Below are 57,671 nucleotides of genomic sequence, written 5' to 3' on the forward strand. Positions count from 1 at the left end.
GAGAGTTCTGTGCATTAAAATCTTTGAAATTAATATCTAGTAAAAGTGGCTTTAAGATTGGGGTCTTCGTACACATCGTGTAAAAAAGAATGGCTCCGATGACCGTCCCAACAGCATAGCGTACTGTGTAGAATTCCCACCATTTCGATGTGCTGATTTCTGTCGAACTTCCGCTTGATGCAGAGGTATTGTTTGAGCGAATTTTTGTGGTCATTTCAGTTGACTTATGCTTTCCTACTTGAAGGAAGAATCTTGGGGGCAGGTCTTGACTAAACGGTTAATTTGATCAATGTTACAAGTCAAGACTTGACCCCAATTTAACACTTGTGGATGTAGGGTTTTGAATGAGACATTGGATTTCGGATATCTTGTTTATTTTAGAATTCCAATATTCCTGAATATTTATGTTTATGTTGGGATGTTAGAACCGACCCCGTTCGCGCCTGAACCAGTTCGAGCCTTCTCTCTCGAAATTATTGCCCAATGCTACGTATTTTGCTCACTTTAGGAACCGTACTTAATTCGTCCACAGATTGCTTTATTTTTTGTTCAACATCATCTATTTTTCTTCGTTTAGACCAACGTTCGTACAGTTCAATAATTACTTCATATGTGTTCGGATGGGCGGGGTCTCGGAAAAACGCTATGTGTGACTTAAATTGACTGACTGTTTCAATATAAAAGACATTTTCCGCCTTATAGGCGAAGTCCTCATCAGCCATCCCTGAAAGGATGACTCGTGCGAGTAGTTCAATTTCGTTTAAGAGGTTAATTGCAGCGTGGCGCATTTTCGGCGAACTTTGAAATTCTGTAATCCATGTGTTTCCATCTGGAAGATCGCGAAAATTAAATGTTTTCATTTCATAATTGAAATCTGAAACGTTTCCTTCATCTTCAATCTCATATAATTTGCGCTGCAGTTCAACGATCTTTGGTATTTTTTGATCAAAAATATTCAGTGTTGTATTCAAACATTCTCTTTTATATTTTGCTGCGATATCTTTCCTTACTAACCATAATTGAGCTAATCCAATCAGCAATGTAACCAACATAATTGGACCGGATAACAGATACAGGATTTCAATTTGGTTTTTATGTTGAATTAGGTAGTCCATATCGTTCCTAAAATAATAAATCGGGTTCTATCATTCGGTGCTTCTGCGCAACTTGTTAAGATATTCTTGCGAACAATAATTGAAAATGAAATCATTACGATTTATGTAGTAATTGAGCTGTTGAAAATCACTTCCCCCAACTATCCTTTAAAGTAGTCACCCGATTAAACACAGGCACCCCCTTCACAGAATCCACACGATCCGCTACAAAATACCCATGACGTTCAAACTGCAAACGTGTATCCGGTTCCACATTCACCATACCCGGTTCGACATAAGCACGAATAGTTTCTAAAGACGCAGGGTTCAACAAAGCCATGAAGTCTTTGCCGCCCGCATCTGGGTTGGCGTCTGTGAACAAGCGGTCATACAAACGCACTTCCACTTCCAAAGAATCCGACACGCTCACCCAGTGGATGTTGCCTTTGACTTTGTAGTTGGCGCTGCCTTCTGTGCCGGATTTGCTGTCGGCGAAGTAGTTGCAGTGGACGGCGATAATGTTGCCGTTCTCGTCTTTGTCGCAGCCTGTGCATTCAACTACGTAGCCGTAACGCAAACGCACTTTATTGCCAGGGAAGAGGCGGAAGTAGCCTTTGCTTGGTACTTCCATGAAATCTTCTTGTTCTATCCACAGTTCTTTGCTGATTGTGAATTCGCGGTTGCCGAGTTCTGGGTGGTGTGGGTGTATCGGTGCGGTGCAGGCTACTTTTTCACCTTCTGGGAAATTGTCGATGATGAGTTTGAGCGGGCGCAAGACGGCGGTGGCGCGTGGTGCTTTTGGGTCTAGGTCTTCACGCAAGCAGCCTTCTAGCGTGCTGTAATCGATCCAGCCGTCGGAGCGGGTGACACCTATGCGCTCGCAGAACAATTGGATGGCTTCTGGTGTGTAGCCGCGACGGCGGATGCCGACGATGGTAGGCATGCGTGGGTCGTCCCAACCACTGACGATGTTTTGTTCGACCAGTTGGCGCAGTTTGCGTTTGGAGGTGACGACGTAAGTCAAGTTCAAACGGGCGAATTCGTATTGTTGCGGTACCGGTTGTTTGAAGAAACCACCTTCGGCAGCACGGGCGATGATCCAGTCGTAGAACGGACGGTGATCTTGGAATTCCAAAGTACAGATCGAGTGCGTGATGTTTTCAATCGCGTCTTCGAGTGGATGGGCGTAATCGTACATCGGGTAGATGCACCATTTGTCGCCGGTGTTGTGGTGATGCGCGTGACGGATGCGGTAGATCGCTGGGTCGCGCATATTCATGTTGGGTGATGCCATATCAATCTTGGCGCGCAAGATGTGGGCGCCATCGGCAAATTCACCTGCTTTCATGCGGCGGAACAAATCTAAAGATTCGGCTACTGCACGGTCGCGGAAAGGTGAGTTCACACCAGGTTTGGAGAAGTCACCACGATTCGCTGCCATGTCTTCGGCACTTTGGCTATCGACATAGGCGTGGCCTGCTTCGATCAGATATTCGGCAATCGCATAGAAGGTGTCGAAGTAATTGCTGGCGTAGTAGAGGTGGCTGCCCGCTGGGGTATTGGTACCATCGTCCCAATCAAAGCCTAACCATTTGACGCTGTCCATAATCGTATCAACGTATTCTTGATCTTCTTTTTCTGGATTGGTGTCGTCAAAACGTAAGTGGCAACGACCTTGGTAGTCGCGGGCTAAACCGAAGTTTAAGCAGATGGATTTGGCGTGACCGATGTGCAGATAGCCGTTCGGCTCTGGAGGGAAACGTGTGATGACATTCGGTAAGCCATCGCGGGTGTATTTGCCTTCGGCCAGATCTTTGTCGATGATGGCGCGCAGGAAGTTGGAGGGTGCTGCTGGAGCAGCCGCTTCTGTATTTTTGCTATCGTTTTTGATGTTGCTTTTAATATCGTTGCTCATTGCGAATTCTTCACGAAAAAATAGGTCAATATGAAATGCTGTGGGATACCGGAATAGCAAGCATTTTACCGTAGCGCAGCATATTTAGGCGGTTTTGCGCTCGCGTTGTCGTTTGTTATCCGTTTTACCGTGGAATTGCGGGACAACATCGAATTTTTCCTCTTCAGCCGCCGAGAAATGCCGCTAGCGCTTGGGGTAAACATATTCTGTTTGATGCATTGTTTTGCTCTTGTGTTATCTTTCGGCCTGTTTATTTTTGGCCTTATCACTGGTGACTCGTTTTCCTCAAACCTTAGTCATTTCTTTTTGCTCTTTTGTCTGACGCAAGTTTTTATGCATTTTATAATGCGCTTTTTGTAATATTTATTTAAAAATAGGGTGTTAAAAAATCTCCCATTTTGAATAATTTCATCGTCTGAGTTTTTAGTTTTCATGATCAAAAAAATCTTTATTTCAGCTGGTCTTGTATTGACCATGCCTGTGGCGTTTGGTCAAACCACAGCTCAAACATTCACTCCAACCACAGCTCCAACCACAGCTCCAACCACAGCTCCAACCACAGCTCCAACCACAGCTCCAACCACAGCACAAACCACCATCGCCATTCCGCGCGCGAAAACGCCGCCACAGTTAGGCGATTATGTAGATGGAATTCCGGCCGATGCGGGTGTGGCGATCCAGGACTTTAAACAGCGTACGCCGGGCGATGGAACTCCTGCATCGCGCGCGACGACGGCTTATCTTTCTTATGACGATACCCATTTGTATGCGGTGTTCGTGGCGCAGGACGATCCTGCATTAATCCGCGCCCATATTGCGAAGCGTGAAGATTTTGATGGGGATGATTTTGTCTTGCTAGAGCTGGATACCTTTCGTGATAAGCGTCGTTCGTTTTCGTTCTTTGCTAATCCGTATGGAGTGCAATCTGACTCAAAACGCACGGAAGGATTGGAGCTGGATAAAAACTTTGATACGCAATGGGAATCGGAAGGCAAGCTGACGGATTTTGGTTATGTGGTCCGCATGGCGATTCCGTTCAAGAGTTTGCGTTTTCAAAATGCCGCTGCGCAGAACTGGGGTTTTGCTGTTGGTCGTGTGATTGCGCGCTTGAACGAAGAGGCATTTTGGCCGCCTATCTCAAAGCAGTTTGCGGGCTTTGTGCCGCAGATGGCGGAGCTGACTATCCCTGAAAAGTTACAGGCAGGCTTGAATGCTCAGTTGAATCCCTTTGTCTATTTGGGCGATACGCGCGTGCTCACTACCGACGCTATGCAGGGGCGTTGGCACAGTGAACGCAAAGCCCAAGCTGGATTGGACGCTAAGTGGGTGGTCGGCGAGGCGAGTGCGATTGATGTGACGATTAAGCCAGATTTTAGCGAAGTCGAATCGGATGAGCCGCAGATCGTGATCGATAAGCGTTATGAAGTTTTGTTCCCCGAAAAGCGTCCGTTCTTTTTAGAAAATGCGGGATTTTTTCAGACGCCGATGCCGCTCTTTTTTTCGCGTCGCGTATTGCAGCCACAAGCGGGGCTGCGTATGACAGGGCGCTACGACAATTGGGCGTATGGTGCTTTATTGATTGATGATCAGGCCGCTGCTGAGGACGGTCGTGCTTCCGCGCATATCGGTGTCGTACGTGTGCAAAACGATGTGACGCATGACTTGAGTCTGGGTGGTTTTATGAGCGACCGACGGTTGGAGCAGCAACGCGATAGTGTGGCGGGCTTAGATGCGCGTTATCAGTTGGATGATAATTGGGTCGTGCAAGCGCAGCTGGCAGGTAGTCAAAGTCAATCCGATAGTCAACAGCAAAGCGGACATTTGGTCTACCTCGAAGCCAAGCATCAGGGCAAACATTTGGACTATCTCGCCAAATATTCCGATATCAGCCGCGATTTTGCGAACAGCCTGGCATTTTTACCGCGTACGGATCTGAAGCAGTGGCGGCAAGAAGGGAAGTACTACTGGCATTTTGATGATGAAGTCTTGCACCGGGCGGGTGTGCTGGCGAACACGACGGTATCACGTGATCAGACGAATCAATTGCAAGATTGGTTTGTTGATGTGGGCCTTGGCGCGGAACTAAGCCGTGACTCATGGTTAGAGGTATTTCAACGGCGCGGCTATGAACAGTTCTTGGGCAAGTCGTATCACAAGCAAGGTTGGTTCGTAAGCGCCGGTAGTAGCTGGTTGAGTTGGTTAAGCGCGATGGCAGAATTCGGTAGCGTGGATAGCATTAACTACGCTCCTTTGGATTCTGCTGGCACCTTGATGGGGCAGGGGCGCAGCATCGATTTGACCTTGAACTTCAAACCGCATTCGCAGTGGCGTATTGAACAGAAATTATTGTGGAACGATCTGCGCGCTCCGGTCGAAGCGACAGCACAAGAGGATGGCAATACCGTATATCGTAATCTGATGTGGCGTAGCAAATTCAGTTATCAACACCATCGTTATCTGGGTTTGCGCGTGATCGCCGATTACCATTTATTGCGCAGTAACCCGGCTTTCACTAATCTTGAATCCGGCAAGCAATTAAACTTGGATTTTCAGATTAATTACTTGCTGTCACCCGGCACCAGCCTGATCGCGGGCTACGGCAATCGACAGGAGAATCTGGCGTTTATCCCGAATTCATCGGCTTTACAAAAGACCGAGGAGTTGAACTTGCGCACCGGACGTCGTGCTTTTATTAAATTGAATTACCTGTATCAATTGTAGTGTGATCGACAATGGTCTATGCCATTGTTGTGGTGAATCGCACGATCAGGACTACTCTCCCGCAAGCGGGAGAGTGCAAGTTTTAGTGCTAGCGTTGGCGTGTGGGTGCTGCAGCCACGATAGGAAGTGAAACAGCAACGCGATGCAGTTTTCCATTCAGCGAGAAAATTCACGCATCACCTACACATCAATTTTCATGTCTTGCATGCTTAGTTGGTATCGTAAAAATCAATCAATCAATCAATCAATCAATCAAGGCAAGGCTTTGATCGCAAATACATCGCTATCTTTTGCTAAGCAGCCCTTGGCTTTCAATTGTTTATTTAACTCCAAAATCTCTGGTAAAACGCTGGTGAGGTAAGTGCGTTGTACTTTGAGGATCGCCTTGTTGCTTTCTTTGGGATCGACGCTGAGCGCCATTTGATCATCAGCGCGAAAGAGCTGGCGGCAGGTTTCGATGAGTTCGACATTGGTCGATTCCATCGTGAATTGGAATTGCATTTTTTGCGCGGTCTGCGCCGCGACTTTTGGTGCGGATCGGGTCAGGGAGATGCGGTCTTTTAAGCCCCAGATTTGTGTGCTGTAGTAGGCGATTCCTAGTGCGCAGATGAGGATAATGAGTTTGCGTGCCATTATGGATGAATTGTTTGTTATGAATAATGTAAAGAAACTTGGAAGGTAAAATCAAGTTGGATTTAATTCAACTAAATTAAATTAAATTAATGTAATGAATTAAAAAGATAAATTAAAAATCAAATTAAGCGCGCATTAAAAACGCATGAGGCTTTATTGCGCTCATTGGCGTTTTCTCATGTTTAATGATGCCAAATTTTTATGGCGGGAAACAAACGGAAAAAGCGAGTTTATCCGATTTTTCGTGGGTGACGGCGTAAGATTTGGTGCATACTGAAATTATTCTGAAGCAATAGTGATTTGTGTAATTTTGGTGCAAATTGCGTGCTCTGGTTCTCTATTGTTTTTGCCCTAGCGCTATGAATGAGGAAGCCATAATGTCGGAAAAATCTTCTGATGATCTAGAGAGTCAATCTGATTTCGACCCTATCGATCAACTTTCGATCACTGAGCTTAAGGCGCAACTGCGCGCCACTTCTGCTTGGCAAGCGCGCGTATTACAGGCACTCGATCATTTGCAGTCTGGCCTCGTCATGTATGGTGCCGATGATGTGCTGGTATTTTGCAATCGACGCTTTAAAGAAATCTATCCCGAGATTGCTGACGTCCTCAATCCTGGCACACCCTACAGTGAGATTGCACGGCAATTTTATCGCCGCGAATTTCACAAACGCACCGACCAAACGGAAGCGGAATATGTCACCCGACGCGTGAAACAGCATTTACTTCCGGACGAATGCGATGACGAATATTTGATGTCGCCAGGGTCATGGATTTTAGCGTCCGATAGAAAAACTTCCGATGGCGGCGTGATTGGTTTCAGACTCGATATCAGTGAGCGCAAACGCGCCGAACAATTGTTGGCCGAGACGGAAATGCGGATGATGGCCGAACTCGAACACAAAGTGGATGAGCGTACCCATGATTTGCAATTGGCGAATCAACATTTAGAGCAGGCTTTGGAGAATTTGCGGGGTGCGCAAAGGCAATTGGTACAAAGTGAGAAATTAGCGTCGTTAGGATTTTTGGTCGCTGGTGTTGCGCATGAAATTAATACACCGATCGGAAATGCTTTGTTGGTTGGAACTTCTTTACGTGAAGAGATTGATCAGTTTGATCAGCAGGTTAAGCAAAAACTCACGCGCAATTTGCTCGATAAACACATCGACTTCATCATCCGTGGCAGTGATGTTCTCGTGTCTAATCTTAAACGCTCTGCGCAATTAGTACAGGGCTTTAAGCAACTAGCGCTTGATCGCGCGACCGAGCAACAAAGAAATTTTGTCTTGGTCGAAGTGATTGATGAAGTGATGTTGGCGATGGCGCCGATCTTAAAACGGACACCGTTTAAGTTGAACATCGTGGTGCCAGATGATCTTCAAATGCATAGTTATCCCGGACCCTTAACACAAATTATTGTCAACTTCATTAACAATGCCTTGGTTCACGCTTTTGAAGGTAAATCGGTTGGACAGATGTGCCTGAGTGCTCAAGTGCTTGCCGATGATCAAGTCGAAATATTGTTTAGTGATGATGGCAGTGGTATGCCTGAAGAGGTGGCGAATCATGTGTTTGATCCCTTTTTTACCACCAAGTTAGGACAAGGCGGTAATGGGCTAGGCATGCATATCGCTTACAACATCACGACGCAATTACTCGGCGGTAAGATTACGGTCGAGACTGCGTTAGGGAAGGGCACTTGTTGGCGCTTGTTGGTACCAAGAAAATTGGCGGCGTAAACTAAGCGCTCGGTGATCGTTGAAAAAACCTAGATCAACAGATCTTAATATTCCCGCCAATTCTTTTGCTCGTGCGTCGGTGAAATTTTGAGCTTGTAATTGATGATTTTAGCATCTTGCTCTGAGATTTTTTTACTGAAATTTTGGCGTAAAAAATCCCACATATCTTTCTCTAATGCTTCGCATTGTAAGACTGCGCGGCTTTTTTGCGTGTCGCGGTGTTCATAGAGTAAATCGTCCGCATCTCTTTGTTCGCCATCATTGCGCTCATATCGGTCGTAGCGATCATGGCGACGCGGTTTACGTCTTTCTTCGTCTTGCGATTTTTCGTAATCTTTAATCGGCAAGGTGCAGTTTTCTTTGAACACGGTTGCTAGTTCATAGTTTACCCGTGGGTAGCATTGTGAATTGCGATGTGACAGTACCCAACACACCTTTTCTATCTCGCGTTGGGTGTTGATCGAGGCGACTTTTTTGAGCAACTCGTTGTCTTTGATTTCGGTCGATTTCTCGGCAATCTTGCTAGCGCAAGGTTGGTCGGTATAAATCGACTTGCCGGAGCTTGTCACACACTTTCGCATTTGTGCCTGAGCCGAAATACTGAGTAAAGACAAGGCTATCAGCAGGCAAATACGATGAAGTTTTTTCATGGTCACGGTCAATTGAAGATGGCTTGAGGTGTTTGAGTTGAGTACTTAGAATGCAAATTGGGAAACAGCGATCAGCGATTATACTGAAACTGCTTCAAGCTGGGCAGAATAATTGTGCGGTATTTTTATGAGCTTTTTTAAACTGATTTTTATCAATATTTTTCGCTGGAAACAAATCCGGCAATACCACTGACTGCTGGCATAGAAGCGCCGCTAGCTTTGACGCGCTTAGTGGACCACTGGTAGTGGATGTGCTACAGAAATGAGCGAGGAGTCAATATATTTGCGGAAAGTATTCTAGTGCTGATACTGATACTGATGCTGATGCTGATGCTGATGTTGAAGGTGATGGCCGCTATTCTTGTTTGTATAAGAACAGCGGCATCGAGGTGAAGCTGCTAAAAAATTATTTACCAATGAGCGTTAGGCAACCGCCATACTAAATTGGCGCTGACCTTGTTGCGTAGTAGAACGCACACTGACGTTCATCGTGTTCTGCAAAGACTCAATTGAGCCGCCGGTCCGATATTGAAAACTCACATCGATCACATCACCCGCAAGCACACCGATCGGCGTTTTCAAGGGCAGCGCCATGTAGTGATTTAACCAGTCAATCGTCGAATTGGTTTCCTGTACGATTGCCAGCACATTTTTGGTAATGAATCGCAAAGCACTCAGTTGACCACTTTGTTCTATCGTCATCTGGCCTTCCCAATGAATCCACAGATCATTGGTTTCCTGGAAGTCGATAATTTTATATAAGGCAGGTTGTGCGAGCTCTACGGTGTCAGCGGTAAACACACCGCCCAATTGAAATTGAATAATAGGCGCTTGGTAGCCAGAAAAATCATAGCGCTGTTGCAGTGGCTGTACGGCCATCAAAATGGCTTCTGGTATAAACACCGGCATTGCCTGCGCGGGGAATTTTTCAGCGTAGCGCTTCTTGAAATTTTCAATTACTTCGACTTGTTTCTCACGCAGCATCGCCACATGAATCATTTCGCAAATCACAAAATCTACCGGCTCTGGTGGCAAATATTCAAACGCGTCCGCATGGATGACTTCCACTCTGTCGCCATGTTGATTCATCGCTAATAGACGGCGCGCCTCAGTCACCATATCTGGATTAAATTCTACGCAATATACTTTTGCCGCCGTTTGTGCGGCAAACCATGACAATACGCCTGTGCCACCACCGAGTTCTAATACGCGTGCACCGGCAAACACTTGGCGTTGAATCGCTGCTTTGAAGTTGTCCATACGGTTCGCGTCCATCAGCATATTGTGATGGTATTGCAGCGGAATAAATTGTCCTAAATAGCAGCTCTCTGCTTCGCGTTCGACTAGCATAGTCTTCCTTCCATCCATAAGTTGGGATCGAGTGCTGAGGTAAAAAGCCAGCGGTCGATACAATCAGGCGTGTGCACGATGCTCGCCGATGTCAGGATTATCTAATTTCCGCTCAGAAACAAATGGCCGAGATGCGCGGTGTTTATGCTTCAATTCGGCCTTTGTCGATACATCTGCCCATCTTACAGGCTGCACATGCAGTAGTTTTTAACTGGCATGGTGCCAACTTGTGTGGATTTGGTAACTAGGCAGCTTCGTGATCCTTCGCCTTTGTTGCAATCCACTGTAAGACGGTTTCATTATCTTCTGCAACTCGGTGACCGATAGGGTGAAATCCTGCTTTTCTGACGGTTGCGATCGATGCCATATTGTCGGGTAATATTTCTGCCAGTACTTCAATGGCACCATTGGCAAACGCGAGTTCTAGTAGTGATGTAACGGCAGCACTGGCGACACCCTGACGACGGTGGTCGGACGCAACGCCATAGCCAATTTCCACTCTGCCGAGTAGCGGTTCACTTTTGAAGCCACAGCCGCCCACGATGCGCAGGTCATCATCGCGAACGATGATAAAGCTACTGCACCAGAAAGCCGATTTTCCATCATTCAAATGTTTCAATGCACGTGCCGCAACAAAATCGGGCGGCAGTGCGCCAGACGCCGCACGAGCGGCCAAGTCTGTAGGGAGCTGACCGGTCGCCAGTTCTTGTAGTTGCTGATAAGTCAGGCACTGAAGTGAATATGACATATTAAAAATAGTAATTAGCTGGTGACAAGAACGTGTTGCAGGGCTAGATCTATTGACCCCAAATTGCTGTAAGCCGATGACTAAGGTCATGCGACACTTCTGTGAGCGCAGATTGATTTGTGATGGCGACAATTGTCGATAGAACTTGTGCGCTATAGACGTAGACATCGGACGATGTTCCATCGCCAGTGCTGTTGATGATAATCGGTGCAATGCGCGTATTGGGTTTGTACATAGGCGCATACACAGTAAGGTCGGTAGCATCGATGGTTTGTCGCGTGATCTCGATATAAAGCATCGCGGCTTGTAACAAAGCAAGGTCGTGACCAGGATGCGCTTTGTCTTGATTTAACCAAGCTAATTTCGGGGCGACTTGGAGAGCGATTTGTAATTTGGCAGAGACGGGGATGTAAGCTACGGCTGCGTTGGTCGCGGCTTTTTGTTCTGCTTCGACGATAGAAATTGAAGCGCCTGGATGGACTTGGTAACTGCCCAGAAATATCGGTGTTACGTGATATTGGCGTGCCAGATTGACTAAATGTTTGAGCGAGGCATTTGCGTCTTCACATGACTGCGGTCCAAATGCGCATAAGAAGTCACCTCCGCGTTCTTGCAATATCACATACGAGTAGGCCTGCGACGCCAGTGCCTGTTCGACCGACTTATCTTGCACTCGCTCGGTTAATGTTGCACCACCTTGTGCGAGCATGTCACTGACGAAGGGATGTCGATTATTCAGTGAGAGCGCATCAAAGACTGCAGGTAAGTTGGCAACATAGGTCAAACTATTGCCAACAAACAGAACCCGTGTGGCTTTGTCGTTTGCGTGGGCTGTTGCCATACACAATATAGACGACATCGCAAATAAGAGTAAGGCAATAAGAATCACTGGCAACTTCGCATTGAAGAGTTGAAAGTGTGTTGAAATTTTGTTGCGCTTGAGAGTTGGCAATGGCATGTTTGGCGGTAGATCTGCGGATACTTAATTGATCGATTTACTCGTTTGCATGTTAACAGGTTTTTATTGGTAGATCGCGTGCCTTTTCGTTGATGTGGTGTGAATGAATTTTTGGACGCAAAAAAAGGCAGAACTCGTCTGCCTTTTTCCGTTGATTAATGCGATGGTTAGGCACGCATAAACGACGGCTTCTTTAATAGACCCAAGGACATCGCAGTTGCCAGTAAAACGACGGCAATTCCGGTGATGATGCCTGTCGTGATCGGTTCGCCCAATAACAACCACGCCCAAATCGATGCGGTAGCAGGCACCAGAAAGGTCACTGTGACCGCTTTGCTTGCGCCTTCGGTCGAGATCAGGTGGAAGAACAAACCATACGCGACACCAGTACAAACGATGCCGAGTATCACGACCGAGAGCAATGCCGATGCTGTGCCGTGTTCGATGGCGTGTGGAACAGAAGGCAGAGCAAACGGCAATAAAGCGAGTGCGGCGGCAAATTGGCTTCCAGCAGCGGTGGCTAAGGAAGGAATTTCTTTGGCGTGCATACGGGTGTAAGTGGCTGCAAATCCATAATTAATCGCTGCCCCTATGCCGGCTAAGACCCCACCGATGACTTGTGGCGTGACAGTCGTTGGACCGATGCCAACCAAAATAGCAACTCCGATTAAGCCCAACAAAAATGCCGTAATGCGCAGCGCACTCAGACGTTCTGCTAGCAATACAAAACCGAACACGGCAGTGAAGATCGGTGCCAGCGAATTCATCGTCGCCATGTAAGCGGAGGGAATATACAGCGCTGACCAGGCAAATAGACTAAAAGGAATCGCGGTATTTGTCACACCGATGATGAAATAAGTCTTGGCATTGCGGCGCCATGCAAAATCGATTCCCATTTTGCGCGCGAATAAATACAAAGCCAATGCACCTAAGGCTGCGCGTCCGAAAGTTGTCAGAATGGGTCCAAAAACGGGTGCGGCGATTCGCATCAACATAAAGCTAGTACCCCAAATTAAGCCGAGGATGAGAAGTCTGGTGAGATTGGCAGTCGACATGGCAGTTTTCTTTATGTGTTGAGTAAGGCAGTGAGGAAAATGGCAAATTAAGTTGGATATAGGTAGCATCGTAGCGAGCAAAAGGCTAAAAAGCGAACGATACTTATTGACATCATCTGTAAGAAAATCTAACAATACAGGATGTTTCCAACATCCTTAAATTCTCTCGTTACCTTTGAAGCTGCAGCGCGCCATAAAAGTTATTCGCTGGCGGCTGCCGAACTACATATTACCCACAGTGCGATCAGCCAGCAAATGCGATTGTTGGAAGAAACGCTAGGCGTGTCCTTGTTTGAACGTAAAGGTAGGCAGATGCAGTTGACAGCCGAAGGGACACAACTCCTGAAACAAATTCAACCCGCTTTACGTCAGATTAGTCGCGCATTAGCGCAGGTCAAAACAGAAAAGCGTGCTCCCGCGATTCGCGTTGCGACTTTGCAGTCGTTCGCCACATTTTGGTTGCTGCCGCGTCTCGGAAAATTCCAGACCGAACATCCCGATTTAGCGATCCACATTCAAGCCGCGATAGGATTGGTCAATCTGGATAAAACGCAAACCGATATTGCGATTCGTTTTGGTTTGGGTAAGTGGGACGATTACGACGCAGAAAAATTACTCGACGATCAACTCTACCCAGTTTGTAGCCCGGCTTTTAATGCAGGTCGTTTTCCCAGTCATCCTAAGCAATTACGCAGCTACCGGATTTTGTCTGTGGAGAATGGGCGTGAATGGCAAAATTGGAGCCAGATCGCTGGTGTTGACATCGGCCATTTTCAACATGAAACCCATCATAGTGACAGCAACCTGATGTTGACCGCTGCCAAAGCCGGACAAGGAATCGCGGTCGCGCGCCATAGCTTGGTGGCCGGAGAAATTGAGGCCGGGAATCTGGTGCGACTATTCGACATCATCGCACCATCGGACTATAGCTACTATCTGGTGACACCGAAAGGTTTGCAGAAAAGTGAGGCTTTGCAGGCGTTTGAACAATGGCTCAGGAAAGAAGCGCAGGCCTTTGTGCAACAATAATCCCAAGCACATTGTTTTGATGCGATTGCATCGCCTTATAAAGTCTCACGTAGTGCTTGCTTGTTCTGATAGCCGCGCAATTGTTCGTTCAAGATATCGAGTGGCAGCCCTAAAGATTGTGCGTCTTTGAGTGCTTTTCCTTGCCATTGCTCGGCGGCGTTAAAATCGGCATTTTCAGCGTAGACGGCAGCGGCCGTGCGATAGTAGGTTTGTTTATCTTTATGCTCCGGGTCGATTGATTGCAAATAAGTGAGTGCCAAAGCACCGTTGCGCATGGTTTTGTCAGGGTGTGTTGCCAGTATCCACGCTAATCTCAATTTCGGCGCAATATTCCCTTTTGAGACGGACATTGCGGCTTTGTTTAACCAATACATTCCCTGGTCTTCATTTTTTTTCAAGTGGGCACCACTCAATAATTCTTGCCCCAGTAGATATTGGGCATCAACGATGTTTTGGTTGGCCGCTTTTAATAACCACGCCATACTTTTGTCAGGATCAGGTACGCACATATTCCCATTTAAAACGTTTTGGCCGAGCAAAAAACTCGATACGCCACTGCCATTGCTTGCGGCTAATTGATACCACTTATTCGCGTTTTCATCGGACTCTGCTTTAGGCTTATATTTGGTAAAAGAGGGCAGAACATCAAGATAGTAGGCATAAAAAAACTGTGCTTCTGCACTGCCGGAAAGGGCTTTTTCTTTTTGTTCCGCTAAGACCTTGGCGATTTTCTTTCCGTTAAACTCAGTGTCAGTGATGAGGAAATGAAAGCGCGTTTTGACGCCATGGATATCCGCCGCTTTTCCCGCAATCGTGAGCGGCTCATATTGCCACTGACGTACCGCATCAATCACCACATCCGTGAACGCCGCGTTGGTACTGTAGTACACCTGATGGTCGCGGGTAGTACCTTCTTTGTTCACCGTAAAAAAGATGTCAACCCAACCCACTGTGCCCGCTCTCAGCATAGATTGTGGATACTTGGGGTTCACGTTTTTGGTCATGTGCAAACGACTTGATAAGGAACTTGCACCCGCATACACAGGCACCATACTTTGCTCTATGGCGGCAGGGTTGAATTTTGTGTAGAGTTCTTGATACAGGAGATCAGCTGATTTTTTCCCTTCATCCGATAAGCCTTTATAAATTTTCAGATGCAAGTCGCGTTCTTTGTATTCAGCATCTTGCGCTGCTAAGGCGAGCCAAGCATAGGCATGAATACTGTCTTTGCTGACAAACTCTCCGCGAAAATACATGACCCCAAGATTGTATTGCGCAGCCAGATCACCAAATTTGGCGGCTTGTTGGAATTCGTAAAACGCTTTTTCAAAATTTGACTGTTCGTAATATTTCATACCCAGTTCAAAGTCGGCTCTCGCGGTGCCACTCAAGCTCATCAAGGAGAGGGCTGCAGCACAAACGCAGGCGCGGAAAAGTGTGCGTGTCATCTTCATGGGTATTCTGCCGGTATTTGTGTTTGCTGCGGTCATTGTATTTTCCTTGCTATTGATATTGCTATCGCCATTGCGGCTGCTTTGGTGTTGGTCTTGACGATAATGTTAGTGTGTATGCCGAATTTGCAGAAATTGCACTCATCTAATTCGATGGCGGATGTGCTGTACGCGGCGCGTAGTGCAGTTCTTTGATCTTGACCGGTTCTTTCTTATTGGTCACCTGAACTTCTGCAAATGACATAGCGGGTTGCACCGTGATCGTTTCCTTATTCACGGAAACTGACGTGCGTGCATCTTTGTCCCATTCTATCGAAAGAGTAACTTCATTTTCCCACGCTAAGGGCGTTCGGAAATATTTATAGTGGGACTCGGTGTCGCTGGTATAAAACTTGATAAACGCTTCTGGTCCAGTCGAACATTCGTAACCAGAAAAGCTGACGAGTATCGGTCCTTCACCTAATTTTTGCGCTGCAGTTAAGGCGATTTCGGTCGTCCCCTTGCGTGGGATTAAGAGCTTGAATTGCACTTGTCCTGGCTCGCGATTGAGAGGCATGCGCCATTCTTTGATATCACCTATGCTGGTATTGATTGGTGGGTAGCTGGCGGGCAATATACTGGTACACGCAGCGAGCAGGGAGATTGATGCGAATACGAGAATGCGCCCTAAATGGCGCGAGAAAAAACGTGAGCGATAATTCATGCGGAGGCTGTTGTAGGGTTTTGTGGGTGAAGAGAATAGCAAAAATAGTGACAAAGTATGGTGTATTTAAGTCATTATCACAAGTGCTATACATTGGCGAACTTGAAAAATATTCCTCAACCTTACTTTCCTAGAAAATCGTCTTGCGTCGGCGCGTTGTTAATGCTGCTGGCCAGCGATGCATCTGGCCATGCGAAGTCTGGATGCGAATAGGGCTGCCTAGCGCCTTCATCCATGCATATCCATCGTGTGCCTGTCGTCCGTCGATCTGTTTTCTGCTAGTCGTAGGCGTGGAGGTTTCTACTCTGGTGCGTGGCACACCGCTTCCACATTGTTCATATCAGGATCAAACACAAATGCGCCGTAGTAGTTTGCATGATAATGCGGGCGCAAGCCAGGTTTGCCATTGTCTTGACCGCCATGTGTCATCGCTGCTTGATAGAAAGCTTCAACGGCAGCGCGTGATGCCGCGACAAACGCGACATGACGTGGTGTCGCTTTCTCTTTGCTTTCAATGATCCAAAATGTCGGTTTGCCTTCTATGCCAAACGCACACATTCGTTGGGTAGGAAATTCGGCATTCCATTCCGCGACAAATTCCATTTGTACGGTGTAATGTAACGGCGCAAAAGCTGCCAAGTAAAAATCTTTGGTCGCAACATAGTCAGTCGCATAGGTACTCAGATGGTCGATCATGATGGGTTTTTTCCTTGTTTAGTCGTGCGAATGTCAACAGAAGCTAAAGCTGCTCCAAACTGAATCATGTTTGCTCTGGTAAATATAAAGGGCAATTGAGGATAAAGTATTTTGACACGGAAGTGGCGAATCGTTACCGCCTTTAAGGTTCAAGCTGCATGTTGTTTGAGAAGCGGTTGACCAAGGCATGGAATTCAGCGACATAACGTGACAGTCTGACTGCAGCGGTTTCCGAAGACAGAAAAGGCTTGCCTTTGCCCGAGGCCAACACATCTAATTTTTTATCTTTGCTCACAATGGCTGGCGTCAGTTGCCGATAAGGGTTCAACATCTCTACCATTACTGTTTCAGGAAGATGGGCTTTGAGCCATGCCAGTTGTGTGGTGGTAAACAGATTCGACGGAAATGACAGTTCAGTGAGTTGCGTCAGGCGTCCAGAGCCTGTATGCGTTGATCGAGAACCGCTTTCGCATTAAAAGCCAGCGATCGCTAGGAAATAAGATTGCCCGAGAGCTCTAGCGATGGGACGCCTCACTTACTCCAAATCGCATATCCAAAACATAATTCCTCCAAGCTTGTCGCCGAGGATAAATCATTCAGATCTTGAAGTTTCGTAAAATCGTCAAAATGCAGGCCGCGCAAAGACGGTGTGTACCGAAAATTCCAAAGCTGGCGCGCACCTTGGTTCCAATAAAAGGCAAGGTGGGTCAATTGCGGCATGTTTTCTAGCGGCGATAAATCGCTGATGCGCGGGTATTTCCGAAAGTGAATCGCCGTAAATTGCGCGCAAAATTGATTGCAGAAATATTCCAGTGTTTTTTTGATCTAGCCCGCTAATGCTTGAGGCTGTCGCCGATGGTGTTTCGGCCAGACGATCAATCTGTTCTCTGGTAAGTTTGCCACCATTTAATTCTGGCTGAATCATTCTAATATGCCATGCGGGCGATGTTTCCGATGGAAGATGTCTGCGAAGTTCGAATAATTGATAAATATGGTGATGAGGTATGTAGAGGTTGACGCATTGCTTTTTCCATTCAAATTCATAAGTGCTCTAAGCCTAAGCTAAATGTGCGTAATGCGCTATATGAACTCACAAGAATTGCGTTGGAACTTTTGGTCGTGAGCTGCTGTCTGTAAGAAAATTCATTACCGATAGAGTGCTAGTAAATGGCAATTGTCGCTGGCGACGAGCACTGTGCGATTTAGGCGATAGTTCAGCTCACTCGGGGCTTATTGAACTATACCCGGGCATCGTATTCCGCTATTGTCTTAGTATCGTTGTCATTGACTTTCTATTTGCAGAGAGTCTGGTTTGAGATCACCACAAGTCCGTCTTGAACCTCGGTGCGTATTTGCATTTCCCGCATTTTTCGCATTTTTCGCATTTTCTTTATCCCATCGAAAGGAAGCATTTCATGCAATCTCGTCGTCAATTTCTAATCAAGACACCAATCGGTTTATTGGGTGCGACAGCCAGTCTTTCTGCATCGGCGGAACAGGTCGCCCAACAATCAACGACTGCAGCGTCAACCGTGGGGACGCCGCCCACGTTTGGTACCGCACCTGCTGTTGGTCCTGAAGTTTCTCCGGCGACTTTTGCCGAGGCAGAAAAATTGATGCGAGTAAGTATGACGCCCGCAGAGCGGGAGATGGCGGCGAATAGTTGGCGCGTTACGATGGCGGGATTGACGGAGCGCAGAACAGGTCCGCGCACGATGTCTTTCGCCGAGGATCTAGCGCCCGCAAATGTGTGGAATCCGGTTCTGCCAGGAATGAAATTAAACGTCATGCAGAATCGATTTGTTCGCAGCAAAGTAAAGGCAGAAGCCTTACCTACGAATGATGCTGACATTGCATTTTCACCCGTCACACAACTCGCCCGATGGATAGAATCGAAAGCGATTTCATCTGAGCGTCTGACCCGCATTTATCTGGATAGAATAGAACGCCTCGATCCGCGTTTGCGTGCAGTCATTACGCTCACTAAAGCACAAGCCTTGCAGCAAGCACGTCAGGCCGACAAAGAAATCGCCGCTGGAAAATATCGCGGGCCATTGCATGGTATTCCGTATGGCGTGAAGGACTTACTCGATACCGCAGGCATTCCGACCACCTATGGCGCAGAACCGTTTCGTAGTCGGATTCCTGCGCAAGATTCTGCAGTGGTCGCACGTCTCAATGCGGCGGGTGCAATTCTGATTGCCAAACTAAGCCTAGGTGCGTTGGCCTTAAACGATGTTTGGTTTGGCGGACAAACTATGAATCCTTGGCTGCTAGAGGAGGGGGCTTCGGGCTCAAGCGCTGGGCCCGGTTCGGCAACGGCCGCCGCCTTAGTCGGATTTTCGATTGGCAGTGAAACAGGTGGAAGCATTGTTGGCCCCAGCATGCGTTGTGGTGTTACTGGTCTGCGTCCAACGTTTGGTCGCGTGCCACGCACTGGTGCAATGACTTTATCCTGGTCGCTCGACAAACTAGGACCGATGACACGCACGGTTGAAGATGCCATGCTGGTGTTGCAGGCAATTAGCGCCTATGACGCGCGCGACAATAGTAGCGTCCACAGCAAATTGTATTTTGATGCAAATGCCTCGGTGAAGGGTTTGAAAGTTGGCTACGTCCCGGCATGGATGCAGGAGGCAACGGACGTTGATCGTGCCGCGTTGGAGAGCCTGCGCGCACAAGGCATGATCCCGACACCAATTAGCCTACCGAACTGGCCTTACGAATCATTAAATCTAATTCTATTTGCAGAAGCTGCAGCGGCGTTTGAAGACATCGTCTTAGACGGGAAAATTAATACGCTCAAAATGCAAGTGCCGGATGCCTGGCCGAATATCTTCCGCGAAGCACGATTTTTATCGGCTGTCGATTTGATACAGGCAGAACGTCTGCGCCGCCAAGTCGCACAAGAAATGGCGCGTATTTTTAGTACGGTAGATTGCTTGTTGGTTCCGTCATTGCGCGATGAGATGCTGACGATTTCTAATCATACCGGGCACCCATCGCTGACGGTGCGGACTGGTACTGTCACGATTACGGAAGCGCGTAGTGACTGGGCACCGAATCCAAATAAACCATCACCGCAATTCTCACCTGCACGCACTGTCCCACATGGCGTAACCTTGATCGGTCGCCTATTCGATGAAGGCACGATCGCGTCGGTTGGAATGGCCTTAGAGCAAGCGGCCGGTGTCGTCAAACATCGACCGATGGGTTTAGAGTAAATTAGATTGGATGGAGTAAGAAGGGATTGTTTTTTGCCACCTCAGACGAAACTCAAATGTGAGGTAGAAGTGAGGTGGCGGCCGTCGATAACAGAGTCACAATGTTAACTCAGAATGGAACTCGATTTTTGCCAATCACTTCACTGCTTAATACTTATTGTCGATACTCTTAAACGTGCCATCCATCTTCATTTCACGTAGCTTTAAATTTAACAGTGCAATGGTTCCGACGCTCATTTTGGGATTGCATGCGACGTAATAATCAGAAGTTTGATAATTGAAGAGCCAAACGACTTTGTCTTCAAGGTGATTTTCCATAATGATTTTCTTGCCATGGATATCGCCCGCTGTTGCATAGTCGATCCGGCCCAATGCAGCATTCTTGAACGTCGTTGCCGATTCGATCGACGTTACCATATGAAATCCTTTTTCCGATAGATAGGAAACAGACACATTACCTACCTCGGTTCCAATGCTCGATTGTTTGATATCGTCTAGCTTGGTAATCTTCCCCAACTTATCAGGGCTTCCAAAAACCGCCCAGTTACCAGTCGCGATTGGCCCTATCCAATGAAAAGATGTCTCGCGCTCTTTTGTCCTGACCGTCGAAAACACGCTGGTGTCGCTATTGTGGCGAGCCAATTCATGCACATTCTCGGCAGGCTGACCATAAATGACATCAGCTTCTTTTTTAGAGAGGTCCAAAAGGTGGAGATATTCTGTAGTGATCGTGCGCTTAATTTAAATGCATATGTGAACGCCAATTGGATCCCTAAATAGAGAGCCAATTGGCGTGCTGGTTGGAGAACTATTTGATGCTGATCTTTATCGTATCTGTATCACTGGTGCGTGCAAGTACCGTAATCGTGATGCCATCTACTGTAATGGTATCGCCAGTTTTCAGACTGGCATCTTCAAATAAACGGTCAGTCGAGCCAATACGTCGCTGGGTTTGGTAGCCGCCTTTCAGATGCCCTAATTTCATGTCTACTGTATAAACCAAAACGCCTTCTTTGCTGGCTTCGATGTGATCGAAGCCTTCATTTTTACGCGATTCCATGACTAAAATTTTAGAATCGCTGAGTGGTACCATGGCCACTTTGATTTCTGAATTTTGACGGACTAAGGGATTGAGCTTAACGGTTGTGCCGGAAGCGCTTAACTGATTTCTCGGTATGCAAGAAGTTTGCATCTCCGTTAGCCAACCTTGCAGATACCTATCCCAAGCATTGTGTTCGATGACATTATTGGTCCAACTATCCGCCATTACGCCCCAACTGCCCAAGCTCGCTGACGCGTGATCGAGATCTTCGTCGTATAAGCCAAACGCGTGTCCTGTTTCATGTACCATCCACTTCCAGTCTGCGCCTGTGCCATTTTGCGGTAAGTACATATCCGCACCACCAGTTGCTCCATTAGTAAAATAGCCAGTGCGAGTCCAAGAGGGATGCGTAATGGCGGGCCCCCATCCCATTTTTTCAAATGGCATCTGCTTAGGTACCAAGAAATACACCGCGTCATACTGTCCTAAATCGATTAAGGGATCGGCCAGTTTGACTATGGCTTTTAAATAGCTCCCCGGATCGCCAGAACCGACGGTTGAACCATAGCCAAAATCACTGACTGAAAACGGTACCCGCACCCAGTTGGGAAGTATTTCAAAATCAAAAGTGAGGCGACCATAAGATTGGTTGAAGTAAAAATCGCGTACGTTGTTGGCGATCGGTGTGAAAAATGCGGGGGCATTGTCGACACCGTTAACGTCCGGAAAGTCGACGGGTACAATCAAAGCGCGAATCTTTCCATACGAAGCTAAGCGCCAATTCACTTTAGGGAAACCTGCTGATAGGCCGACACCGTTGATGGTGCGTATCGGTGTTACCTGATCTTTTAATTGGCAGGCAGAGCTAGGTACGAAGTTTAGTGCCGATTGATTTGCCATCGCAATCAAATCATCGCGACGTTTCTGTGCAGGAGCTGCCACCACAGAGATCAGATCAACCGTCACGGCGGCAACGCCGTTGCTATTGGATGGCGCCCATTTCACGACCGCATTACCCGGCTGATCAAGTAAATCAAGCGTGACTGCCAATATGCCTTGGGCATTTGGCGCGATGCCATTTATGGAGGCCACGCCAGAGTCGGAAATAGTAAAGGTATAACGACGGCGTAGAAATACATTAGGATCAGTTTCGGCCACATCCATCGTATAGTTTCCAGCGGGCAGCTTCACATTGATACTTCCATCGCTTGCACCGATGGTCTGCGTCCAGGAACCACCCGCATCTGAAACAGTAAAAATCGAGGTTTTGATCGCTAGCTTAGGATTACGTGGGTCATACACCCACAGTTTGAGTGTGGTTCCGGCAGGTGCTGCACTTAGATTATTCGGCACGACAGGTAATTCAGCGCTTGGCGTCGTTTTCACGCCAGAAGAGGGGACAACAGCGTGGTAACGTGCTCTCGTAAATAAGCTGCTGGTGCCATTTGGTTCGAGCACATCAAAATCATATTCGCCAACGCCTAGATGTAAACTGAGTGTGCCATCCGCTGATGCTGGATAAAAATTAAAGTTACCGCCGACTTTGCTTAGGAAAATACCGTCTGAGGGCAATTTGACTGAAGGGGTACGCGGGTCATAAATCCAAATTTTGAAATTGCGGTCGGCTGCAGCGGCCGCCAAATTGAGCGGTGCTACTATATTGACACCGGGTAGGCTAGGAGGCAGGATCAGAGCATCCGGTAGTACGGCGACTGCTTGTTTAGTCACCGAGTTCATCCCTGGAATGCTTGATCGTAGATTAAACTGTCTGTCGTTAAACCCCAGTACCATCAGCGCCCCTTCGGTGTCAGTCGGCGTTATGGCGCCAGCGATTGCCATACCTTTGGAGATCGATTCTTCCGCTGAGTTATAGTTCAAGCCTTGGTCAATCGAGAAAAAGCGACCGACGCTGACTTTATTGTCGAGTAAATCGGCTACCCAACCGTAAGTCGCATCACCTTTAAAACCATGTGCAGCGTTCACGATGGTATTAATCAAGCTGCCGCGGGTTTCGCTGCCCGAGGCTAAAGCACCGCTCCAATAAGTCATACCGCCTGTATCGACATCACTGCGCCCTAAGACGTTTTTGTATATCGTGGTGATGAATTCCGCATTGGTCATTTGAGCTGAGTAGCCAGTGATCGCCGAATACTGTAAGGCAGCGCTGTAAAAACTATTGGCAAGTTGCAGTGTGGTGGTGCCGGCTTTGATTTGATCGATCCAATAGCTCATGCCATCGGCATCAGGGACGCGATTGAAAAAGGCAATATATAACTCTATGAGAGAATTTAACGAGGCTTCCGGAATGGTTTTGAATTTGTCGCCTAGCAATAAATTCACATGCATGTCGGAAAATTGAATGGTCGTGGCACTCCCTACTGACGTAGTGGAACCTGCACCAGTACCGGTACTCAGTTCATTCTTTAGTAGAAGACCATTAGGCGTTTTGATAAGGCTGTAATTCCTGCGCAGGTCGGGAACAGTCAAAACACTGCCATTTTGTACTGGTGCGGCAGTGTAAGTTGGGGCAGCACCATAGGACGATTGTTCCGTTGATTTTTGTCCGCCACAGGCGCTGAGTTGCGCAACAAGTAGCGTTAGTACGACGCTGAAAACTCGATTTGGACGCAGCGGCGAAGTGCGCTGTACAGACTGTAATGCGTTTATTTTTTTCATGGTATGGCCTGAAATTTGTTCAAAATTTAGTAACTGTCAGCAGGTGAAAACCATACCTGAAAGTGCGTATGGCGAGTTTCAGTAGACTAGTGCAAGTACGTCTCTGCATACCTTCTGATAATCTTCCGGTGGCATAAAACACTTCACTTCTCCTCTTGAACAGCATAAAATCCCAGATCAAATTGCTTCTGGAATCATAAAAACAACACATGGAAGCGCACCTATTTCAGTTCGGGGTCTGGCAGGTCAATCCTCTCGATAACAGCATTACCCATGGTTTAGAAAAGCGTCAGATGGAACCGCGTGCGATGGATGTATTAGTCGTGCTGTGTAAAGCATCTGGCACAATATTGAGCGCCGAACAATTGTTGGAGCAATGTTGGGGCAGTACGCTTTATGGTGATAACCCCGTCCATAAAACGATTGCGCAATTACGCAAACTACTGGGCGATCAAAGTAAAGCCCCGGTGTATATTGAAACCATACGCAAGCGTGGCTACCGCACAATCGCTGTAGTGGAATATCCAACCGCGCTTTTGCAGCCAGTAAATAGTTGGCTTAAAGAATCCCCGTTTCGTGGTTTGCAATCTTTTGATGAACAACACGCACCGGTATTTTTTGGCCGCAGTGATCCGGTCTTTCGTCTGACTCAACAAATTACCCAGCAATGTCAAACTAGTCAGCACTCAAATTCAGTGGCGTTGTTCTTGATCTTGGGTGCCAGCGGCTCAGGTAAGTCCTCTTTGGTGCGTGCTGGATTGATCCCTCATTTGCGGCAAGTAGGGGCTGAGCTACAGCTGGTATCGTGGGTCAGTTTTGATATGGCAGAAAAAGGGGCTCACTCGTGCATGACCAGTTTGGCGGCAATGCTCCTGGATTTAGAAGTGGCAGACCAGCGCGTCTTTGATGGCCAAAGTGTATTGTCTTTGAGGGCAATGTTGTCGAATGATATGGCACAAGTCAGTACGATACTGCGCGCTAGCATGGCGCATTTGCCGGCGAGTGTTATCTATCGTCATGCATTGTTTCTGGACCGATTTGAGGCGGTATTTGATGATAATACTGTCAGCGAGAGTGAACGCGCGCAGTTTTTACAGGTGTTAGATACGCTGGCGCGCAGCAATGTGTTGATTATTCTGTTGGCTTGTCGCAATGATTTTTACCCACGGATAGTCGCGCAACCGGTACTGATGGAAGCAAAATCTCGCGGTTGCCATTTCGATGTATTACCGCCGACGCCAGCAGAAATCGCCCAGATTATCCGGCTGCCGGCCTTGGCAGCAAACCTAACGTTTGGGGTGGACGAACAGTCGCAGGTCGGCTTAGACGACATATTATGTCAATGCACTATCGGCAATCCTGATGCGCTTCCGCTACTTCAATATACTTTGCAAGAGCTATACACTCTGCGTAGTCCAGACCAACAATTAACTTTCGCTGCCTTTCATCAATTAGGCGGTATCGATGGGGCAATTGGACATCGAGCCGAACAAATCACACTATCCCTGAGCGATGCGCAACGCGCATGTCTGCCACAGATTTTTTCACTGGTAACGACTATTTCAACGCATGACAGCATCGTCACAGGTCGGCGCGCTGGGTGGGGCGAGTTAGTCAGTGACGATGAGCGCGAGGTAGTAACTGCTTTAGTTGAGTCGCGCTTACTTGTCAGCGAAATGGGGACAGAAATAGCCGGTTTTGCTGTCGCCCATGAAGCATTGTTGCGGCGCTGGCCACGGATGGTAGACTGGATTGAGAATCATCGACATGCGTTGCAAATTCGTGGTCGTGTAAGCGAACTAGCCACTCGTTGGAGTAATGATGCGAATAATCCTGATTTGTTACTTGCACAAGGAAAACCGCTCGATGAAGCAAGTAGTTTGCTCAGTATTGCCGGACTTTCTTTGTCCGGGCAAGATAGGGCCTTGATCACCGCATCACAAAACAAGGCGGCGTTGCGCCAACGCATACGCCGGATCGTGATCTGGAGCACTTCACTGCTAGGCGTGCTGGTGGTATGGCTGGCTTTTTCTGCTTTTAGTGCCAGACGTCAGGCAACTGAACGACCTATCGCCGTCGAACGTTTGATGAGCGTGATGCTATCGGATGCGCATGATAAAACCGATACATTAGGGCAGCTGGAGTTTACCGATAGCGCCCGAGTGGAGGCTTTGAATTTTTTCGTCAAGTCGGATGAATACAATTTGAGTGCCGCCGAGATCGCGCAACGTCCCAAGACTTTGATTGCATTGGCTGAAGTAAGCAGCAAGCGTAATGACATAAAATCTGCCCAAGCAGCATGGCAAGCCGCTTCCCTTATTCTCAATAAAGAGTTGACACTCCAGTCGCAGGGTTCGCCTAGCAGAGATTTGTTGAAGATGTCTGCGGAGGTCGCATTTAACCAAGCAAAAATAGCACTTAAAGAAAATGCTTTTCTAGATGCTAACCGCTTCCTGCAACAAGCCCGTAAGTATGCGACGCAATTGGAAGCAAAAGATCCTGGTAATGTCGCAGTACTTATCCTGCTTGCCGAGATTCATCGTCAATTAGGCAATCTGGAAGTTCAGTTTGGAAAGCTAGGACTTGCGGAAATTGATTATCTACAAGTGGTCGCATTGACAAATCGCGTGCTGACCGCGAAAGCAGACGATGTGACGGTCAATGAAGGCTTAGCGGATGCATGGTTTCGTCTTGGTACAGTCAAGAAAGCACAAGGTGCTTTTGTTGCTGCGATGGATTTACATCAACAGGAGGCGGATTTAGAGCAGCGTTTACTGGCACGGCATCCTCAAAATGATAATCTGGCCTATCGTTTGGCAAGAGCTATACACGAACAAGCAGAGTTAAGTTTGGCCTTAGGGCGAGATCAAGCTGCCTTGCGTTTGCTCGGCCAAGCAGAGCAATTATATGTGCGTATTTTACGATACGATCCGAGTGATCATCATTGGCTTAGCGCCATTATTAATACCCGCATCTTGCGACAGGATATACTCGCTCGCGCTGCAGCCTTGCATCAAAGTAAGCCAATGCAACAATTGTCTGCACTGCGTGAGATCGAAGCTGCGATACGAGAACAGTCGCAAATTAAATCCAAAGGTCTCATAACCGAAAAGCGTATTTGGACGCGACTTGAGGCACAACTGTCTACCAGTATTGTGCGCGCGACCTTGGCGCTTTCGGCGGAGAAAAAAAATTCCGCGGTAATCAAACCCATGCTCGCACTGGCGAACCAAAAATTAGTTGAAACCGAATTAGCCTTGGCACCGCTCTTACAAGTTAGTCCGATAGATATGGGAGATATGATTGTTTTAGTGGATGCAATTTTAACCCAAGCAGATTTTGAGTCGTCGCAAAAAGCACATATAGCAGCGAAAAAAACTTGTCAACGTGGCGCGGATTTGCTCACCAATAAAATCGTTGGTAGCGCAGATTATGTGTTGTTAGTGCCGTGGTTGCGATTGCAAATTTGCCTTGGAAATGCGCAGGAGGTTGATCGTACACGATTGCTTCTGGAAAAAATCGACTATCACGACAGAGAATATCTTCGAATTATCTCAAACCTGTAATGCAGTGATGGCAAGTCCACGAGTGGTTGCGCCTAACATCGTCTCGTTGATTTATGTGAAATTGTGATCGACCTAAAGAGCGCCAGGACTCATGGCTTAATACTTATTGTCGATACTCTTAAACGTGCCATCTATCTTCATTTCACGTAGCTTTAAATTTAACAGTGCTATGGTTCCAGTGCTCATTTTGGGATTGCATGCGAGGTAATAATCAGAAGTTTGATAATTGAAGAGCCAAACGACTTTGTCTTCAAGGTGATTTTCCATAATGATTTTCTTGCCATGGATATCGCCCGCTGTTGCATAGTCGATCCGGCCCAACGCAGCATTCTTGAACGTCGTTGCCGATTCGATCGACGTTACCATATGAAATCCTTTTTCCGATAGATAGGAAACAGACACATTACCAACCTCGGTTCCAATGCTCGATTGTTTGATATCGTCTAGCTTGGTAATCTTCCCCAACTTATCAGGGCTTCCAAAAACTGCCCAGTTACCAGTCGCGATTGGTCCGATCCAATGAAAAGATGTCTCGCGCTCTTTTGTCCTGACCGTCGAAAATACGCAGGTGTCGCTATTGTGGCGAGCCAATTCAAATGCCCTGTTCCAGCTCATCATTTTCATGTGATAGGGGAGATGGCTTCTCTTGAGCAATTCATGCACTTTATCGGCAGATTGACCGTAAATTGCTTCACCTTCTTTTTCAGAGATATTGAGGGGGTGCAGATATTCTGTTGTGATCGTGATCGTAGGCTGCTTAGACTGAGCATGGCATAAACCAAAAAAACTCAGCGAAGAGACAAAGCAAATACAGATAGTGTTGATGTTGAAATGCTTTGTTCGTCTCATGTTAACAGCGTCAAAGTCAGGTTTGATTGTGCGAGTGAAGGTAGGGTGAATCAAGGGTTAGGCTGAATCCCTAACTATCTAAGTCCTCAGAATAATTCAAGCGTCAACGTAGGTCAAATATTGTTCCGTTCATACCGGGACAATATCAATTGAAGAAATGAAAGCATCGCTATTTGCAAGGATGAACATTGAGAAAATTGGAAGCTTAAACGGCAACGCAACGCAATTCCATTAAAGTCTAATAAGCTCTTAAAAATAAGCATTATTCGCAAGCTTTTATTCGACTCTCAACCAGCCTTTTTCAGTAGCGATTTCAATCTGTTCGAGCGCATACGACCACAATTTCGGCGCGGAGGTTTCCAGATATCGGTTGCGATTGATTACCTGTTCCTTCAGTACCCTGTTTTTTGCCCAGCTACCGCCTTCGTTTTGCATATTCTGGATAAGCGGTAGTATCCGATCAATTGCTTTGGCGAATTGCGCATCTGGCGTTTCTGCTTGTTCAAACTCATGCCAAAGCAGACTGAATTTTTTACCCTGAGGTTCCGGTAACAGTCCAAAGATACGATTGGCTGCGGCGCGCTCCTTGTCAGCCTGTTGGTCTAAAATGGCGTGGTGCTCAAAAGCGAACGTATCGCCCGCGTCAATCTCGACAATGTCGTGAATCAACAACATAAAGGTGACGCGAGAAATATCGACCGCGGCATCTACATACGGCGCTAACACATGCGCGGTGAGCGAGATATGCCAGCTATGCTCAGCACTGTTTTCAAACCGATTGTTATCATTTTTGATCATCGCCTTGCGATACACGGCTTTGAGTTTATCGAGTTCGAGGATGAAATCGATTTGTTGGGAAAGGTTTTGCATGAATGTCTTTGAAAAATGTTTTGGGTAGCCAGACACGACTCTGTCTAGGCGTTCAAGGGATTATGTTTATTCTTAGCGCTTAATTGTGATGATCAATCTTAATGATCCATAGATTTATATGAATCTAGACGCTTACAAGCCTAATTCAAGATCGGTTGCACTGTACTCATATTTGTTTTTCGGTGGCCAGGGACGCGTGCGCCAATCGGGTTCGAAAACGAAGGAAGATCTAGCGCGTCCCGGAAGTAATGCGCCATTCCCAGCACCTTTAGCGTAGTCGTAGTAGAGCTTGACGATTTCTTCTTTGGACGTCTGCTGTGCGGCAGGGTGCGCGAGACAAGCATCGCGCCATAGACGCACTCGCGCAAAACTTTGCGCATCTGGGAGTTCAAAGTCTTCGTAATATTCTAAGAACCAGAAACGCATAAAGAAGGGCGTGAACACCGTTTCCGCCCAGCCAAACTCTTCAAAGAGAAAAGTGCCGTTTAGTGAATGTTCCAACAGAAAATCATTGAGCTTGGCATACTGCTTCAACATATTGTCGTTGAGTGTCTGGCGTCGCGCTGGATCTTGGTTCATCACATACACATAACCCTGTGTACAAAAATCACCCTCCAGTTTCGACAACATATTTTCGATCGCACGGCGATAGGGATCACCCTGCGCGATAGCAGGCACAGCAAACAAATCTTCGAGATACTGCATGATCACCATGCTCTCTTTAATGATCTTACCATCCGCAGTCTCCAACACAGGCAGCGCGGTAGTGCCACGCGTTTTCTGTAATAAACTTGGATCACGTGGTTTGGTTATATCGACGACGACAAATTCCACTTCATGCCGACGTCCTTTGAGTTCCAGTAAAATTTCTAAACGCTGACAGAAAGGGCAAACGGGGATGTGATACACGGTGATCTTGGATGGCGTGGTCATAGCGGGTGATTATCCGTTTAGTGTCTTGTGAATTGAGTGGATATTGCTGTGCAATGAGGTTCAATCAAGAGCGATCTTAACTTGACTGCAATGGCTTGGCAATTTTTGCCCATATTGCGGCATTCGGTTCAAAAACCAAGGCATTTTGTCTGAAGGACGATAGCCAATGATTACGAACTGGTGAGGCGACGAGTATGGGTACAATCAATCTCATCGTTGATTGAGATCCTCATCATTAGATGAGTACCATACGCTCGGCGTTTGCCTTCGACCAATGAAGTATTTCATAGCTCTGGCGCAAACCTGCAATGAAGAAAGGATCAGTTTTAATCAAAGTGTCGATCTGATCCTTTGAGTCAGCATTGACGATCCACAATCCCCCTTTAGGCGTTTCACCGAGTTCTTGTCGTAGCGAGCCACCAACGGGAATGAATTTTTTATTCTTCTCAAGCCAATCAATATGCGCTTGAAGTTTGGAGGCACGGATTTCTCCGCAGTCAGGCTTGTCCGAAAATAACACGATAAAGAGCATATAAAAAAAGAAGGAGGGTAGGTCGGTGAAGTCAAAAATGATATGGGTCATGTGAAGACACGACCCATTTTTCATTCATTTCGTATGATGTAAAACGAAAGAAAAAATATCGGCCATTTTTTCCAAACCATTTTTGCGTGACGTCGCGAAGTGTCCTGTTTCATAATTCACGCGCAACAAAGCGCCGGGTAAATTTGTCGATGCTGCTTGCATACGTGCTGCAAATTTCCCGACCTGCCATGGTTCTACCCGCAAATCATTCGCGCCTGTGATGAGCAAGCAGGCTGGATAGTGCACCCCATTTTTGACGGCATGATAGGCATCCATTTTGAGTAAGGAATGAAATTCGTCTTCCTTTTTGACTGTGCCAAATTCGGCGTCGTTACCGGGACCGTTGGCCGTGAGTTCAAAGCGCAAAATATTGAATGCCCCAACTTCGCCAATCGCGGCGGAAAACAGATCAGGACGCTCGGTAATGGCGCGGCCGACCATGATGCCGCCCGCCGAAGTACCCCATAGTGCCAAATGTTTTTTATCGGTCCATCCCAGTTTAATCAGGTGTTCGGCAGAGTCGATGGCATCGCGCCAGGTATTTGGCTTGGTGGCTTTTTTACCCGCCAGATGCCAAGCTTCGCCTAACTCGCCACCGCCGCGCACATGGGCAAATACAATCACACCACCGGCATCAAGGAAAGCCATATTCGATGAACTAAAGCCTTGGTCAAGGATAGTGCCGTAAGCGCCATAAGCAATCATTAATAAAGGATTGCCGCGCTTGAGAGCGATGTCTTTTCGATGCAAAATTTCCAGCGGCACTTTGACGCCGTCACGTGTTGGCGCGTCGATGCGTGTCGTCTTGAAACACGAAACATCGAATCCTAGCGGACGTTCAAAATGATGTTTCTGGCTATGAAGATTTTGTGCGTTGACTTTATAGGTCGTACCCGGAATTGTGAGGTCGTCCATGTTGTACCATGGGCCATCCTCATCGAGTGCCCCGAACATACCCCATACCGAACCAGCCTGCGGTAGATGTAAGCGCGCGACCTTGTCCGTTAGTGAAATTCGCTGTAAGCCATACAAACCGCGAGCGAGGTCTGCGACATAGATCCCATCACGGGCAGCGACTAGTGCATTGAGTACGCCTTGCTTAGCTGGTAAGACGATTTTCCCACTGGCGAAGTCTTCCTTGCCCGCATGGATTTTAACAATTTCGCCATGACTTTCTCTACCTTTGGCTAAGGCATAAACCATGTCGCCAATGAGTTCTATGGCTTTGACGCCAGCAGATCTGCCGGCAATTTTTCGCCACTGTGGTTTGCCAGCGAACAGGTCTTGTGCTTTGGTGACATAGACTTGGTTGATATCATTCCCATTCAACAAATGCATCCCCAGCACCCACTCGCTTCCCAAGGCACCACGAACCACAGGCATATCGTCTTCCATGCCATCGAAATCAGGTCCCTCGCTAGTGCGAAAAACCTCGATGTCAGCACTGGGCGCGGTTCCTAAACGGTGCATCCAACAGCTACCACCGCGCCCAAAATCAGGCGAGCCAGGTACCGCATCTGCTCGTACGCGGTAGTAGAATAAAACTGTTCCATCGCTATTCCAACCTGAACCACGCGACAAAATTTTAGTGATCTCGACGGTGTCGCCGGTGCTCAGCTCTTTGATGTAAGTGGTGGTGATTTCGGAGCCGCCGATTGAAATGCCATAGGCGATATGTTTTCCCGTGGGTGAGGGCATGAGATAGTCCAAAGTCGCTGGTGCATCTTCAGCTCGACGATGGCTATTGGGATCAATTAAAACGCGTTCCTTGGCTTGGAGCGAATCGCGCACAAACAATTTGAAGGATTGTTCGCCCTTCAAACGTTTTTCGATGAAAAGGCGTCCGCCAGCGGGAATGACATTGCGTAAGGTGTCGGCATCTGAGGAGAATAGTTCTAAAAGTTTGAACATCGTGGCGCGCTCGGGCAAAGCATCCAAGCTAGTGCGCGCGTAGTCGCCTTGCGCACGCAGCCAGCTGTCCCATTCGGCGGTTTTTGGCTGTGTCTCCATCCAGCGGTAATCATCGCTGACTTCCACGCCCCAATATTTATCCACCACGGGCTCGATCCTAGTTTTGGGCGGCAATGCTCTGTTCACTGGTGCTAATTTTTCGGTTTGATTGGCAGTTGCAATGGCAGGGATTAAACTGCTGGCCGCAGCCCATTGAACAAAGTCGCGACGTGAGATGGCGTGGGACATGAGAGGGTAATCCTATTAAAAAAATGGAATTACATTGATCTTATTTGAATCTATTTACCTTGGTCAAATCATTTTCTGCTAGCTTTATTAGCTTTGACCACCTGTGCTTCGAAAAGCTGAAAAATATAAGTGCATCAAAGCATCAATTTTTTAATCCGGTTTGAGGGGGCAAGAAAAGTTTTAATCGCTCAAGTTCACTAGGCTTGCGGCTAATAGTGAGTTATGAAATTGTTGATCCTAGAGGTGAGAACGGTTTCTAAAGTGTTTCATGTCAAGACGCGACCCAAATTTCGGATTCTCCTAGTCTTGGTCATTTTTTCAGAGTGACCTCATTTTTTGCCAAACCCAAACGGCACAAATGATTACAATAGGAGAGTGACGATTTGATATAAGGATTTCTATGATTAAGCTTTACGGCAATACTGACTCGGGTCACTCCTACAAGGTACGTAACTTTTTATTACTCGGCGGGCTACCGCACGAATATTGTTGGATTGATTTGTCTTTATCTAAAAATCAGCGACCTGCCGAGTTTATTCAAGCGAGTCAGTTTGGCGAAGTACCTGTCTTGGTGTATCAAGGCCAAGCATACTGCCAATCCAATGCGATACTGATTTATCTGTCACAGAAGACGCGTCGCTTTTGCGGAAAAACACCGCAAGAATCGCAGCAGATTCTTGAATGGTTGTCTTGGGAAAGTAATCGCATCGGTTTTAGCTTGCCTAATCTCCGTTCCTCTCTACATTTTGATAAACAGCCACCTATCGTTCTCAACTATCTAAGTGAGCGCATGGGCAGTGACTTATTGTGTCTAGAAAAATTTTTAGGTGGTCGTGACTATTTGGTGGGTAATCAATTGACCATCGCCGACATTAGCTGTTCAGCATATTTATTCTGGCTCGATCATGTCGGAATACATGAGCATCATTACCCGCACATTCAAGCTTGGCTTGATCGTATGCGCGCGCATCCGAATTGGTTACATCCCGATAAAGTCATGGTGAAGTCGTCTTGAGACGCGCATTTTTTTAAGTAATTTAATAAAACTGACGAACAAACCTCGTTTTCCCATACCGCATTGAGTTTGTCGAGTTCGAGAATGAAATCGATTTATTGGGAAAGCTCTTGCTTGGATGCTTTAGAGGCATTCATTAAATTGGAAATGCCTAGGGCGCAATGCATTGTGCCTTATAGCCTGAGGGGGGAGTTGATATATGCGGATTAGGCTCGTTTAGATAGTGGGTTGTATGACGTAGTTGCTAGGCTATGGAAATAGGACGGGTCTGCCTCCTAGGCAGAACGATTGATAATGCTTTGTGAGTCCGATGCAAGAACTGTGGCGAGGACACCATCAAGATGATCGAGTTCATGTTGGAACAGCTCAGACTCAGCTTGATTCACTTTTTTCAACACCATCGATTGCCCCTGTTCATTAATAAAGCTGATGGAGATGGGGAGGTTGCGACGCACCTTCACCATGAGGTCTGGGAAACACAAGCAATCGTACCAGAGTGTAAATGTTTCCTTGCTGCGCCAAGTAATTGCCGGATTAATCATGGAGTACGTGCCCTCGCCGAAGTTGATGGCAATGAAGCGCTTAACGCTTAAGGATGCCGATCTGTGGTGCGGCAATACCTCGACCAAAACCACGCTCTGCCCGAAACACGTTTAGGGCGACTTTAAGTCGTTCGTTTTCTAGAATGAATTCGTGATTTGTTACATCTTGGATAGGTGCACAAATAATTCTAAGCTGCGGATCTTCAAGGGAAAGAACTCGATCACTCATGTTGGATCTCCCAAAGTAGATGTGTGGAACGGATGGCACCGAAAGAAACTTAGCCACTATCGGTGGCATGCCGAAGCCAGTTAATTGTTAGGGTGGGTACGGCTTCATCCTGCCCAGGCTACTTGGCTTCGCGGGCTTGTACGTGTCAGCGCGGTTGTTGTTTAAACTCGATGAAAAGCGCGCGAGTGTCTGTATCCCCGATATTTTCACCTGCATGAGATTGTGTGGGCATCCATCTCACATCACCGAGTTTGGATTCAGTCTCAATCATGCGCCCGTTACTCAGCGTCAGTTTGCGCTTGAAACTAGAAAGCACCACCATCAAGGTGTCAGGATGACCGTGCATGGCAGTCTTCTCGCCCGGCGCATCGAAGCCCTCCAATACACGCACTCGGTCATTTTCGAAACGAACTTTATAGTGCGCTGGGGCGACTATGAGCGGGTCTTCGTAAGCAGGGACTTGCGCTAGAGCCCAGTTCGCGAACATCCCCCCGCCAAATGCAGCCAATAGGGCCGCTACTTGTGTACGTTTTTTCATTAAGTATCTCCCTTAAACGCGAGCGACGCGCTCGAATTAGCAATATAGCGCAACTTTCCCGTCGTATGTGTTGAGCGGAAGCTATATCGCGTAACGTCGACACGAGTCCCTTCAATGGCAAACAAGGATTTAGTCGGGAGTGGTTATTGACGTCTTACGAAAAGCGAAAGTAGCGAAAGTAGGGTGCATTAGCCAATGGCGTATTGCACCGTCCGACAGTCGACCGATCAACAACGAAGCAATTTATTTGCAGATCAAAAAACCCAAAGGAAACAACTGTTCGCCATAATCAACCACCATACGGCGCAATACGCCTTCGGCTATTGACGCCTTACGAAAAGATTGTGTCTTGCGGGGGCTTATGCGTCGGTTTCATCACTGAATTCATCAAGTTGTGAAACGAAACATGCGCGCCAAAAATAGTGTGGCGTGAACTTGGTTTTCACATGGCTATTAAAGCAGTAACAATTTTTATTTAGGAATACTCCAGCAGGCTAATGCGAAAAGCCATGCCAGTGGTGCGGCAATAAATGAAATATAGGTATATTTATTCACTCCTGGCAAAAGCACACTTTTACCATGCTTAACAGGGTGGTAGTACACCGTAACCTGTGATTGTATTGGGTACGTCGCGACGACTCTACGAGCCATCGTAATAGAAGGACTACTCCCAAAGTATGCCCGCGAGCTCCTATACTGATGGCTGCCTACACTGTATCGATACTCAATATTCCAATCCCAGAGATATGGTTTAGAAATATAACGATTTACTTTCGATGCAGTGACTATCCCTTGGGTTGTGGGCCATGCGATGCTGTTTTTTGCATTCTTCCAATTGCCAAACGCCCGGATCAAAAGCCCAAATCCGGAGAGAAATACCAAAATACCAGCTATTTGAAAAGGGCCTATATCCTTTTTGAAGTACATTCTTGATCCCCAATCTATGTAGTTGTCACGTATAGTCATACCAGATACGTCGCATTGTCCCTGAGGAATTTGATCCTGGCCTCTACAAGGCACTCTACCAATTTGTGCGGCCAACATGAGGAGCAAAGCTACTATGCCGCATATGATTGCCAATCGCACTTTGCGCAACCCAAAAAGTGCGAATGTGATCAATGCAAATGGACCGGCTAATACAGTCATTAAGCCGAATATACCTAGGTAAGCAGTTGGCCCGCTTGTTCTAAAGGAAGCAGAATAAACGTAAGCTTTAAGAATAAAATCATAGAGCGCATTAGCGAATCCAAAAAACGCTCCTGCGAACACTAAGTAGCATACGAATTTCATTACCTTAGAAGGCGGACCTAATTTTGCGTACATATTTGGGAAGTGATATAACGTAGAAGTGATCGGAACGCGATCACAAGTCGTAAATTGAACGAAAGATTCATTCGCGTTTCCGATCGGCCGTCATGTTAGCAGTTGATTATTCGGGAGGTACATCATCAAAGCTACCCTCAACTCGCGCTTCACACGTTTCAAAACTAAGAAATTTTTTTTCTTCTAATTCTTCTAGAGCGTCATATAGCTGATTGTAATTTCCTTCAGGAGTTACATTTACGGCAAATTGGTTATCATTGAGTCCTTCGTAGCCTATATGCTCAGTTCGGATTGATTCGATTGTTTTAATATTTTCTTCCTTGGTTTTATCGCCAGTAAACATAATTCTAAGAGTTCGATGACCACTTGCCTCTAGTAATTTTTTTATTTCAGGCTTAAATTCTTCGCTTTCTGCCTCCGCAAGAACTATATCGTCATAATTTAGGCCATACGCATAAAACGGGATATTCTTAATCTGGTATTTATTGTCACCTAAATCATCTGCCCACATCGACTCACCACCGATAGCCCAATGATGAGGTAAATCGACTCTTAATTTTACACTTTTGGGGTTACTCATAATTTAAGACTGCTAACGTAAGTTAATTTGATAAAAATGCATATTAACTTGGCTCATAAAAAAAGACAATTTGTTTCAAGTCTCTCGAAACCCGCATGAATCATAGATGGAACTGGTTATACTGTATAAAATCCTGGTATAACCAAATCGACAAAAAGTGCACATCACAGAATTTCCAAACCCCCGGTTTAATCATCAGAATACCCAATAAAAAGGGCGACTCAAAGTCGCCCTTTTTCATTCAAACGCTAAGCACACAAGTTAGAAACGAACGTTCCCCGGCGTACGCGGAAACGGAATCACATCCCGCACATTACCCACGCCAGTGATGTAAGACACAGCGCGTTCAAAACCTAAGCCAAATCCTGCGTGTGGCACAGTGCCGTAGCGGCGCAGGTCGCGGTACCAGTAGTACGGTTCTTTCGCGAGGCCGACTTCGTCCATGCGGGAGTCTAATACGTCTAAGCGTTCTTCGCGTTGTGAGCCGCCGATGATTTCACCTATGCCTGGCGCGAGGATGTCCATCGCAGCCACGGTTTTGCCGTCGTCGTTCATACGCATGTAGAAAGACTTGATGTCTTTCGGGTAGTTTTGCAGAACCACTGGGCCGCCTACGTGTTTTTCGGCGAGGTAGCGTTCATGTTCGGATTGCAAATCGGTGCCCCATGCGACTGGGTATTCGAATTTCTGGCCGCAGTTTTGCAAGATGTTTACCGCTTCGGTGTAGTCCATACGCACGAATGGTTTGGCGATCATGTTTTCTAATTTCGCGATCACGCCTTTTTCTACGCGCTCTTCAAAGAAAGCCATGTCATCGCCGCGTTCGTTCAAGACGGCAGTGAAAACATATTTCAACATTGCTTCGGCGAGGTCGGCATTTTGTTTGAGATCCGCGAAGGCGACTTCAGGCTCGATCATCCAGAATTCAGCCAAGTGGCGACTAGTGTTGGAGTTTTCTGCGCGGAAGGTTGGGCCGAAAGTGTAGACCTTGGACAAAGCCATGCAATAAGTTTCTACGTTCAACTGACCAGATACCGTGAGGAAGGTTTCTTTGCCGAAGAAGTCTTTACTGAAATCTGGCTTGCCTTCTGGTGTCTTAGGGAAGTTCATCATGTCCAGCGTAGAAACGCGGAACATTTCGCCTGCGCCTTCGCAATCGGATGCGGTCAGGATAGGGGTGTTAACCCAGTAAAAATCTTGTTCATGGAAGAAGCGATGGATGGCTTGCGCGATAGAGTGACGTGTACGCGCCACAGCGCCCATGATGTTAGTACGTGCGCGCAAATGGGCGTTCTCACGCAAGAATTCCATGCTGTGCGGTTTTGGTTGAATGGGGTAGGTGTCTGGATCTTCGACCAAGCCAAATACTTGCACGCTCTCTGCCTGCATTTCAAAACTTTGACCACCACCTTGGGATGGCACGACCATGCCGGTTGCTGAGAAAGATGCGCCTGCTGTCAGGTGCAAAATTTCGCTTTCGTAGTTGCCCAAAGTGTTTGGTACGACGATTTGCAAAGTGCCGAAGCAAGAGCCGTCGGTTAATGCCAGGAAGGACACGCCGGCTTTAGAATCGCGGCGGGTGCGAACCCAACCTTGCACTGTGACACTGGTATCGCTCGGGGCTTTGCCGTTGAGGACGTCTTTAACGCTGAAAGTTGCCATGTTTTATTTCTCCAATATTTCGACGAGGATTTTTGAAAAGGCATTCCGTAATGCCAATTCCTGAAATTCTCTAGTGGCGCATATGATAGCCGTTTGCGCCGTTAAAACCAATTTTGTTGGTTAGTGATTTGCCTCAATTCGTATTGAGTGGGGCTTGGGTGTTGCTTTGTTATTGCTTGTTTGTTTCTGAAATTTCTTTTGTTTCGAGTTTGGCGTACTAACGAAAACTAAGCTTACTGCAAAGTCTGTCATTCCCGCATGCTTTTAGCGGGAATCCAGTGGCTTTGGTTGATCAACGAAAGACGCTGGAATCCTGCTTTCGCAGGAGTGACGTTAAACCGGTTGATGGCTTCTTAACCAGTATTTTCTTCATAGCTCCCTCTCCCGCGGGCGGGAGAGGGTTGGGGTATCGTAGGGCGGGTGCAACCCGCGCTGCTCAGGTGCGTCACTTGCTGGCGGCGCGGGTTTCACCCGCCCTACAAAATCTATTAATCAATCAGATTAATGTTTGCCCGTACTACCAAATCCACCTTCACCACGTTCACTGTCGCCAAATTCGTCAACGATGTTAAAACCGACTTGCAACACAGGTACAATAATCAGCTGCGCCAAGCGTTCCATAGGATTTAAAGTAAAAGCATTTTGTCCACGATTCCAAGTCGAGATCATCAGTTGACCTTGATAATCAGAATCGATCAAACCAACCAAATTTCCAAGCACGATGCCGTTTTTGTGACCCATGCCGCTGCGTGGCAAGATCATGGCAGCGTAGCCTGGGTCGCCAATATGGATCGCCAAGCCGGTTGGAATCAAGACTGTTTCGCCTGGTTGTATGGTGATGGCTTCGTCGATGCACGCGCGCAAATCAAGGCCAGCACTGCCAGGTGTACCGTAGGCAGGGAGTTGGTCTTTCATGCGTGGGTCTAGGATTTTTAGGTCTATGTTTTTCATGTTGTTTTAGTTTGTTTGAATTCGTTTTGCAATCTCAGCCACCAACTGATTCGCCAAAGTCTGCTTATCCGCCTTCGGCAAAGCCTGATGCCCATTCGCATCAAACAGCACCAATTCGTTTTCATCTTTGCCAAATGTCTGGTGGCCGATGTTGCCGACTAAGAGAGGTATGTTTTTCTTGATGCGTTTGGCGGCGCCATATTCAATCAGGTTTTCAGATTCAGCCGCGAAGCCGACGCAGTAAGGCGGTTTGGGTAACGCGGCGACGCTGGCGAGAATGTCTGGGTTTTGGGCGAATTGCAGTTGTGGCGTGTCGCTATCGCTGGTCTTTTTGATCTTTTGATCGCTGGCATTCGCTACGCGCCAATCGGCGACAGCGGCGACAGCGATGAAAATGTCTTGCGTATTGACTTGTGCCATCACGGCATCATGCATTTGCTGGGCAGTTTGGACTTGCTGGCGTTGCACGCCGTATGGCGCGTCAAGTGCGGTTGGGCCAGAGACTAGCGTCACGTGTGCGCCGGCTTCCCATGCCGCTTGGGCGATGGCATAGCCCATTTTCCCTGAAGATAAATTGGTGATGCCGCGTACTGGGTCGATTGGTTCAAAGGTCGGGCCAGCGGTGATTAAGACACGTTTGCCTGCCAATGATTTGTTTTGAAATGCGGCTTCGAGTTCCGCCAAAATTTGCGCTGGTTCTAACATACGCCCCATACCGACTTCGCCGCAAGCTTGTTCGCCAGCAGCTGGGCCGAACACTTGGATGCCGTCTTGTTTGACTTGAGTGACGTTGCGTTGCGTCGCTGGGTTACTCCACATTTCTACATTCATCGCCGGGGCTATGAATAAAGGTAGATGGGCAGGGCGGGCGATACAGAGGGTCGACAATAAGTCGTCGCAAGCACCGTTCGCCAATTTGAAAATGAAGTTGGTGCTGCACGGCGCAATCAAAATCGCATCGGCATCGCGTGTGAGATCGATGTGTGGCATGTTGTTAGGAATGCGCGCATCCCATTGATCGGTATAGACGGTATTACCTGACAAGGCTTGCATCGTCACTGGCGTAATAAATTGCGTGGCGCTTTGTGTCATGACCACTTGCACAGTCGCACCGAGTTTGCCGAGAGAGCGGCAGAGGTCGGCAACCTTGTAGCAGGCTACACCACCAGTCAGGCCGAGGACGATTTTTTTACCAGCGAGTCGGGAAGCCATGATTGTTTCCTTATTTTTTTACGCGTCGCAATTCATCGAGGATAAACAAAGCAGCACCGAGACAGATCGCGCTATCGGCTAAATTAAATGCCGCAAAGTGGTAGATATCTTTATAGTGGAAATCGAGAAAATCAATGACATGACCATACATCACACGGTCGATCACGTTACCTATGGCGCCGCCCATGATTAAGGCCAGTGCCCAACAAAACAGTTTTTGCGCCGCATGTTTTTTGAGTAGATAAGTAATGACCAATGAGGCGACAACACCGATCGCGGTGAACATATAACGTTGCCAACCGCCTTCAGTCGCCAAGAAACTGAACGCAGCTCCTTTGTTATAAGCGAGCGTTAAATTGAAGAAGGATGTCACAGGATAGAGTTCTGCATATTGGAAAGAACGCTCAATCGTTATTTTGCTGACCTGGTCGAGCAAAATCACGATGGCCGAGAGTCCTAGCCAAATGCCGAATAATCCACCTGATGCTTTTGGTTTGCTTGAGAATGTATTGGTTTTTTTGGTCGCCATAATCTTGTTGGTTTTCGTTATTAACTCCCTTCTCCCGCGAGTGGAAGAAGGGGGGCAAAGCATGCTTTGACTGGGATTCAGATTCCGATAACTTCGATTGAGGCATGATCGCTAATGTAAAAAATCGATCTGCGTTTTCTTTCGACTTATTCGTTTCTGAACTTCCCTCACCCTAGCCCTCTCCCGCTTGCGGGAGAGGGGACTTGTTCTTAAGTAGGGCGGGTGCAACCCGCGCGGATTCAGACGTTATTACCTTCCGAGCAGCGCGGGTTTCACCTGCCCTACATTTACATCAAGCGTATTTACGCGTTTCACCAGTTCCAAACAAATTGCTATTACAACGACCGCACAATGTTGGGTGTTCTGCATTCACGCCGACATCAGCGCGATAGTGCCAGCAGCGTTCGCACTTTTGATATTTCGATGCACTGACGACGACGGTTTCGTCGGCTTCTGTAGCGACTTGTTCTACGCTGGCAGCAGAAGTGATCAAGGCAAATTTCAAATCGTCTTCTAAGCTACTCAATACGCCAAATTTATCGCCACTGGCTTTGATCACCACTTCCGCTTGCAAGGAAGAACCAATCGCGCCAGAGACACGTACTTCTTCCAACTGTTTAGTCACATCTGCACGCACCGCACGCAAGCTGGCGTACTTCGCTTCCAAGGCTTCGCTATTCGCAATCGCTGGTAACTCGTAATAAGTCTGAGTGAAGATGGTTTCATCGCTACCTGCAAAGGCTTCTGCGCTGGCGAAACTTTGCCATGCTTCTTCTGCGGTGAAAGACAAGGTTGGTGCCATCAAGCGCAACAAGCTTTGCGTGATGTGCCAAATCGCTGTTTGTGCAGAACGACGTGCGAATGACGTTGTGCCGCTGGTGTACAAACGGTCTTTCAAAATATCGAGGTAGAAACCACCGAGATCTTCTGAACAGAATGATTGTAATTTAGCGACGACAGGGTGGAATTCATACGCCTCGTAATGTGCCAATACCTCTTTTTGCAATGCCGCGGTGTGGGCAATCGCGTATTGATCGATTTCCATCAAATCATTCACGGCAACCGCATCTTTGCTGAAATCGAAATCCGAGGTATTCGCCAACAAGAAGCGCAAAGTATTACGCATGCGGCGATACGATTCTGTCACGCGTTTTAAGATTTCGTCAGAGATAGAGATTTCGCCAGAATAATCAGATGACGCTACCCACAAGCGCAAGATGTCCGCACCTAAAGTATCGAAAATCTTTTGCGGTGCTAAGGTATTGCCCAAAGATTTGGACATTTTTTTGCCTTCGCCATCGACTACGAAACCGTGCGTGAGCAATGCTTTGTAAGGTGCATGACCATCAAGCATGGATGCTGTCAACAAAGAAGAATGGAACCAGCCGCGATGTTGATCTGAACCTTCTAAATACAGGTCAGCAGGGTAGGCCGATTGTGCTTTGTGTGAGCCGCGCAAGACCGTGAAATGCGTCGTGCCAGAATCGAACCACACGTCTAGCGTATCGCGATTCTTTTCATACAGTGGCGCTTCATCACCGAGCATTTCTTCTACGGTGATTTTCTGCCAGGCTTCGATGCCTTCAGCTTCAACACGTTTAGCGACCTGCTCTAATAACTCTGGTGTGCGTGGATGAATTTGACCAGTTTCTTTGTTCAGGAAGAACGCCATCGGCACGCCCCATTGACGCTGACGTGACAACGTCCAGTCAGGACGATTTGCGATCATGCCGTGCAAACGCGCTTTACCCCATCCTGGGAAAAAGGCGGTTTCGTCAATCGCTTTCAATGCGGTTTCACGCAAGCTGGCACCGCCATCGGCTGGTGTGTTGTCCATGCTGGCGAACCATTGTGAAGTGGCGCGATAGATGATCGGCGTTTTATGGCGCCAGCAATGCATGTAGCTGTGGTCAAACATTTTCAGTGAGAACAAAGTACCGGCTTCGCGCAATTTATCGCAGATCGGTTTGGAGGCTTCCCAGATCGTCATGCCCGCAAAGAAAGGCAGCCAAGATGCGTAGCGGCCATCGCCCATCACTGGGTTGAGCATGTCGTCATCTTTCATACCATGCGCTTTGCAGGATTGGAAATCTTCGATACCGTAAGACGGTGCAGAGTGAACTACGCCGGTACCAGTTTCTGTGCTGACGTAGTCGCCCAAGTACACAGGTGAAAAACGATCATAGCCTTCATGCATCGCGGCTAATGGATGTTTGAATTTGATTTCAGACAGCGCTTCACCGAGGCAAGTGGCGATGATTTCGGCTTGCATTCCCCAATTGGTGAAAGCAGTTTCGATCAAGTCTTTTGCCATCAAAATCAGGCAAGGCTCGCCATCACGCTCAGTTTTGATCAAAGCGTAAGTGATCTCTGGATGCATGTTTAAAGCTTGATTCGATGGGATGGTCCACGGTGTCGTGGTCCAGATCACGCAATAACCTTTTTCCAGAGGCAGTTTGTCGAGGCCGAAAGCTTTTGCCAACTTGTCGTTTTCAGCAAATGGGAAGCCGACATCGATAGAAGGATCGCGTTTATTCTCGTATTCAACTTCGGCCTCCGCCAATGCAGAGCCGCAATCGAAACACCAGTTCACAGGCTTTAAGCCACGGTAGACATAGCCTTTTTCGAAGAGCTTGCCGAGCGCACGTATTTCATCTGCTTCATTGCCGAAGGCCATGGTTTTGTAAGGATTGTCCCATTCGCCCAATACACCCAAACGGATGAAGTCAGCTTTTTGGCGCTCAATTTGTACTTCGGCGTAAGCGCGGGCTTTTTCTTGGACTTCGGCGACGGGTAAATTTTTGCCATGCAGCTTCTCGATTTGGATTTCGATAGGCATGCCGTGGCAATCCCAACCTGGCACATAAGGTGCATCAAAGCCCGCCATGGTGCGTGCCTTGATGATCATGTCTTTCAATACTTTGTTGACGGCGTGACCGATATGGATGTCGCCGTTCGCATATGGAGGACCATCATGCAAAATGAATTGTGGACGGCCCTTGGCGGCTTTGCGCACGCGTTCGTAGATTTTCTTTTCTTGCCAGCTCTTGACCCATTGTGGTTCACGCTTAGCGAGATCGCCGCGCATAGGGAAGGGGGTTTCAGTCATGTTGACTGGATACTTATTTGCTTGATCTTTTGCCGGCTTACCGCCGTCTTTTTTTGCTTGCTTTTCGTTAGACATAGATTTCGTTTCGTATCAATTTAAATTCAAATAATTCGGGAATAGGTAAATGCGGATGAACTTGCCGAGCATTCTTCAAATTCGGTCAGTTGCTGAGCCGACTCGCTGTTGAAAGTAGCTGCGCGCCCGATCAGCATCGCGGTTGATCGCGGCAGTTAAGGTTGGCAGGTCGATATATTTTTCTTCATCGCGGAGTTTCTTTAAAAACTCAATTTGTATCACTTTGCCATAGGCATCAACAGATTCGTCGAGGATATGGGTTTCGAGTAAAACGCGGCCACTATCGTCGACCGTTGGGCGCACGCCCATACTGGCAACAGCTGGCAATGGTTTTTCGCTTAGGCCGTGGACTTGCACGACAAAGATGCCCATGACTGCTGGCTTGTGATGGGCGATCCGCAAGTTGAGTGTGGGAAACCCTAAAGTGCGGCCCAACTTTTGGCCATGCACAACATGCCCAGAAATCTGATACGGGCGACCAAGCAAATGTTTCGCTTCATCAAAATCACCTGCGGATAAGGCCGCACGGACAGCGGAAGAAGAAATCCGTTTGCCATGACGTTCTACCGTGCTGAGCGTTTGTACGGTAAACCCCAAACGTTGACCCGCTTCAATCAAGGTGCTGATGTCGCCGGCGCGTTTTGCACCAAAACGAAAATCATCGCCGACCATGACCAGTTTGACATGTAGGCCATCAACCAGGATCTTTTGGATAAATTCTTCCGGGCTTAAGGCGGCAAAGTGTGCGTTGAAATGTTCGACAATGACGCGGTCTATCCCAGCTAGATCGAGTGCCGATAAATTGTCGCGCAAATTCGCAATGCGGCTTGGTGCCTTCGATAAATCTCCGAGCATTTGCGCAAAAAAAGCACGCGGGTGCGGTTCGAAACTCATCACTGCGGCTTCGATGCCTAGACGCGTTGCCGCGTCTCGTAAATGGGATAACAGTGCTTGATGTCCCAGATGTACGCCATCGAAATTTCCGATCGCTAGAGCACACGGCGCGCGCGCCGCAGCGTTTGGGAGTCCACGAAAAACCTTCATAGGTTAAAAATTCTTATGTAAATTGCTGATAATGTAAATTGCTGATGTTAGGTGCTGATGTTATTGGCTAAATTTATGATCCAGTAGGAAAAGATGTTCCTGCTAATTTTCGGCTGGCAATTGGCTATTCCTTACATCGTTTCAATGCATTTCTGCAGGGCAAAATTGGAGCATAACAAAAACCTTTGATTATAAAGGCTTTTCTCAGCGAATTTAGGTGATTTTGTGGCTCTTATTGCAGTGCGGTTTGAGGAATAATTAAAATAAATCCCTCGCTCATTGATAGTTAGGATGTGCGAAGTGGTGCATTGAGAGATTTTGAAATGTTTTTGCCGTGAGTTGACATAATAAGCCCGAAGATAAGCCCGAAGATAAGCTCTATTTATTGATTTTTTTCCAGTGCTGCAATAAACCCCTTAATGCTTCTGGTGGATTCATCGGTGCGGGAAAATTTGATTGATCGCGTTGATTTACTCCATGACAAGAAGCGCACACCCTGATTTCACCTGCTTTGAAACTGACCCAATTACGCTCTCTAACGATGGGAGTTCCTTGCGGATCCGTAGTTTGCCAAGTTAATGCGCGCGCTGCTGGGACAAACGCCGCGGTTGATCCATCTTTGGCGATCACCACACTGCTTGGTATTGACGAATTGAGTAGATTGTCCGGATTGAATTGTTGAAAATGTTTGATGGGTTGCGCCAGATTGCGCCGCCCCGGGCGATCTGCGTAGGCGCGGATCTGTTCTGCTTGCAGAATTTGAAAATGCTGAATGGAATATGTTTGCGCTTTTGGCGCATTGATCGAAGTTTGCTTGATGCCACCGGGCACTTCTAAGTTGTAGGCTTGCTGCAGGTCTGCACGATCGCGGCTGGTTTGATTTCGGGTAACGATGAGTGCTAAGTTTTGTGATTGCAGCCAGTTGCGCAATTGTGTTTCATCAACCTGTTCGGCTTGCAGTATGGCGCGTTCCGGTGATTCAAGGGACGCTGTTTTGGCAGGGCGCCGATTGCGTGGCCGTACTTCTACGGCTTCTAATTCCCATAAGTTGCCGCTGTAGCTGACTAGTTTCCCTTGATCCCACCAACTTAATTTCTTGGTCAGACCATCGGTCAGCGTTGACCCTGCGTTATATAGTTGATTCTTGCTGTTCCAATTTAGCCAACGCAAGCGCAAGTCGGGAAGGCTGGCCTCTTGTTCGGGTGGTAAGGCGAGGCTAGTGTGGCTGGCAATCAGGCGACCATCCGAGAGCGGTAAAGGATTGCGGTAACGGCCATCTTTTAAGTTGTCACTTTTTTCGATTTGCGTCACTGCGGTAACTTGCATGTGCTCGGGATTGAGGCCGGGTTGCGCCGCCAGTTTGACGATACTATCGCTAGTGAAAGAGGCAGATTCGCGGGCGTTGATGCCAAAAAATGTGCCAGGTTGCAAGGGATCTTCACGCAAATGAAAAAGTCCGCCTTCGCGACGCAGTGACAGACGATTCGCATGGAATTGCTCAAGCGTGCGATTGCTTAAATTTTTGTCGTGCGCAAAACTCGGTGTCAGATAGCCGAAAGACAGTTCATGCAAGCCTACATGATTGACCGTTTCTTCATTAGCACCATCTTGATCTATCTGCCAAATCGTAAAAAAATTACTACGAAAGGCATTCACATCACCATAGGAATTCACACTACCAATGCGAGACTCTGGAAAAACTTCTTGCCGATGAGGGAGCTTCACTGCATGCGCAGTTTCATCTACAAAATTGAAGGATTGAAATGGCAGCGCTACCTTGTTATGTTCTGCATCGCGATCTCGATCGGCCAACTGATCCTGCTGCAAGTGATCCCAGCGTGTGAAAATAACCCGACCAAAATGATCGATGAGCGGATTGAATGCACCACTCGGCGTGTGGCTGAGCAGTTGCAATGCGCCCGTTGGAGGCGTGAGTTTCCAGATGCCGGTTATGCTAGGCGTTGCTTCGTATTCGTCGAGTTGGGGATAGAGATGAAGCTCACCATTGCGGGGCCGATCTGAAGTGAAAATGATGTTGCCATCATCCGCATATAAGGGCGATACATTGTTGAAACGGGAATCTTGGCGCGCCACTTTGGTGATTTTTGCTTTTTGATGCCGACCCAGGCCTTCGACTTCATAAAGTTGCCAGCGATAAGGATTATTGCTTTGATTTTTCGACGGAGAACCTAGCAGTAGACTAAAAATCGCCTTGTTGCCACTGGGATGGATTGATGGCTCGCGCACCGCAATCGCTTTGCTTTCCTGTAGCCCAGAATGACCGAAACCGGCATCGCTCGTTAAATTTCGCAAATGTCCGTCGGGATAACGCAACATGAGATCGCCGCCACGTGGCACGTCATGGACACTGGTGCGGTGATTTGCGAAGGCTGACAGGCGGGTATTGCGGTCATCAGTAGTCGGAACTTGCGTGACAAACATGATCGGGTAAGTAATTTTTTGCGTGACCGGATTAATTGTCGCGGCTGATTCAGACTGATTTGCCTTACTCATTGCCGTGCCCGTCGATGTCGGCGGTGCATCTTGACGTTGACAGGCGTTCAAGCTGAACGCAATGAAGAGTAGCAATGAAATGATTTTTAACATTGATGCAGAGCGAAACTTTCTAAATGGAATGTGATCAAATAAAAGATCGTATTTCGGTTCGTGTTGGCGCTAGCGGTACTTATTTTGTTGGTGGCAGTTGAACTTACTTGAGTTTTTTAACATTTTGCGTCAATCTTAACTAGTATAAAGTAGATAAATAGATAAAAATAAAACAGTGAAAAACTTTTATTAACGTTGACTAAATAATCCAGAAGATTATGAATGCAACTAACACCGAGACAATACTATGTTGGAAACTAATTCAAAGCTTCGTTCACGCAAGCGTCTTGCGTTGACAACACTGACGATTTTGATCGCGACTTCGATCGTCGTCGCTTGTGGTGGTTCCGGCGACGGGGGAAGTATTACCACTATTCCAAGTACTGGCCCAGGAACCGGAACTGGGACTCAAAATCCATCCGTGGTGGGTCCTCCATGGCTAAATTTTGGCGGTAACGCGCAGCATGAAGCCTTGTCCGCTGTGGCGACGCAATCCTTCGCGAAGATCGCGTGGCAGACACCGGTTGATCTTGCGCCCAAATATTCCGCGCAGGGTTATTTGCTGGTCCACTATGGCTCGCCTGTGATCACAGCAAAAAACACAGTGATCATTCCAGTGAAAACAGCAGCTGATCCCGTCTATCGTTTTGAAGCGAGAAATGGTGCAGACGGCAAATTGATCTGGTCAGAAAATACCGATTACGTCATGCCTCCGTATCGTTGGACGCCAACTTATAACATCAGCCTCACGCCGAACAACCGGATTTATGCACCAGGTGCTGGTGGTAAATTGTTTTATCGCGATGACGCAGATGCGAGTAGTGCTACCTTAAAGAGCATCGTGTTTTATGGTGATACGGTGTACACCGCGAATAAAACTGCTCTCGATAAAGCGATCATCATCAATACACCTATCACTAGTGATGCACAAAGCAATGTGTTTTTTGGTTTTATCGCGAGTGCTGGCAATCCTGCGAATTTGAGCAGTGGCATCGTGCGTATCGGTGCAGATGGTAAAGCGAATACAGTGAGTGTGGCAGCCATTGCGGCGGGAGCGGGTGTCGCAAAAGTGGCAACGAACAGCGCGATTGCCATCTCAAAAGATCAGAAGACATTGTATGTGGTGGTGAATGACAATATCGCGACAGGTGTTCGTCAGACAGGTTATTTGCTAGCGCTCGATAGTAGTACTTTGGCCTTAAAATCTAAAGTGCAATTGATCGATCCCAACGAACGAGGCCCTGCCAATATTTCTGACGATAGTACCGCCTCACCTTTGGTTGCACCCGATGGTGATGTGTACATAGGCGTGCTGGAAAAGACCTATGGCACCCACAATGCACGCGGCTGGTTACTGCATTTCAATGCAGATCTGTCGCAGACAAAAACGCCTGGCTCGTTTGGATGGGATGACACGCCTTCGGTTGTTCCGGCCACGATGGTTGCCAGTTACAAGGGCAGCTCGACGTATTTGTTGATGGTGAAATATAACAATTACGAGCGTGCTGGTTCCGGCAATGGTATGAATCAAATCGCGATTCTTGATCCGCATGCGGAACAAGACGATAAAATTTCACCTGTGAAGACGATGAAAGAAGTGCTAACTCTGTTGGGCCCAACGCCAGATCCTAACGTTCCCGGTGGATTTATCGAATGGTGTGTGAATACCGCTGCGGTTGACCCATTTACGAAATCGGTGATTGTGAATAGTGAAGATGGTATTTTGTATCGCTGGGATTTAACGACCAATACCTTGATTGAAAAAATTCGCCTGACCAGTGGTATGGGCGAATCGTATACACCGACTGCGGTAGGTGCTGACGGTAAAGTCTATGCGATGAATAACGCCGTGTTATTTGCAATTGGAAAATAACAAAACAAGGCCGTGCATTTAATGGAACTTACGCAAAATGGACACACGAGTAAATTTGTAAATTCAGCACGGCTTTGTGCCATACACAAGCCGTGCAATTTTACGTAGGTCTGATGTAGTAAAAAATTTGCCGGGCAGAATTATTTCTACTCGGCAAATTGTTGTAATTTGATGTATTCTCTGTCCGAGTCTTGACTGCCGTGATCATGACTTCCTTGACGATCAAGTCCAGGACTGCATTAAAGGGGATATCCAATGTCGGAAACGCACTTGAATCAGGACGTAGCAACAGTCAGCGCAGTCTCGGGACTCAAGCTATCCGAATTGATTAGTGCACTTAGCCATGCACTTGATATCACAGAAGGTCAGCCAGAAGGTCATTGCATACGCTGCTGCTGGATCGGTATTCACATCGGCAAAGAAATTCATCTGCCAGAAAATCAACTGTGGGATTTGTACTACACCTTATTGCTCAAAGATCTGGGATGCAGCAGTAATGCGGCTCGCATCTGCGAACTGTATCTTGCCGACGATTTGCAATTTAAACGTGATTTTAAAACGGTCGGCGACAGCCTTCCGCAAGTACTGCATTTTGTTCTCAAACATACAGGCTTAAAAGCAGGCTTGGCTGAGCGTTTTCGCAGTGTGTTGACAATACTGCGAGATGGTCGTGAAATAGCACAGGAATTGATTGCTACGCGCTGCCAGCGCGGTGCTGAAATCGCACGGCTTTTGCGCTTCTCTGAAGATGTGGCGCAAGGCATATACAGTCTCGACGAACATTTTAATGGACAGGGCAGACCAGAGGGTTTACAAGCCGAGGCGATACCGGTTTTTTCACGAATCGCTTTACTGTCGCAAGTGATTGATGTGTTTCAAATTGCCGATGGCGCTGAGGCAGCGTTAAAGGAAATTCGTGAACGTGCAGGTGTGTGGTTTGATCCTCTGTTGGTAGATGCTTTCGAACGAATTGCAATAAAACCTGAGTTTTGGGAAGCACTGCGGGCAAAAGATATCACGACCCGTGTCGTTGAATTGGAACCGCAGTCCTTTGAAGTTCCTCTAGATGACGATTATCTGGATGATATCGCCGCTGCCTTTGGGCAGGTTGTTGATTCTAAAAGTCCTTATACTAGTGGGCACAGCGCGCGGGTTGCACTATATACCGATATGATTGCTGAAGCCTTGGAGTTAAGCCCAGAGCGCCGGCGTTGGCTTAAGCGCGGTGCCTTATTACATGACGTCGGAAAACTGGGCGTTAGCAATAGCGTGCTGGATAAAGCAGGAAAACTCGATATCTCTGAATGGGATGCCGTGAAGTTGCATGCTAGTTATACGGAAACTATTTTATCCCGTATTAATGCATTTTCCGAACTTGCTTTGGTCGCTGCTGCACACCATGAAAAATTAGATGGTACTGGTTATCCAAAAGGTTTACATGCAGATCAGATCAGTCTCGAAACCAGGATCATTACCACTGCCGATATTTTTGATGCAATTACGGCTGAACGCCCGTATCGTGGAGCGACGCCGATTCCAAAGACTTTAGAAATCATGTCTGAAAATTTGCACACTGCGATCGACGAACGATGTTTCGAAGCCTTGAAGTTAGCGATCATGAAGCTGGAAGCCGCTGGCCAAGCAACCTAAAGTAACGCGGTTGCACTTGCAAGCTTAAAATTCAACGCGAAATTCAACGCGATTTCGTCCAGCTTCTTTTGCTTTGTACATCTGCTTGTCAGAGGCAACTAACATCTCACCGTGATCACCTAAGCTGTCTTGCGCCATGACAGCGCCGATACTCACTGTCACCTTCAGAATTTTATTTTCAAATGGAATTTGGGTATTTTGAATTGCGATACGCAAGCGTTCCAAAATGACTTGTGCCTCATCTAGATTGGTGCCGGGTAGCAGGATGGTAAACTCTTCACCACCATAGCGACAAACCATATCTATTTGGCGCAAAGATTGTGGCAAAACTTTGGCAACAGTTCTTAGAACCTCATCCCCTGCGGCATGTCCGTAGAAGTCATTGATGTGTTTGAAGTGGTCTATATCCAACATCGCTAGAACGAAGGTTCGGTGAAACTTGCGATAGCGCTGCCATTCGTCCTCCAAGATATTTTCAAAGTAAGCGCGATTATGTAAGCCAGTTAGGGTGTCGTGCATCGCTTTTTGCTGCCACCGCTGACTTTGTTCAATCGAGAGATCGAGTTGGCGTTGTTGAATCGAAACGCTTTGGGTGGCTAGTGTGGTGAACATGATGAAGCTTAACAAGAGCAGATGCGCCTGATCCTGGTCGATGATCGCAAAGGGCCCCAAGTTCTTGGTGCTCAGGCTAAGTAACACTACTGTGGCCAATAGTAATAGAAAGCTGACCGCGCTGGCTTTTGCCCGATAGGCGAGCAATAGTGCCATCGCGGGGAAGAAATAGATAGCGCCGGGGAAGCCGTGAAATGCCAGCCACACGCCGCTTAGCGCGATCGTAATGTAAGCGAAGTTGGGAGCAATGCTGGCATAGAGGAAGCTTTCTTTTCTGCTCATTCCTGCACGCCAATCTGCATAGAGAGGATAGACTAATAAAATACCTAGGCTATCAGCAGCGATCATTTTGGCAAGCAAAGTCGAAAATTGATTCGCGGGCAAATAAGCGCCAAAGACTAAATTACTCACTAAAATAAAACCAGAGCATAAGGTTGGCAAGAAACAAGCAAGTAGAACAAAGCGATACAAATCGACAGCACGCTGTAGCCCATGTGTAAAGTATTTTTGTAACAAGGTAGCAGAAATCCAAGCCGCTAGCGTATCCGCCATTGCGGCAATGACGGTATGCAAGTTATCCGACCAGACATCGTGTAGTTGCATGCCTGACCAGTTCGCTAGAAAACTTGCCGTGAAGATCAAAGGAAGCGCGCGAGCCTTCGCAATGAGAACCATGATCAGGCCAATCCCTGCAGGCAACCACAGTAAAGTAATATTCGCTGGTTGCAGTGCAAATACCGCCATCCCAAAGCGGGCGCTCAGGAAATAGAGGACTCCAAGGAAAAGTAAGCTGAACGAGGGCATGAATTATTTTTCTGGAATGCGAGATCATGTTTGAATCACCAATCAAAACTCTACGGTGCTTTGATTGGTGGTTCAAGCTATTTTAGGTGAAGTGATGTTTTTCAGAATCGATTTGTAGGTTCTCGTTTGATCGAATACAGAAAGATCCACAAGATTTTTTTCAAAGTACATTATTCTGATACGATGAGATGACGCAAGATATTCTGATGTATCAGATCCAGTCAATCATGTTCACGCAGCCTATCAAATTGTGACGACTCTTAGTATGGCAAAATTCAAAGCCCTCGCAATCACTTTATTGGTGAGCCTTTTAGCCTCGGTTGCTTCAGCTAAAGAAGTGATTAAAGTCTATACCTACCACCTCAAACCGCCCTTTGTTGTCCGAGAGGCGACTCGTGAGGGCTTATATTTTGATGCTATTTCTTATTTTAATAAGAAAAATAATCAATTTCAATTTGAGCTGCATTACTTGCCGCGTCGTCGCTTGGATATGATGGTAAATGCCGGCACCTTAGATGGCCTGGTGATAGGCGTAAATCCGCTTTGGTTTAACGACAAACAAGAACGACGATATTTGTGGACAGGAAGTTTATTGCACGATGTCGATGAAGTGATTTCCAGTAAAGAAAAGGCCTTTGAATTTACTGGTCTTGAATCGTTGACGGGTTTGCGTGTTGGCTTGGTACTTGGTTATTATTACTTTGGCGTGAGCGAAATGGCGGTAACGGGTAAGTTATTTAGGGACGACGCCAGTAGTGAAGATCATAACTTCAAGAAATTATTGGCAAATCGAATTGATGTCGCGATCATTAGCCGTTCCAATCATGATTTTGTCATGAAACATCAGCCAGAACTTGTCGGTAAATTTCATATTTCGAGCAAGCCACATGATCAATATGAACGACGCATTATGATTCCTTTGGCTATGGCTAAGATTCATCATGTATTAAATACGATAGTGTCGCAGATGCACGTAGACCCTCTGTGGAAAGAAAAGATGGCGAGTTATCGATAGCATCTGCGAGGCTTTTATTTTTGTATGAGTTTAATTACGTAAAGCTCGGGAGATTCATTCTCTGCAGTAGTTTGGGCCATGGCTAAGAGCCGATCGATGTTGGGGTGTTTGCCAGGAAAGGCGATTGCGTCAGCCGTGTGTTCGGCGTAAATTTGTAGACCTTTTTTGGCAGCAGTAATGTCGATTGCACCAAATTCTTGAAACAGGGCGTGATACACGCGCACACTTCCCGCGGAACCAGGTTTATTTTCAATTCTTGCGTTCAGTTTGTCTCCATCAAAAAGTTCTATGGCGTCGAGGTGATCAATGGTTGGTAATGTTGCCAAAATGTCGCTAAATTGCATGAAGAATTCCTAAGAAAAAATTTGAAAAAATTGGGTCGGAGAAATCGCTGTGGTTTGTTATTGGTCATGATTTACTATGTTTTGCTATGTTAGCGGACAACCATAGTCGATGCCAGACAACGTGAGAATTTTAACGGACAGTTTTCGAGCGGGTAAATTTTTCTTGAAGTTGCTTGTCAACAGACTCTGATGTGTTCGCGTTGTGGAGGTGCGTAGTGATTTTCTACGGCAATTAAACTCTCTTAAGCTCTTAGGCACATAAGCCCAAACGCTTCAGCTAACATTGGATGGGAATAAAAATGAACAAATTCATGATGACTATCGCAGTTGCCTCAATCACGATGGGCACCGCCTTCGCACAAATGCCAGCAAAACCAGCTGCGGCGGTTGAAGCAGCAGCGGCCAGCAAATCTAGCGCGGCAAAAGTTGCGGCGCCAGCGGTGACGGAGAAAGCCAGTGCAGCCGCTAGCGCAACTGCCAGTGCAACGACGGCACCGCGAGATGTTGCTACAGGAATGGCAAGTGGCAAGCGCCAACACAAACCAAGTGTTAAAGCGCCAGAGGCTGCGGCATCTGCAGCCAGTGCAGCCAGCGCAGCGGCAAGTAAAAAATAAGCATCAGACTGCAATAAAAAAACCCGTTTCCTGCGAAACGGGTTTTTTATTGTCAGCAATCTTGAGTTTGACTAAAACCGCACTTTGCATGCAGATGCAATTTAGTCTCGTCGTGCTGTGCCGAAATAGCGTTGCATTGCAGCTTCGTTGATGCCAATTGCATTGCTTGCTGACGCTGGCTGTAAGACTTTCAGTTCTGGTTTGCTGTCAACAAATGGTTTGATTCCCATATTTTGATGAATCTCGCTTGGATACATCAAATAGCCACGGCTAATAACCGCTGCAACTTTACGTACGTCTTCAATATTCTTCGTTGGGTCACCGTCAACCAACACCAAATCCGCCAGTTTGCCAACCGTGATTGAGCCGCGTTCTTGTTGGGTACGGGTGTAAATTGCACCGTTGCGCGTTGCGACTTGCAGAGCCTGCGCCGGCGTTAAACCTGCCTTCACTAAAAATGCCAGTTCTGAATGCAAAGTAAAACCGGCAATTTCATCCGTACCGGCGACGATAGGGACGCCAGCTTTATACAAGCGACCAACAAAATCAACCATCTTCGCATAGGATTTTTCGTAGCGTTGATGCATGGCTTCATCATCAATCTTCATGGTACCAACCGAAAAACCGCGGCGTACATCAGGTGGCATGTGATCCGCAATTGTGGCGAATGGTTCGTTGATTGTGCCATCTTGTTGACGTAAAAAAGAAAAGGTTGCCAAGGTAGGATCAATCGCGATTTGTTTAGCCTTTAACCGCGCAATAAAGTCCTTGACGGGTTTCGAATTGAAATCAAGATCGACTGTTTTGTTGGCGGGAATGATGAAGCGATCCAAAGTGCGTGTGTCGGTTTTGGGTGTTGCCAAGAAGTTCAACATCACTTGGTTGATATGCTGAATTTCATCGTAGCCCGCATCCAAGGCTTCAAAAGCACGCAATCCAACGGGAATATGACCAGATACACGCAACCCACGTTGATGCGCATACGCGACCGTGTCTTTCAAAATTTCTTTAGGGAATGAGTTATAGATTTTCAGTTGCGGGTAGCCATGCTGCGCGTACCAGTCGATTGCATACTTCGCTTCTGCCAAGGTTTTGATGACAAAGCCATTATTCGCGGAATACGGACTTTCACCCTCTAAGAAACCCGCTGGAACGATTTGGGGGGCGAGCAAGTCTCCCTTATTCACTTCATTCAAAATCAACTGCATTTGCGCATTGTCGTTGCCCATATCGCGTACGCTGGTGACGCCAGCCGCGATATTCAAGCCGCCGTCCCAGCGTCCAACGTGGCCGTGCATATCGAATAAACCCGGCAACAGGATGCGACCAGCCGCATCGATTTCTGCTTCTGCGCCACGCACCGGTGAACCGGCTGGTAGGATCGCAGTAATACGTCCGCGCAAGACATAGACATCGGAAGGCGCGCCTAGTTTCGCCTTTTCACTATCAAAAATACGGGCATTGCGAATCACTGTTAAACCAGACAGTGGATGCTGTAATTTTTTCGCCCAGTCAACTAATACTTTGCTTTCGGCCGCTTTCTGGAAATTCGCCAGCGCTTCTCCATTGGCCTGCCAGCCTTCTTCGATGACCTTCATATACCCAGGAATTACGACGGCGAACATTTGTGGATTTTTTCCAGTCGTAGCCCAGACGAAAAGTGGCGATAAACCGATACCGCTTTGCGCGAGCAATTGTACGGTTTGTTTTTTGTCGCCATTGATAACTTCAATCTCACCGATTTTACTTTGTGTCAGTGTGCCAGATGGAAGTAGTGGCAATCGTTTGTCGACCGAATTTTCAATTGCAGAAATTGACAGCGCGCCGATGGCGAATGAGCTATTCAATGGGATGTAGAGTGCCGGGCCTTTAACTGACTTACTGCCTTTTTCGGAAGTTGATTTCCATTCAGCAAGGTCGCCTTGGCGTTGATAAGTTTCGTTAATCACCGCACCGAAAGTGGAATTGCCGGTAACTTTGTATTGATTGATCAGGCCATCTGCGCCCAGACGAAATTCTTCATTGAGTTCAGGGCCACGGCCATTGTCTTTGAAGATAAAGCGTACTTTGGTCAATCCGCTGTCATCTTTTTGGACGACTTGTTCACCAGCTTGTTTGCCATTTTCGACGAAAATCAAATAGCGCGTTGTTTGGGTATCCGCGTACGCACTGGCACTGGATAGCGCAAACAAACTAGATGCAAGTATGGTTTTTACCAATTTCATGGAGGTTCTCCCTAAGTTTTTATGCTGGTCTTGAATCGAGTCAGGTCATTCAAAAAAAATGCATTGCCACTGTAGCATTTGGTTTCCATCTTTAGCTCAGCTTTCCGATGAAATAGCAAAAACTGTGGTCAAAAAGCAAATGGGGCAGATCAATCGTGTGATCTGCCCCAAATTGGGAGAAGCTTCAGTAAGTCTTAAGGAATGAAAATCAGCTCGTTACTTAATTCGTCTGGATTCGAATTTGGATCTTGTATCGGATAGTGTTGGCGTAACAGATTGCCAAAGTCTTGCAGAGTTTGATGTAAACCCTCATGAATGTGGTCGGCACTTAACTGCGTTTGCAATTGCGTGCAAATGCGATCCCACTCTGTCTGTTTCACCAATTTGGTAATGCCGCGATCAGCCACGATTTCTATCTTCCTTTCGGAGAGCAA

General features: G+C 47.2%; 47 protein-coding genes (2 of these 47 only partly in view). 10 read left to right on the forward strand and 37 right to left on the reverse strand.

What is annotated here, in order from left to right:
• From ACO0KW_RS17155 to ACO0KW_RS17165, 3 genes are all read right to left on the reverse strand, one after another.
• On the reverse strand, positions 1–214 hold the 5' end (the start) of the coding sequence (locus ACO0KW_RS17155) for a hypothetical protein (RefSeq protein WP_423054573.1). The gene continues 587 nt to the left of window position 1, outside the view; only the first 214 of its 801 coding nucleotides appear in the window; it begins with the start codon at positions 212–214; its stop codon lies off the left edge, out of view.
• Positions 215–473: 259 nt separating this feature from the next.
• A complete protein-coding gene (locus ACO0KW_RS17160) occupies positions 474–1,115 on the reverse strand; it encodes a DUF4760 domain-containing protein (RefSeq protein ID WP_423054575.1) in 642 nt (213 codons plus the stop codon).
• A 127-nt stretch (positions 1,116–1,242) separates the two neighbouring features.
• Complete coding sequence (locus ACO0KW_RS17165; protein WP_423054680.1) at positions 1,243–2,985, reverse strand: glutamine--tRNA ligase/YqeY domain fusion protein; 1,743 nt, start codon at positions 2,983–2,985, stop codon at positions 1,243–1,245.
• A 456-nt stretch (positions 2,986–3,441) separates the two neighbouring features.
• On the opposite strand from ACO0KW_RS17165, the gene ACO0KW_RS17170 reads away from it, so the two are divergent.
• Positions 3,442–5,730 (forward strand): DUF5916 domain-containing protein, encoded by a 2,289-nt coding sequence (locus ACO0KW_RS17170; protein ID WP_423054576.1) that lies wholly within the window; start codon positions 3,442–3,444, stop codon positions 5,728–5,730.
• 252 nt (positions 5,731–5,982) lie between these two features.
• Here the strand turns inward: ACO0KW_RS17170 and ACO0KW_RS17175 are convergent, their stop codons facing one another.
• The gene (locus ACO0KW_RS17175; RefSeq protein ID WP_423054577.1) at positions 5,983–6,363 is read right to left on the reverse strand and encodes a hypothetical protein; all 381 of its coding nucleotides are present in this window, start codon (positions 6,361–6,363) and stop codon (positions 5,983–5,985) included.
• Between the two features lie 377 nt (positions 6,364–6,740).
• Between ACO0KW_RS17175 and ACO0KW_RS17180 the strand changes: the two genes are divergently transcribed.
• On the forward strand, positions 6,741–8,102 hold the full coding sequence (locus tag ACO0KW_RS17180; protein ID WP_423054578.1) for a sensor histidine kinase: 1,362 nt from the start codon (positions 6,741–6,743) through the stop codon (positions 8,100–8,102).
• Positions 8,103–8,146: 44 nt separating this feature from the next.
• Here ACO0KW_RS17180 and ACO0KW_RS17185 read toward each other — a convergent pair whose 3' ends face one another.
• The 5 genes from ACO0KW_RS17185 to ACO0KW_RS17205 all read right to left on the reverse strand — a co-directional run bounded on the left by ACO0KW_RS17185 (position 8,147) and on the right by ACO0KW_RS17205 (position 12,863).
• The gene (locus ACO0KW_RS17185) at positions 8,147–8,752 is read right to left on the reverse strand and encodes a hypothetical protein (RefSeq protein ID WP_423054579.1); all 606 of its coding nucleotides are present in this window, start codon (positions 8,750–8,752) and stop codon (positions 8,147–8,149) included.
• 423 nt (positions 8,753–9,175) lie between these two features.
• Entirely contained in the window at positions 9,176–10,102 is a 927-nt protein-coding gene (locus ACO0KW_RS17190; RefSeq protein WP_423054580.1) for a methyltransferase domain-containing protein, read from the reverse strand.
• Between the two features lie 244 nt (positions 10,103–10,346).
• The gene (locus ACO0KW_RS17195) at positions 10,347–10,940 is read right to left on the reverse strand and encodes a GNAT family N-acetyltransferase (protein ID WP_423054582.1); all 594 of its coding nucleotides are present in this window, start codon (positions 10,938–10,940) and stop codon (positions 10,347–10,349) included.
• Entirely contained in the window at positions 10,900–11,808 is a 909-nt protein-coding gene (locus ACO0KW_RS17200; protein ID WP_423054583.1) for a hypothetical protein, read from the reverse strand. The genes ACO0KW_RS17195 and ACO0KW_RS17200 overlap by 41 nt, the downstream gene beginning before the upstream one ends.
• Positions 11,809–11,975: 167 nt before the next feature.
• On the reverse strand, positions 11,976–12,863 hold the full coding sequence (locus ACO0KW_RS17205; protein ID WP_423054584.1) for a DMT family transporter: 888 nt from the start codon (positions 12,861–12,863) through the stop codon (positions 11,976–11,978).
• Between the two features lie 141 nt (positions 12,864–13,004).
• On the opposite strand from ACO0KW_RS17205, the gene gcvA reads away from it, so the two are divergent.
• A complete protein-coding gene (gene gcvA, locus ACO0KW_RS17210; protein WP_423054585.1) occupies positions 13,005–13,892 on the forward strand; it encodes a transcriptional regulator GcvA in 888 nt (295 codons plus the stop codon).
• A gap of 35 nt (positions 13,893–13,927) precedes the next feature.
• On the opposite strand, the gene ACO0KW_RS17215 is transcribed toward gcvA, so the two are convergent.
• The 5 genes from ACO0KW_RS17215 to ACO0KW_RS17235 form a co-directional block, all read right to left on the reverse strand.
• Complete coding sequence (locus tag ACO0KW_RS17215) at positions 13,928–15,382, reverse strand: TonB family protein (RefSeq protein ID WP_423054586.1); 1,455 nt, start codon at positions 15,380–15,382, stop codon at positions 13,928–13,930.
• Positions 15,383–15,488: 106 nt separating this feature from the next.
• Positions 15,489–16,046, reverse strand: coding sequence for a hypothetical protein (locus ACO0KW_RS17220; RefSeq protein ID WP_423054587.1), 558 nt, complete (start codon positions 16,044–16,046; stop codon positions 15,489–15,491).
• A 130-nt stretch (positions 16,047–16,176) separates the two neighbouring features.
• The gene (locus ACO0KW_RS17225) at positions 16,177–16,365 is read right to left on the reverse strand and encodes a hypothetical protein (RefSeq protein ID WP_423054588.1); all 189 of its coding nucleotides are present in this window, start codon (positions 16,363–16,365) and stop codon (positions 16,177–16,179) included.
• Positions 16,347–16,742 carry a VOC family protein gene (locus tag ACO0KW_RS17230; RefSeq protein WP_423054589.1) on the reverse strand — a complete coding sequence of 132 codons (396 nt, stop codon included), beginning with the start codon at positions 16,740–16,742 and terminating at the stop codon, positions 16,347–16,349. Before ACO0KW_RS17230 ends, ACO0KW_RS17225 begins: the two co-directional genes overlap by 19 nt.
• A 142-nt stretch (positions 16,743–16,884) precedes the next feature.
• Positions 16,885–17,082, reverse strand: coding sequence for a hypothetical protein (locus ACO0KW_RS17235; RefSeq protein WP_423054590.1), 198 nt, complete (start codon positions 17,080–17,082; stop codon positions 16,885–16,887).
• Between the two features lie 1,075 nt (positions 17,083–18,157).
• Between ACO0KW_RS17235 and ACO0KW_RS17240 the strand changes: the two genes are divergently transcribed.
• Positions 18,158–19,966: an amidase gene (locus ACO0KW_RS17240; protein WP_423054591.1), complete on the forward strand. Its 1,809-nt coding sequence runs from the start codon at positions 18,158–18,160 to the stop codon at positions 19,964–19,966.
• 147 nt (positions 19,967–20,113) lie between these two features.
• Here the strand turns inward: ACO0KW_RS17240 and ACO0KW_RS17245 are convergent, their stop codons facing one another.
• Positions 20,114–20,671, reverse strand: coding sequence for a substrate-binding periplasmic protein (locus tag ACO0KW_RS17245; protein WP_423054592.1), 558 nt, complete (start codon positions 20,669–20,671; stop codon positions 20,114–20,116).
• A gap of 103 nt (positions 20,672–20,774) precedes the next feature.
• Positions 20,775–23,684 (reverse strand): DUF4214 domain-containing protein, encoded by a 2,910-nt coding sequence (locus ACO0KW_RS17250; RefSeq protein WP_423054593.1) that lies wholly within the window; start codon positions 23,682–23,684, stop codon positions 20,775–20,777.
• A gap of 209 nt (positions 23,685–23,893) precedes the next feature.
• Between ACO0KW_RS17250 and ACO0KW_RS17255 the strand changes: the two genes are divergently transcribed.
• Positions 23,894–27,250: a winged helix-turn-helix domain-containing protein gene (locus ACO0KW_RS17255; protein ID WP_423054594.1), complete on the forward strand. Its 3,357-nt coding sequence runs from the start codon at positions 23,894–23,896 to the stop codon at positions 27,248–27,250.
• A gap of 96 nt (positions 27,251–27,346) precedes the next feature.
• Here ACO0KW_RS17255 and ACO0KW_RS17260 read toward each other — a convergent pair whose 3' ends face one another.
• From ACO0KW_RS17260 to ACO0KW_RS17280, 5 genes are all read right to left on the reverse strand, one after another.
• Entirely contained in the window at positions 27,347–28,153 is an 807-nt protein-coding gene (locus ACO0KW_RS17260; protein ID WP_423054595.1) for a substrate-binding periplasmic protein, read from the reverse strand.
• Between the two features lie 222 nt (positions 28,154–28,375).
• On the reverse strand, positions 28,376–28,969 hold the full coding sequence (locus ACO0KW_RS17265) for an HD domain-containing protein (RefSeq protein WP_423054596.1): 594 nt from the start codon (positions 28,967–28,969) through the stop codon (positions 28,376–28,378).
• A 132-nt stretch (positions 28,970–29,101) separates the two neighbouring features.
• On the reverse strand, positions 29,102–29,902 hold the full coding sequence (locus ACO0KW_RS17270) for a glutathione S-transferase family protein (protein ID WP_423054597.1): 801 nt from the start codon (positions 29,900–29,902) through the stop codon (positions 29,102–29,104).
• A 235-nt stretch (positions 29,903–30,137) separates the two neighbouring features.
• The gene (locus ACO0KW_RS17275; protein ID WP_423054598.1) at positions 30,138–30,485 is read right to left on the reverse strand and encodes a YciI family protein; all 348 of its coding nucleotides are present in this window, start codon (positions 30,483–30,485) and stop codon (positions 30,138–30,140) included.
• Between the two features lie 24 nt (positions 30,486–30,509).
• Positions 30,510–32,684 (reverse strand): prolyl oligopeptidase family serine peptidase, encoded by a 2,175-nt coding sequence (locus tag ACO0KW_RS17280; RefSeq protein WP_423054599.1) that lies wholly within the window; start codon positions 32,682–32,684, stop codon positions 30,510–30,512.
• Between the two features lie 400 nt (positions 32,685–33,084).
• Between ACO0KW_RS17280 and ACO0KW_RS17285 the strand changes: the two genes are divergently transcribed.
• Positions 33,085–33,699, forward strand: coding sequence for a glutathione S-transferase family protein (locus ACO0KW_RS17285; RefSeq protein ID WP_423054600.1), 615 nt, complete (start codon positions 33,085–33,087; stop codon positions 33,697–33,699).
• Positions 33,700–33,974: 275 nt separating this feature from the next.
• On the opposite strand, the gene ACO0KW_RS17290 is transcribed toward ACO0KW_RS17285, so the two are convergent.
• The 12 genes from ACO0KW_RS17290 to ACO0KW_RS17345 all read right to left on the reverse strand — a co-directional run bounded on the left by ACO0KW_RS17290 (position 33,975) and on the right by ACO0KW_RS17345 (position 48,100).
• Complete coding sequence (locus ACO0KW_RS17290; RefSeq protein WP_423054601.1) at positions 33,975–34,334, reverse strand: peptide deformylase; 360 nt, start codon at positions 34,332–34,334, stop codon at positions 33,975–33,977.
• Positions 34,282–34,470, reverse strand: a complete 189-nt coding sequence (locus ACO0KW_RS17295; protein ID WP_423054684.1) for a peptide deformylase — start codon at positions 34,468–34,470, stop codon at positions 34,282–34,284. Before ACO0KW_RS17295 ends, ACO0KW_RS17290 begins: the two co-directional genes overlap by 53 nt.
• Before the next feature lie 145 nt (positions 34,471–34,615).
• Complete coding sequence (locus tag ACO0KW_RS17300) at positions 34,616–35,008, reverse strand: hypothetical protein (protein WP_423054603.1); 393 nt, start codon at positions 35,006–35,008, stop codon at positions 34,616–34,618.
• Positions 35,009–35,479: 471 nt separating this feature from the next.
• Positions 35,480–36,277 carry a DUF3592 domain-containing protein gene (locus ACO0KW_RS17305; RefSeq protein ID WP_423054604.1) on the reverse strand — a complete coding sequence of 266 codons (798 nt, stop codon included), beginning with the start codon at positions 36,275–36,277 and terminating at the stop codon, positions 35,480–35,482.
• 160 nt (positions 36,278–36,437) lie between these two features.
• Positions 36,438–36,911, reverse strand: coding sequence for a DUF4265 domain-containing protein (locus ACO0KW_RS17310; protein ID WP_423054605.1), 474 nt, complete (start codon positions 36,909–36,911; stop codon positions 36,438–36,440).
• Between the two features lie 261 nt (positions 36,912–37,172).
• The gene (gene asnS / locus ACO0KW_RS17315; RefSeq protein ID WP_423054607.1) at positions 37,173–38,573 is read right to left on the reverse strand and encodes an asparagine--tRNA ligase; all 1,401 of its coding nucleotides are present in this window, start codon (positions 38,571–38,573) and stop codon (positions 37,173–37,175) included.
• A 501-nt stretch (positions 38,574–39,074) separates the two neighbouring features.
• The gene (gene dut / locus ACO0KW_RS17320; protein WP_423054608.1) at positions 39,075–39,524 is read right to left on the reverse strand and encodes a dUTP diphosphatase; all 450 of its coding nucleotides are present in this window, start codon (positions 39,522–39,524) and stop codon (positions 39,075–39,077) included.
• 6 nt (positions 39,525–39,530) lie between these two features.
• Complete coding sequence (coaBC, locus tag ACO0KW_RS17325; protein ID WP_423054609.1) at positions 39,531–40,736, reverse strand: bifunctional phosphopantothenoylcysteine decarboxylase/phosphopantothenate--cysteine ligase CoaBC; 1,206 nt, start codon at positions 40,734–40,736, stop codon at positions 39,531–39,533.
• Between the two features lie 10 nt (positions 40,737–40,746).
• A complete protein-coding gene (lspA, locus tag ACO0KW_RS17330; RefSeq protein WP_423054610.1) occupies positions 40,747–41,265 on the reverse strand; it encodes a signal peptidase II in 519 nt (172 codons plus the stop codon).
• A gap of 292 nt (positions 41,266–41,557) precedes the next feature.
• On the reverse strand, positions 41,558–44,449 hold the full coding sequence (gene ileS / locus ACO0KW_RS17335; RefSeq protein WP_423054612.1) for an isoleucine--tRNA ligase: 2,892 nt from the start codon (positions 44,447–44,449) through the stop codon (positions 41,558–41,560).
• A gap of 75 nt (positions 44,450–44,524) precedes the next feature.
• Positions 44,525–45,493 carry a bifunctional riboflavin kinase/FAD synthetase gene (locus ACO0KW_RS17340; protein WP_423054613.1) on the reverse strand — a complete coding sequence of 323 codons (969 nt, stop codon included), beginning with the start codon at positions 45,491–45,493 and terminating at the stop codon, positions 44,525–44,527.
• 378 nt (positions 45,494–45,871) lie between these two features.
• Complete coding sequence (locus tag ACO0KW_RS17345) at positions 45,872–48,100, reverse strand: hypothetical protein (RefSeq protein WP_423054615.1); 2,229 nt, start codon at positions 48,098–48,100, stop codon at positions 45,872–45,874.
• 247 nt (positions 48,101–48,347) lie between these two features.
• On the opposite strand from ACO0KW_RS17345, the gene ACO0KW_RS17350 reads away from it, so the two are divergent.
• A complete protein-coding gene (locus tag ACO0KW_RS17350) occupies positions 48,348–49,973 on the forward strand; it encodes a hypothetical protein (protein ID WP_423054616.1) in 1,626 nt (541 codons plus the stop codon).
• 255 nt (positions 49,974–50,228) lie between these two features.
• Complete coding sequence (locus ACO0KW_RS17355) at positions 50,229–51,623, forward strand: HD-GYP domain-containing protein (RefSeq protein WP_423054617.1); 1,395 nt, start codon at positions 50,229–50,231, stop codon at positions 51,621–51,623.
• Positions 51,624–51,647: 24 nt separating this feature from the next.
• Here the strand turns inward: ACO0KW_RS17355 and ACO0KW_RS17360 are convergent, their stop codons facing one another.
• A complete protein-coding gene (locus tag ACO0KW_RS17360; RefSeq protein ID WP_423054618.1) occupies positions 51,648–53,039 on the reverse strand; it encodes a diguanylate cyclase in 1,392 nt (463 codons plus the stop codon).
• A gap of 265 nt (positions 53,040–53,304) precedes the next feature.
• Here ACO0KW_RS17360 and ACO0KW_RS17365 point away from each other — a divergent pair, with 265 nt between their 5' ends.
• Positions 53,305–54,054: a substrate-binding periplasmic protein gene (locus ACO0KW_RS17365; RefSeq protein ID WP_423054619.1), complete on the forward strand. Its 750-nt coding sequence runs from the start codon at positions 53,305–53,307 to the stop codon at positions 54,052–54,054.
• A gap of 14 nt (positions 54,055–54,068) precedes the next feature.
• Here ACO0KW_RS17365 and ACO0KW_RS17370 read toward each other — a convergent pair whose 3' ends face one another.
• On the reverse strand, positions 54,069–54,398 hold the full coding sequence (locus tag ACO0KW_RS17370; protein ID WP_423054620.1) for a DUF2322 family protein: 330 nt from the start codon (positions 54,396–54,398) through the stop codon (positions 54,069–54,071).
• A gap of 299 nt (positions 54,399–54,697) precedes the next feature.
• Here ACO0KW_RS17370 and ACO0KW_RS17375 point away from each other — a divergent pair, with 299 nt between their 5' ends.
• Entirely contained in the window at positions 54,698–55,012 is a 315-nt protein-coding gene (locus ACO0KW_RS17375) for a hypothetical protein (protein WP_423054621.1), read from the forward strand.
• 101 nt (positions 55,013–55,113) lie between these two features.
• Here ACO0KW_RS17375 and ACO0KW_RS17380 read toward each other — a convergent pair whose 3' ends face one another.
• Together ACO0KW_RS17380 and ACO0KW_RS17385 are read right to left on the reverse strand one after the other, a co-directional pair.
• The gene (locus ACO0KW_RS17380; protein ID WP_423054622.1) at positions 55,114–57,237 is read right to left on the reverse strand and encodes an amidohydrolase family protein; all 2,124 of its coding nucleotides are present in this window, start codon (positions 57,235–57,237) and stop codon (positions 55,114–55,116) included.
• Positions 57,238–57,431: 194 nt separating this feature from the next.
• On the reverse strand, positions 57,432–57,671 hold the 3' end of the coding sequence (locus ACO0KW_RS17385) for a TPM domain-containing protein (RefSeq protein ID WP_423054623.1). Its footprint extends 273 nt past the window's final position; the window shows 240 of its 513 coding nt (coding positions 274–513); its start codon lies beyond the right edge, outside the window; the stop codon is at positions 57,432–57,434.

Origin of the sequence: Undibacterium sp. Ji22W (assembly GCF_049340305.1) — a bacterium.
Classification (GTDB): Bacteria; Pseudomonadota; Gammaproteobacteria; order Burkholderiales; family Burkholderiaceae_D; genus Undibacterium.

What these genes read in the sequence shown, in the direction of transcription:
- ACO0KW_RS17360 (WP_423054618.1), bottom strand. Translation starts at nt 53,039, where the DNA reads ATGCCCTCGTTCAGCTTACTTTTCCTTGGAGTCCTCTATTTCCTGAGC.
- lspA (WP_423054610.1), bottom strand. Translation starts at nt 41,265, where the DNA reads ATGGCGACCAAAAAAACCAATACATTCTCAAGCAAACCAAAAGCATCA.
- ACO0KW_RS17270 (WP_423054597.1), bottom strand. Translation starts at nt 29,902, where the DNA reads ATGACCACGCCATCCAAGATCACCGTGTATCACATCCCCGTTTGCCCT.
- ACO0KW_RS17235 (WP_423054590.1), bottom strand. Translation starts at nt 17,082, where the DNA reads ATGGTAGAGATGTTGAACCCTTATCGGCAACTGACGCCAGCCATTGTG.
- ileS (WP_423054612.1), bottom strand. Translation starts at nt 44,449, where the DNA reads ATGTCTAACGAAAAGCAAGCAAAAAAAGACGGCGGTAAGCCGGCAAAA.
- ACO0KW_RS17295 (WP_423054684.1), bottom strand. Translation starts at nt 34,470, where the DNA reads ATGAGTGATCGAGTTCTTTCCCTTGAAGATCCGCAGCTTAGAATTATT.
- ACO0KW_RS17255 (WP_423054594.1), top strand. Translation starts at nt 23,894, where the DNA reads ATGGAAGCGCACCTATTTCAGTTCGGGGTCTGGCAGGTCAATCCTCTC.
- ACO0KW_RS17160 (WP_423054575.1), bottom strand. Translation starts at nt 1,115, where the DNA reads ATGGACTACCTAATTCAACATAAAAACCAAATTGAAATCCTGTATCTG.
- ACO0KW_RS17220 (WP_423054587.1), bottom strand. Translation starts at nt 16,046, where the DNA reads ATGAATTATCGCTCACGTTTTTTCTCGCGCCATTTAGGGCGCATTCTC.
- ACO0KW_RS17175 (WP_423054577.1), bottom strand. Translation starts at nt 6,363, where the DNA reads ATGGCACGCAAACTCATTATCCTCATCTGCGCACTAGGAATCGCCTAC.
- ACO0KW_RS17195 (WP_423054582.1), bottom strand. Translation starts at nt 10,940, where the DNA reads ATGACCTTAGTCATCGGCTTACAGCAATTTGGGGTCAATAGATCTAGC.
- ACO0KW_RS17185 (WP_423054579.1), bottom strand. Translation starts at nt 8,752, where the DNA reads ATGAAAAAACTTCATCGTATTTGCCTGCTGATAGCCTTGTCTTTACTC.
- ACO0KW_RS17340 (WP_423054613.1), bottom strand. Translation starts at nt 45,493, where the DNA reads ATGAAGGTTTTTCGTGGACTCCCAAACGCTGCGGCGCGCGCGCCGTGT.
- ACO0KW_RS17230 (WP_423054589.1), bottom strand. Translation starts at nt 16,742, where the DNA reads ATGATCGACCATCTGAGTACCTATGCGACTGACTATGTTGCGACCAAA.
- ACO0KW_RS17375 (WP_423054621.1), top strand. Translation starts at nt 54,698, where the DNA reads ATGAACAAATTCATGATGACTATCGCAGTTGCCTCAATCACGATGGGC.
- gcvA (WP_423054585.1), top strand. Translation starts at nt 13,005, where the DNA reads ATGTTTCCAACATCCTTAAATTCTCTCGTTACCTTTGAAGCTGCAGCG.
- ACO0KW_RS17200 (WP_423054583.1), bottom strand. Translation starts at nt 11,808, where the DNA reads ATGCCATTGCCAACTCTCAAGCGCAACAAAATTTCAACACACTTTCAA.
- dut (WP_423054608.1), bottom strand. Translation starts at nt 39,524, where the DNA reads ATGAAAAACATAGACCTAAAAATCCTAGACCCACGCATGAAAGACCAA.
- ACO0KW_RS17190 (WP_423054580.1), bottom strand. Translation starts at nt 10,102, where the DNA reads ATGCTAGTCGAACGCGAAGCAGAGAGCTGCTATTTAGGACAATTTATT.
- ACO0KW_RS17365 (WP_423054619.1), top strand. Translation starts at nt 53,305, where the DNA reads ATGGCAAAATTCAAAGCCCTCGCAATCACTTTATTGGTGAGCCTTTTA.
- ACO0KW_RS17345 (WP_423054615.1), bottom strand. Translation starts at nt 48,100, where the DNA reads ATGTTAAAAATCATTTCATTGCTACTCTTCATTGCGTTCAGCTTGAAC.
- ACO0KW_RS17205 (WP_423054584.1), bottom strand. Translation starts at nt 12,863, where the DNA reads ATGTCGACTGCCAATCTCACCAGACTTCTCATCCTCGGCTTAATTTGG.
- ACO0KW_RS17275 (WP_423054598.1), bottom strand. Translation starts at nt 30,485, where the DNA reads ATGACCCATATCATTTTTGACTTCACCGACCTACCCTCCTTCTTTTTT.
- ACO0KW_RS17300 (WP_423054603.1), bottom strand. Translation starts at nt 35,008, where the DNA reads ATGAAAAAACGTACACAAGTAGCGGCCCTATTGGCTGCATTTGGCGGG.
- ACO0KW_RS17380 (WP_423054622.1), bottom strand. Translation starts at nt 57,237, where the DNA reads ATGAAATTGGTAAAAACCATACTTGCATCTAGTTTGTTTGCGCTATCC.
- ACO0KW_RS17240 (WP_423054591.1), top strand. Translation starts at nt 18,158, where the DNA reads ATGCAATCTCGTCGTCAATTTCTAATCAAGACACCAATCGGTTTATTG.
- ACO0KW_RS17350 (WP_423054616.1), top strand. Translation starts at nt 48,348, where the DNA reads ATGTTGGAAACTAATTCAAAGCTTCGTTCACGCAAGCGTCTTGCGTTG.
- ACO0KW_RS17280 (WP_423054599.1), bottom strand. Translation starts at nt 32,684, where the DNA reads ATGTCCCACGCCATCTCACGTCGCGACTTTGTTCAATGGGCTGCGGCC.
- ACO0KW_RS17215 (WP_423054586.1), bottom strand. Translation starts at nt 15,382, where the DNA reads ATGACCGCAGCAAACACAAATACCGGCAGAATACCCATGAAGATGACA.
- asnS (WP_423054607.1), bottom strand. Translation starts at nt 38,573, where the DNA reads ATGGCAACTTTCAGCGTTAAAGACGTCCTCAACGGCAAAGCCCCGAGC.
- ACO0KW_RS17265 (WP_423054596.1), bottom strand. Translation starts at nt 28,969, where the DNA reads ATGCAAAACCTTTCCCAACAAATCGATTTCATCCTCGAACTCGATAAA.
- ACO0KW_RS17310 (WP_423054605.1), bottom strand. Translation starts at nt 36,911, where the DNA reads ATGAGTAACCCCAAAAGTGTAAAATTAAGAGTCGATTTACCTCATCAT.
- ACO0KW_RS17355 (WP_423054617.1), top strand. Translation starts at nt 50,229, where the DNA reads ATGTCGGAAACGCACTTGAATCAGGACGTAGCAACAGTCAGCGCAGTC.
- ACO0KW_RS17285 (WP_423054600.1), top strand. Translation starts at nt 33,085, where the DNA reads ATGATTAAGCTTTACGGCAATACTGACTCGGGTCACTCCTACAAGGTA.
- ACO0KW_RS17170 (WP_423054576.1), top strand. Translation starts at nt 3,442, where the DNA reads ATGATCAAAAAAATCTTTATTTCAGCTGGTCTTGTATTGACCATGCCT.
- ACO0KW_RS17250 (WP_423054593.1), bottom strand. Translation starts at nt 23,684, where the DNA reads ATGAAAAAAATAAACGCATTACAGTCTGTACAGCGCACTTCGCCGCTG.
- ACO0KW_RS17370 (WP_423054620.1), bottom strand. Translation starts at nt 54,398, where the DNA reads ATGCAATTTAGCGACATTTTGGCAACATTACCAACCATTGATCACCTC.
- coaBC (WP_423054609.1), bottom strand. Translation starts at nt 40,736, where the DNA reads ATGGCTTCCCGACTCGCTGGTAAAAAAATCGTCCTCGGCCTGACTGGT.
- ACO0KW_RS17180 (WP_423054578.1), top strand. Translation starts at nt 6,741, where the DNA reads ATGTCGGAAAAATCTTCTGATGATCTAGAGAGTCAATCTGATTTCGAC.